This is a genomic window from Ruminococcus sp. RTP21358st1_G6_RTP21358_211008 (assembly GCF_040908885.1).
Taxonomy (GTDB): Bacteria; Bacillota; Clostridia; order Lachnospirales; family Lachnospiraceae; genus Blautia_A; species Blautia_A faecis.
This window is the reverse complement of sequence record NZ_JBDGDM010000001.1, coordinates 57,672-115,342: the sequence shown is the minus strand read 5'-3', so window position 1 is coordinate 115,342 and position 57,671 is coordinate 57,672. Positions and strand designations below refer to the sequence as shown.

The 57,671-nt window shown below is 40.1% G+C and carries 52 protein-coding genes, 1 pseudogene and 1 CRISPR repeat array (2 of these 54 cut by a window edge); of the genes and pseudogenes, 47 read left to right on the top strand and 6 right to left on the bottom strand.

Translation table 11 applies throughout. From position 1 onward, the window contains the following. A protein-coding gene (locus AB5Z12_RS00530; protein WP_118577725.1) for an ABC transporter permease crosses the window boundary here: on the top strand, positions 1 to 541 show its 3' portion. 521 nt of this gene lie to the left of the window's left edge; only the last 541 of its 1,062 coding nucleotides appear in the window; its start codon lies beyond the left edge, outside the window; the stop codon is at positions 539 to 541. Then, positions 538 to 1,557 carry a sugar ABC transporter permease YjfF gene (locus AB5Z12_RS00525; RefSeq protein ID WP_118577724.1) on the top strand — a complete coding sequence of 340 codons (1,020 nt, stop codon included), beginning with the start codon at positions 538 to 540 and terminating at the stop codon, positions 1,555 to 1,557. Before AB5Z12_RS00530 ends, AB5Z12_RS00525 begins: the two co-directional genes overlap by 4 nt. Positions 1,558 to 1,673: 116 nt before the next feature. Here the strand turns inward: AB5Z12_RS00525 and AB5Z12_RS00520 are convergent, their stop codons facing one another. Both AB5Z12_RS00520 and AB5Z12_RS00515 read right to left on the bottom strand, forming a co-directional pair. Then, positions 1,674 to 2,225 carry a prolyl-tRNA synthetase associated domain-containing protein gene (locus AB5Z12_RS00520; protein WP_118577811.1) on the bottom strand — a complete coding sequence of 184 codons (552 nt, stop codon included), beginning with the start codon at positions 2,223 to 2,225 and terminating at the stop codon, positions 1,674 to 1,676. After that, complete coding sequence (locus AB5Z12_RS00515; RefSeq protein ID WP_368356800.1) at positions 2,216 to 2,428, bottom strand: hypothetical protein; 213 nt, start codon at positions 2,426 to 2,428, stop codon at positions 2,216 to 2,218. The genes AB5Z12_RS00520 and AB5Z12_RS00515 overlap by 10 nt, the downstream gene beginning before the upstream one ends. On the opposite strand from AB5Z12_RS00515, the gene AB5Z12_RS00510 reads away from it, so the two are divergent. From AB5Z12_RS00510 to AB5Z12_RS00380, 27 genes are all read left to right on the top strand, one after another. Continuing rightward, complete coding sequence (locus AB5Z12_RS00510; RefSeq protein ID WP_368356801.1) at positions 2,415 to 2,606, top strand: DUF6783 domain-containing protein; 192 nt, start codon at positions 2,415 to 2,417, stop codon at positions 2,604 to 2,606. The two genes, AB5Z12_RS00515 and AB5Z12_RS00510, sit on opposite strands and share 14 nt — an antisense overlap. Continuing rightward, positions 2,603 to 3,166: a TetR/AcrR family transcriptional regulator gene (locus AB5Z12_RS00505; RefSeq protein ID WP_173770590.1), complete on the top strand. Its 564-nt coding sequence runs from the start codon at positions 2,603 to 2,605 to the stop codon at positions 3,164 to 3,166. Before AB5Z12_RS00510 ends, AB5Z12_RS00505 begins: the two co-directional genes overlap by 4 nt. A 359-nt stretch (positions 3,167 to 3,525) precedes the next feature. Continuing rightward, complete coding sequence (locus AB5Z12_RS00500; RefSeq protein WP_368356802.1) at positions 3,526 to 5,493, top strand: oleate hydratase; 1,968 nt, start codon at positions 3,526 to 3,528, stop codon at positions 5,491 to 5,493. Positions 5,494 to 5,823: 330 nt separating this feature from the next. Further along, on the top strand, positions 5,824 to 6,561 hold the full coding sequence (gene cas6, locus AB5Z12_RS00495; RefSeq protein ID WP_173718027.1) for a CRISPR-associated endoribonuclease Cas6: 738 nt from the start codon (positions 5,824 to 5,826) through the stop codon (positions 6,559 to 6,561). Next, complete coding sequence (cas10, locus tag AB5Z12_RS00490) at positions 6,554 to 8,890, top strand: type III-A CRISPR-associated protein Cas10/Csm1 (RefSeq protein ID WP_173718028.1); 2,337 nt, start codon at positions 6,554 to 6,556, stop codon at positions 8,888 to 8,890. Before cas6 ends, cas10 begins: the two co-directional genes overlap by 8 nt. 1 nt (position 8,891) lies before the next feature. Then, entirely contained in the window at positions 8,892 to 9,293 is a 402-nt protein-coding gene (gene csm2, locus AB5Z12_RS00485; protein WP_173718029.1) for a type III-A CRISPR-associated protein Csm2, read from the top strand. Positions 9,294 to 9,305: 12 nt separating this feature from the next. Next, positions 9,306 to 9,971, top strand: coding sequence for a type III-A CRISPR-associated RAMP protein Csm3 (gene csm3 / locus AB5Z12_RS00480; RefSeq protein WP_173718030.1), 666 nt, complete (start codon positions 9,306 to 9,308; stop codon positions 9,969 to 9,971). Positions 9,972 to 9,990: 19 nt separating this feature from the next. Continuing rightward, on the top strand, positions 9,991 to 10,917 hold the full coding sequence (csm4, locus tag AB5Z12_RS00475) for a type III-A CRISPR-associated RAMP protein Csm4 (RefSeq protein WP_173718031.1): 927 nt from the start codon (positions 9,991 to 9,993) through the stop codon (positions 10,915 to 10,917). Beyond that, complete coding sequence (gene csm5, locus AB5Z12_RS00470) at positions 10,914 to 12,011, top strand: type III-A CRISPR-associated RAMP protein Csm5 (RefSeq protein WP_173718032.1); 1,098 nt, start codon at positions 10,914 to 10,916, stop codon at positions 12,009 to 12,011. Before csm4 ends, csm5 begins: the two co-directional genes overlap by 4 nt. A 134-nt stretch (positions 12,012 to 12,145) precedes the next feature. Next, a CRISPR array of direct repeats spans positions 12,146 to 13,758; the repeat unit is 36 nt; unit sequence ATTGAGAAATATAAGTCCCCGGTAGGGGACGGAAAC. A 17-nt stretch (positions 13,759 to 13,775) separates the two neighbouring features. Further along, positions 13,776 to 14,777: a CRISPR-associated endonuclease Cas1 gene (cas1, locus tag AB5Z12_RS00465; protein WP_173718033.1), complete on the top strand. Its 1,002-nt coding sequence runs from the start codon at positions 13,776 to 13,778 to the stop codon at positions 14,775 to 14,777. Next, positions 14,755 to 15,093, top strand: coding sequence for a CRISPR-associated endonuclease Cas2 (gene cas2, locus AB5Z12_RS00460; RefSeq protein ID WP_173718034.1), 339 nt, complete (start codon positions 14,755 to 14,757; stop codon positions 15,091 to 15,093). Before cas1 ends, cas2 begins: the two co-directional genes overlap by 23 nt. Before the next feature lie 12 nt (positions 15,094 to 15,105). Then, positions 15,106 to 16,428, top strand: a complete 1,323-nt coding sequence (locus tag AB5Z12_RS00455) for a CRISPR-associated protein Csm6 (RefSeq protein ID WP_173718035.1) — start codon at positions 15,106 to 15,108, stop codon at positions 16,426 to 16,428. An 83-nt stretch (positions 16,429 to 16,511) separates the two neighbouring features. Further along, positions 16,512 to 17,375 carry a hypothetical protein gene (locus AB5Z12_RS00450; protein ID WP_173718036.1) on the top strand — a complete coding sequence of 288 codons (864 nt, stop codon included), beginning with the start codon at positions 16,512 to 16,514 and terminating at the stop codon, positions 17,373 to 17,375. A 128-nt stretch (positions 17,376 to 17,503) separates the two neighbouring features. Then, positions 17,504 to 18,754, top strand: a complete 1,251-nt coding sequence (locus AB5Z12_RS00445; protein ID WP_173718037.1) for an ATP-binding protein — start codon at positions 17,504 to 17,506, stop codon at positions 18,752 to 18,754. 153 nt (positions 18,755 to 18,907) lie between these two features. Beyond that, positions 18,908 to 19,423 (top strand): GNAT family N-acetyltransferase, encoded by a 516-nt coding sequence (locus AB5Z12_RS00440; protein ID WP_173716467.1) that lies wholly within the window; start codon positions 18,908 to 18,910, stop codon positions 19,421 to 19,423. Beyond that, positions 19,395 to 19,772, top strand: a complete 378-nt coding sequence (locus tag AB5Z12_RS00435) for a hypothetical protein (protein ID WP_368368526.1) — start codon at positions 19,395 to 19,397, stop codon at positions 19,770 to 19,772. The genes AB5Z12_RS00440 and AB5Z12_RS00435 overlap by 29 nt, the downstream gene beginning before the upstream one ends. Before the next feature lie 77 nt (positions 19,773 to 19,849). Beyond that, a complete protein-coding gene (locus AB5Z12_RS00430; protein ID WP_173718039.1) occupies positions 19,850 to 21,907 on the top strand; it encodes a beta-galactosidase in 2,058 nt (685 codons plus the stop codon). Between the two features lie 274 nt (positions 21,908 to 22,181). Further along, on the top strand, positions 22,182 to 23,303 hold the full coding sequence (locus tag AB5Z12_RS00425; RefSeq protein WP_368356803.1) for a linear amide C-N hydrolase: 1,122 nt from the start codon (positions 22,182 to 22,184) through the stop codon (positions 23,301 to 23,303). A gap of 412 nt (positions 23,304 to 23,715) precedes the next feature. Then, a complete protein-coding gene (locus AB5Z12_RS00420) occupies positions 23,716 to 25,122 on the top strand; it encodes a YfcC family protein (RefSeq protein ID WP_118577704.1) in 1,407 nt (468 codons plus the stop codon). A gap of 114 nt (positions 25,123 to 25,236) precedes the next feature. Next, a complete protein-coding gene (locus AB5Z12_RS00415) occupies positions 25,237 to 25,803 on the top strand; it encodes a M15 family metallopeptidase (RefSeq protein WP_173770596.1) in 567 nt (188 codons plus the stop codon). A gap of 317 nt (positions 25,804 to 26,120) precedes the next feature. Continuing rightward, on the top strand, positions 26,121 to 27,425 hold the full coding sequence (locus tag AB5Z12_RS00410) for an ABC transporter substrate-binding protein (protein WP_368356804.1): 1,305 nt from the start codon (positions 26,121 to 26,123) through the stop codon (positions 27,423 to 27,425). Positions 27,426 to 27,556: 131 nt separating this feature from the next. Beyond that, on the top strand, positions 27,557 to 28,435 hold the full coding sequence (locus AB5Z12_RS00405; protein ID WP_173770598.1) for a carbohydrate ABC transporter permease: 879 nt from the start codon (positions 27,557 to 27,559) through the stop codon (positions 28,433 to 28,435). 8 nt (positions 28,436 to 28,443) lie between these two features. Continuing rightward, complete coding sequence (locus AB5Z12_RS00400; RefSeq protein ID WP_195408822.1) at positions 28,444 to 29,283, top strand: carbohydrate ABC transporter permease; 840 nt, start codon at positions 28,444 to 28,446, stop codon at positions 29,281 to 29,283. 10 nt (positions 29,284 to 29,293) lie between these two features. Beyond that, entirely contained in the window at positions 29,294 to 31,303 is a 2,010-nt protein-coding gene (locus AB5Z12_RS00395; protein WP_368356805.1) for a beta-galactosidase, read from the top strand. A 1-nt stretch (position 31,304) separates the two neighbouring features. Beyond that, complete coding sequence (locus AB5Z12_RS00390) at positions 31,305 to 31,928, top strand: hypothetical protein (RefSeq protein ID WP_195408820.1); 624 nt, start codon at positions 31,305 to 31,307, stop codon at positions 31,926 to 31,928. Between the two features lie 33 nt (positions 31,929 to 31,961). Further along, entirely contained in the window at positions 31,962 to 33,758 is a 1,797-nt protein-coding gene (locus AB5Z12_RS00385) for a sensor histidine kinase (RefSeq protein ID WP_368356806.1), read from the top strand. Further along, on the top strand, positions 33,736 to 34,980 hold the full coding sequence (locus AB5Z12_RS00380) for a response regulator (protein WP_368356807.1): 1,245 nt from the start codon (positions 33,736 to 33,738) through the stop codon (positions 34,978 to 34,980). The genes AB5Z12_RS00385 and AB5Z12_RS00380 overlap by 23 nt, the downstream gene beginning before the upstream one ends. A 70-nt stretch (positions 34,981 to 35,050) precedes the next feature. Here the strand turns inward: AB5Z12_RS00380 and AB5Z12_RS00375 are convergent, their stop codons facing one another. The 3 genes from AB5Z12_RS00375 to AB5Z12_RS00365 are packed head-to-tail and all read right to left on the bottom strand — an operon-like array spanning position 35,051 to position 37,835. After that, on the bottom strand, positions 35,051 to 36,262 hold the full coding sequence (locus tag AB5Z12_RS00375; RefSeq protein ID WP_368356808.1) for an ATP-binding protein: 1,212 nt from the start codon (positions 36,260 to 36,262) through the stop codon (positions 35,051 to 35,053). After that, positions 36,259 to 36,933, bottom strand: coding sequence for a response regulator transcription factor (locus tag AB5Z12_RS00370; protein ID WP_118577702.1), 675 nt, complete (start codon positions 36,931 to 36,933; stop codon positions 36,259 to 36,261). The genes AB5Z12_RS00375 and AB5Z12_RS00370 overlap by 4 nt, the downstream gene beginning before the upstream one ends. An 11-nt stretch (positions 36,934 to 36,944) precedes the next feature. Continuing rightward, positions 36,945 to 37,835, bottom strand: coding sequence for a helix-turn-helix domain-containing protein (locus AB5Z12_RS00365; RefSeq protein WP_368356809.1), 891 nt, complete (start codon positions 37,833 to 37,835; stop codon positions 36,945 to 36,947). 227 nt (positions 37,836 to 38,062) lie between these two features. On the opposite strand from AB5Z12_RS00365, the gene AB5Z12_RS00360 reads away from it, so the two are divergent. From AB5Z12_RS00360 to AB5Z12_RS00345, 4 genes are all read left to right on the top strand, one after another. After that, positions 38,063 to 39,712 carry a glycoside hydrolase family 43 protein gene (locus tag AB5Z12_RS00360; protein WP_368356810.1) on the top strand — a complete coding sequence of 550 codons (1,650 nt, stop codon included), beginning with the start codon at positions 38,063 to 38,065 and terminating at the stop codon, positions 39,710 to 39,712. A gap of 100 nt (positions 39,713 to 39,812) precedes the next feature. After that, a complete protein-coding gene (locus AB5Z12_RS00355; protein ID WP_368356811.1) occupies positions 39,813 to 41,081 on the top strand; it encodes a TlpA family protein disulfide reductase in 1,269 nt (422 codons plus the stop codon). Positions 41,082 to 41,102: 21 nt separating this feature from the next. Then, positions 41,103 to 41,264: a CD1871A family CXXC motif-containing protein gene (locus tag AB5Z12_RS00350; RefSeq protein ID WP_148461398.1), complete on the top strand. Its 162-nt coding sequence runs from the start codon at positions 41,103 to 41,105 to the stop codon at positions 41,262 to 41,264. Positions 41,265 to 41,271: 7 nt separating this feature from the next. Continuing rightward, complete coding sequence (locus tag AB5Z12_RS00345) at positions 41,272 to 42,114, top strand: 4Fe-4S binding protein (protein ID WP_118577806.1); 843 nt, start codon at positions 41,272 to 41,274, stop codon at positions 42,112 to 42,114. A gap of 128 nt (positions 42,115 to 42,242) precedes the next feature. On the opposite strand, the gene AB5Z12_RS00340 is transcribed toward AB5Z12_RS00345, so the two are convergent. Continuing rightward, a complete protein-coding gene (locus tag AB5Z12_RS00340; RefSeq protein ID WP_173769128.1) occupies positions 42,243 to 43,199 on the bottom strand; it encodes an L-lactate dehydrogenase in 957 nt (318 codons plus the stop codon). A gap of 228 nt (positions 43,200 to 43,427) precedes the next feature. On the opposite strand from AB5Z12_RS00340, the gene AB5Z12_RS00335 reads away from it, so the two are divergent. The 14 genes and pseudogenes from AB5Z12_RS00335 to AB5Z12_RS00270 form a co-directional block, all read left to right on the top strand. Next, a complete protein-coding gene (locus AB5Z12_RS00335; protein ID WP_173736348.1) occupies positions 43,428 to 43,847 on the top strand; it encodes a Fur family transcriptional regulator in 420 nt (139 codons plus the stop codon). Between the two features lie 11 nt (positions 43,848 to 43,858). Next, positions 43,859 to 44,932, top strand: coding sequence for a metal ABC transporter substrate-binding protein (locus tag AB5Z12_RS00330; RefSeq protein ID WP_368356812.1), 1,074 nt, complete (start codon positions 43,859 to 43,861; stop codon positions 44,930 to 44,932). Beyond that, positions 44,929 to 45,642 carry a metal ABC transporter ATP-binding protein gene (locus AB5Z12_RS00325; RefSeq protein WP_118577697.1) on the top strand — a complete coding sequence of 238 codons (714 nt, stop codon included), beginning with the start codon at positions 44,929 to 44,931 and terminating at the stop codon, positions 45,640 to 45,642. Before AB5Z12_RS00330 ends, AB5Z12_RS00325 begins: the two co-directional genes overlap by 4 nt. Continuing rightward, complete coding sequence (locus AB5Z12_RS00320) at positions 45,639 to 46,484, top strand: metal ABC transporter permease (RefSeq protein ID WP_173769127.1); 846 nt, start codon at positions 45,639 to 45,641, stop codon at positions 46,482 to 46,484. Before AB5Z12_RS00325 ends, AB5Z12_RS00320 begins: the two co-directional genes overlap by 4 nt. 439 nt (positions 46,485 to 46,923) lie before the next feature. Next, on the top strand, positions 46,924 to 47,958 hold the full coding sequence (locus AB5Z12_RS00315; RefSeq protein ID WP_173769126.1) for a hypothetical protein: 1,035 nt from the start codon (positions 46,924 to 46,926) through the stop codon (positions 47,956 to 47,958). Positions 47,959 to 48,191: 233 nt separating this feature from the next. Continuing rightward, a pseudogene (locus AB5Z12_RS00310) lies at positions 48,192 to 48,338 on the top strand (TnpV protein); the annotation flags it as partial. Between the two features lie 84 nt (positions 48,339 to 48,422). After that, on the top strand, positions 48,423 to 48,683 hold the full coding sequence (locus AB5Z12_RS00305; RefSeq protein ID WP_226854149.1) for a hypothetical protein: 261 nt from the start codon (positions 48,423 to 48,425) through the stop codon (positions 48,681 to 48,683). A gap of 88 nt (positions 48,684 to 48,771) precedes the next feature. Further along, complete coding sequence (locus AB5Z12_RS00300) at positions 48,772 to 48,975, top strand: phosphatase PAP2 family protein (RefSeq protein WP_319017142.1); 204 nt, start codon at positions 48,772 to 48,774, stop codon at positions 48,973 to 48,975. Beyond that, entirely contained in the window at positions 48,963 to 52,109 is a 3,147-nt protein-coding gene (locus AB5Z12_RS00295; protein ID WP_368356813.1) for a response regulator, read from the top strand. Before AB5Z12_RS00300 ends, AB5Z12_RS00295 begins: the two co-directional genes overlap by 13 nt. A gap of 224 nt (positions 52,110 to 52,333) precedes the next feature. Then, positions 52,334 to 53,482 carry an ATP-binding protein gene (locus AB5Z12_RS00290; RefSeq protein WP_368356814.1) on the top strand — a complete coding sequence of 383 codons (1,149 nt, stop codon included), beginning with the start codon at positions 52,334 to 52,336 and terminating at the stop codon, positions 53,480 to 53,482. A gap of 345 nt (positions 53,483 to 53,827) precedes the next feature. Next, positions 53,828 to 54,295: an Hsp20/alpha crystallin family protein gene (locus tag AB5Z12_RS00285; protein ID WP_148461412.1), complete on the top strand. Its 468-nt coding sequence runs from the start codon at positions 53,828 to 53,830 to the stop codon at positions 54,293 to 54,295. 394 nt (positions 54,296 to 54,689) lie between these two features. Further along, the gene (greA, locus tag AB5Z12_RS00280; RefSeq protein WP_148461413.1) at positions 54,690 to 55,172 is read left to right on the top strand and encodes a transcription elongation factor GreA; all 483 of its coding nucleotides are present in this window, start codon (positions 54,690 to 54,692) and stop codon (positions 55,170 to 55,172) included. 12 nt (positions 55,173 to 55,184) lie between these two features. Then, positions 55,185 to 57,227: a lysine--tRNA ligase gene (gene lysS / locus AB5Z12_RS00275; protein WP_368356815.1), complete on the top strand. Its 2,043-nt coding sequence runs from the start codon at positions 55,185 to 55,187 to the stop codon at positions 57,225 to 57,227. A 238-nt stretch (positions 57,228 to 57,465) separates the two neighbouring features. Next, positions 57,466 to 57,671 carry the 5' end (the start) of a DUF6075 family protein gene (locus tag AB5Z12_RS00270; protein WP_002596299.1) on the top strand. Its footprint extends 268 nt past the window's final position, so the window shows 206 of its 474 coding nt (coding positions 1–206); it begins with the start codon at positions 57,466 to 57,468; its stop codon lies beyond the right edge, outside the window.

Genomic DNA, 57,671 nt, shown 5'->3' with positions numbered 1-57,671 from the left:
TTTCCAGAAGCTTGGCGCTTACTGCGGAATCATTCCTACACCGATCATTGTGGCTGCTGTGTGTGTAGCAATTGCTTCTATTGTACTTCGCTACACAGCACTTGGAACTTACATCCAGAGTGTTGGTATTAACAAAAAAGCTTCCCGTATCGCAGGCTTTAATTCCGCAAAAATCATCCTTATGTGCTATGCAATCTGCGGTCTTTGTGCAGGTCTTGCAGGTATGGTTGCAACCTCCAGAATCTATTCAGCAGATACCAATAACATCGGTCTGAACATGGAGCTGGATGCAATTCTTTCTGTAGCACTTGGCGGCAACAGCCTTGGCGGCGGTAAGTTTTCCCTGGCAGGTTCCATCATTGGAGCGTACACCATCCAGGCGATTACCACAACTCTGTATGCACTTGGTGTTTCTTCTGCACAGGCACCGGTATTTAAGGCAATCGTAGTTATTATCATCGTAGTAATTCAGGCTGAGCCAGCCAAAGCCTTCTTTAAGAAGCTGACAAAGAAATCCGGAAAGGAGGCAGCTCGGGCATGAAAAAGAAAAAAATAAACAGCAATAACCTGTTGCTGCTGATCACCATTGTATTATTCTTTGTAATGTATGCTGCAGGATGTATCGTATATGCGGACAAAGGCTTTACCCGTTTCCAGACATTTCTGAACATCCTGATCAACAATGCAGGTCTGATCTGCATCACAGCTGGTATGACATGCGTTATGCTTACTGGCGGTATTGATATTTCCGTAGGTTCCCTGGTTGCTATGGACTGTATGATCCTGGCAGTGGGAATTGAGCAGTGGGGATGGTCCAGCCCGGTACTTATGCTTCTGATCCTTGCAATTGGCATTATATTTGGTATTGTTCAGGGCTTCTGTATTTCCTACCTGGAAATCCAGCCTTTCATCGTTACTATGGCAGGAATGTTCTTTGCCAGAGGTATGACAGCTGTGATCTGTAAAGAGCAGGTAAGTATTGTTTCTGACAAGATTTTTACCACTCTTTCCAGCTTTAAGATTTCCCTTCCCTTTGGAGGGTATCTGAACAAAAAGGGAATCATGCAGTTTCCATACCTTCGTGTAACTGTTGTAGTTGCATTGATCGTAGTTCTTGCTATTTATCTGATGCTGAAATACACACGCTTCGGCCGCAGTATTTACGCAGTAGGTGGCAATCAGCAGTCTGCAACCCTGATGGGACTTGATGTTAAGAAAACACAGATGAAGGCATATATTCTTTCCAGTTTCCTTACTTCCATCGGCGGAATCTGCTACTGCCTGAATACCATGGCAGGTACCACCACCCAGGCAACCGGCCTTGAAATGGACGCTATTTCCTCCGCAGTCATCGGTGGTACACTTCTTACCGGTGGCGTAGGAAATGTACTTGGTTCCTTGTTTGGTGTATTGATCAATGGTACGATTTCTACTTTGGTTAAAACCAATGGAAAACTGATCAGCTCCTGGTCCAACATTGTAACAGCAATCCTGCTGTGCTTCTTCATTGTACTTCAGAGTGTATTTGCACTGGTAAAGGAGCGGAAGAGCAAATAAAAATTGAATAAAGACTGAAATGAGACAGGCGGGTACATGATTGAAATGTGTATCTGTCTGTTTTATTTTGGGCATAATGGAAGAAAGGGTAACATACAAATTAGTTAATTGCAATTTTATTCTTCCTGTCCCAATTTCACAAAAATCGGTTCATGTTTCATAGCCGGAATAATTTTTTCCATCATATCTTTCATATTAATTTTCAGGCTGGATGTGTTAATACAAGGGTGACAGCCGATGTAAGGTTCCTTCAGGAGGTCTTCATCAATAAGCAGCTGCACATGATTTTCCTTATCGTTCATAAGCCCAAGTATACTGACAGAACCAGGTGTAATATCAAGGAATTTCTCCATATAAGTTTCATTGCCGAAGGAAAGTCTGGCAACGCCAAGCTGGGAAGATACTTCCTTTGTCTTAAACTTCTTGTCGCCTGGCAGGAGCAGCAGATAGAAGTTCGTTTCCTGGCGGTTGCAGAGAAACAGGTTTTTGCAGATTACTGCATCAAGCACTTTATCCACATCTTTACAAGCTTCAATGGTCATCAGAGTTTCATGGTCAATCCTCTGATAAGGCACCTGAAGTGCATCAAGAAAATCATAAGTACGTATCTCTTTTTCAAGTCTGCCCGTGGTATCTGCGGGACGTCCGTTTTCAAGCTTTAATTCCATGGTGTTCTCCTTATGTATTCCCCCACAGGGTCTTTTTTGTCAAATATCTGGGAAATATTGTAGCATTGAGCGTTTTTTTTGTAAAGTGGAGGATGTTCTCCCACAAATTGTGATGCCTGGAAAAGCACTTGATGTGCCCTCCGCGAAAGGGGGCTTTTTCCATGCATTTTTGCGAAAATGGTGTGAAAGATGCTTTTTTTCATAGTGCTCCTGTTGACAAAAATCCAAAAAGGCTTTATAAAATCCTTAGAGTCTGCAGATTGTGACGCACATCTTGCAGAAAGCCTTTTTCAAACACGCTCTAGAAATTGTACAGGCCTCATGTATTGCCTGATGCCATACTGCAAAATAAATATTATCAGGAGGAGCACATCTGAATGAACAATATCACAAAAAATGCACTGGAAGAATCTCTGAAGAAATTTCTCCTTCAGAAGCCTCTGGACAAGATTACTATCAGCGATCTGACCGCAGACTGCGGAATCAGCCGAATGGCTTTTTACTATCATTTTAAAGATATTTATGACCTGGTAGAATGGTCCTGTATTGAGGACGCTTCCCGGGCTTTGCAGGGAAAAAAGACTTACGACACCTGGCAGGAAGGGCTTCAGCAGATTTTTGAGGCTGTTTTGGAAAATAAACCATTTATCTTGAACGTGTATCGCTCTGTGAAACGAGAGCAGGTGGAAAATTATCTGTACAGCCTGACCTATCAGCTGATCGAAGGAGTGGTGGAAGAGCAGAGCGAGAATCTGAGGGTTACAGAGGAACAGAAGAAATTTATTGCGGATTTTTACAAATACAGTTTCGTAGGTGTCATGCTTGACTGGATTAAGAGAGGAATGAAGGAAGCCCCAGAAGAAATCGCGAATATGGTCTGCGTGACCATGCATGGAAATATTGGGAATTCTCTGCGGAATATGGAGAAGGAAGGGCAATAAAGATTAAGTTTATCCGGAAAATAAGGGATAACTATGGCATAGCAGCTTTAATCCTGAAAGGGCGGGACATAAAGTTTTCGAAATCAACTTTACAAAGTAAGGCGGATGATAAGTTTTTTGTCATCCGTCTTGTTTTGTAAATTGAGGAAAATTATTTTTTGACGTAGAATACACTCAGAAACAGGAAATACTAAATAAAAGGCAGCAGAATTTCGAATTAGTCAAATAAAAGCTTTTTATCTGAAGGTTAGGAAACAAAACTGAGAAAGCTTAGAAGCTGATTCGAAAAGTTAAAACAAGAATAAACACAGATAGCCGGAAATAATGTAACGGCAAATTTCAGAAAGGTGGTAATTTTTATGTCAAAGAAAAAACATTCCGTATTAGGTATGGCAGCACTTGCTGCAGCAGGTGCAGGAGCAGCAGTTCTGGCAAACAAGAGCCGCGAAGAGAAACAGATCATAGAAGCACACGTAGACCCGAATTACCGCAATACAGAGCGCGGCAAAAATGAGAAAAACAGCAAGGGCATTTATTATACAAACGGTAACTACGAAGCATTTGCCCGCCCAGAGAAACCGGAAGGCGTAGATGACAAGCATGCATATCTGGTAGGAAGCGGACTTGCTTCTCTGGCAGCAGCTTGCTTCCTTGTAAGAGACGCACAGATGCCTGGCGACCACATTCACATCCTGGAAGCGATGGACATTGCAGGCGGTGCATGCGACGGTATTTTTGATCCGATGCGAGGATACGTCATGCGAGGCGGCCGTGAGATGGAGAATCACTTCGAATGTCTCTGGGATCTTTTCCACAGCATTCCTTCCCTGGAAAAACCAGGCGCCTCTGTACTGGATGAGTACTACTGGCTGAACAAACATGATCCGAACTATTCTCTTTGCCGTGCTACTGTAAATCAGGGCCAAGACGCTCACACAGATGGCAAATTTAACCTGAGCCAGAAGGGCTGCATGGAAATCATGAAGCTGTTCTTTACAAAGGACGAGGATCTTTATGACAAGACCATTGAGGATGTATTCGATGACGAGGTTCTGAATTCCACATTCTGGTTATACTGGAGAACCATGTTTGCATTCGAAAACTGGCACAGCGCACTGGAGATGAAGCTTTATATCCAGCGTTTCATCCATCATATCGGCGGACTTCCGGATTTCAGTGCTCTGAAATTCACCAAATACAATCAGTATGAGTCCCTGATCCTTCCAATGAAGAAATATCTGGAGGATGCAGGTGTTGACTTCCAGTTCAACACAGAGGTTACCAATGTAATCTTCGATATTCACGATGGTAAAAAAGTGGCAACTGCTATTGAGTGCAAGGTAAAGGGTGTTGAGAAGGGAATCCTTCTTACTGAGAATGACTATGTATTTGTTACCAACGGAAGCTGTACAGAGGGAACCATCTACGGTGACCAGAACCACGCTCCAAACGGAGATGCTGAGGTTCGTACAAGCGGTTGCTGGAGCCTTTGGAAAAATATTGCAAAACAGGATCCGTCCTTCGGACATCCGGAGAAATTCTGTTCTGATATCGCGAAGACTAACTGGGAATCTGCAACTGTTACCACACTGGATGACAAGATCATTCCTTATATTACCGACATCTGCAAGCGAGATCCGAAGAGCGGAAAGGTTGTTACCGGCGGTATTGTAAGCTGTCAGGATTCCAGCTGGCTGTTAAGCTGGACCATCAACCGTCAGGGTCAGTTCAAGGATCAGGACAAAGATAAGGTTTGCGTCTGGGTATACGGTCTCTTCACAGATGTACCTGGCGATTATGTAAAGAAACCGATGAAAGAGTGTACCGGTAAAGAAATCACGGAAGAGTGGCTGTACCATATGGGTGTACCGACTGATCAGATCGAGGATCTGGCTGAAAACAGCGCAGTCTGCGTACCGACCATGATGCCTTACATCACTGCATTCTTTATGCCAAGAGCCAAAGGCGACAGACCGGACGTAATCCCGGATGGCTGTGTGAACTTCGCATTCCTTGGCCAGTTCGCTGAGACTCCAAGAGACACTATATTCACTACAGAATATTCTGTTCGTACCGCAATGGAAGCTGTATACGGACTTATGGGCGTAGACCGTGGCGTTCCGGAAGTATGGGGCAGCGTATACGACGTGCGAGAACTCCTTGACGCCAGCGTAAAACTCATGGATGGCAGATCACCACTTGAAATTGAGCTTCCTGGACCGCTGAATCTGGTGAAAAAACCTTTACTGAAAGCAATCAAGGGAACCTTGGTGGAGAAGGTGCTGAGAGACCATGATGTGATTAAGGATTATATGCTGGAGAAATAAGCGGTTGTAAAAATTTTATATGCTGAAACGAGCGAAGAGTCGGAGTGATCCGGCTCTTTGTTTAATAGTAATGAATGAAAGATAGAAGACTGAAAAATGTTGGAATATTGGAGAGTGAAAAAATCAAAGTAGGCATAACCGTTATTTATGTTTTGAGCAGACATAGGTAACGGTTTTTTGTGTCATGTTTTTGCAAGATAATAGATTAGACACTTTAAATAATATAAAAATATACAAAAAATGCAAAAAAACAATGATTTTATAGTGCGTTTGTATTATAATATTTGCATACTTGACCAAAATGATAATTATTTTAACGGAGAATGAAACATGTATGTAGAATTATGCATGGAGTTTGGAAAAACAGAAATAAATTTTCAGCAATCTTCAAATTTACAAGGTGTCATTATGGAGAATATAAGCACGGAGTATGCGGGAATTCTTCATGGAAATCAGCTTAATCCGTATAGTCAATATGTGTCAAAAGAAGAGAACGGTGTAGTTTGGCATATAAAGACTATTACAGATGAAGCATATAAGAATATTATACTTCCAATGTCCGAGCTGAAAGAGATTACACTAAGAAAACGAGGAATTACAATTGTTCCTGAGAAAAAAACAATACAAATGATGGAAGCGAAAACTCTATTGGATGAGTTTTATGACAAGAAATGCTCTAGGTATTTTGAGGTATATTTTTTAACACCTACAGCATTTAAGCATGATGGAAATTATATTTTTTATCCGGATTTAAGTCTGATATATGGAAGCTTAATGCGTAAATATAGTGCATTTTCACAGCAGATGACAATGGAAGATAAAGACACTTTAGAGGAACTGTGCAGGAGCAGTGAAGTCGTAAATTATCGTTTACAAACAATACCATTTCCATTGGAAAAAATAAACGTGACTGGGTTTGTTGGAAAAATTGGAATTAAAGTGAAAGGTTCAGAGACTATAGCAAGATATATAAGGCTTCTTTTTCATTTCGGGGAATTTTCAGGAGTGGGAATAAAAACTGGAATGGGAATGGGAGCTATAAGATGCGGAGGGAAAAAGGATGAATGATCGAAAAGCGAAGCTGATTATAGGAAGCCTTTTACATGATATTGGAAAAGTAATCTACAGAGAAGGTGGTGACAAAAGAAACCACAGCGTAAGTGGATATGATTACTTAAAAGAAGAAGCTGACATAAAAGAAAAGGAAATTTTGGATTGTGTTAAATATCATCATGCACTGCTATTAAAGAGTGCAAATCTTGAAGATGATAACCTGGCGTATATAACATATATAGCTGATAATATCGCGGCATTTGCAGATAGAAGAGAAAAAGAAAATGTCGATGACAAAGGATTTGAAATCGCGGTTCCACTTCAAAGCATTTTTAATATTTTAAATGGAAATAAACAAGAATATTATTATCAACCGGGAGACATGGATCCGGAAAGTGGAATCAATTATCCGTCAGAAGAGAAGAAAAACTTTTCACAGACATTTTATATAAAAATCCGTCAGAGAATAACGGATAATCTTCGAGGAATAGACTGGAATGATGAATATGTGAATTCCCTGTTGGCTGTAATGGAGGCAAATTTGTCATATGTACCGTCATCTACAGCAAAGGCGGAGCTGGCAGATATTTCATTATTTGATCATGTAAAATTTACAGCAGCAGTAGCCAGTTGCATTTATGATTATTTAAATGCTGGAAAAAAGAATTGTAAGGATGAACTTTTCACGAAAGAGAAAGAATTTTATGACAGACAGGCTTTTTTACTTTGCTCTTTAGATATTTCAGGTATTCAGAATTTTATTTATACAATTACTTCCCAAAATGCATTACGTACATTAAGAGCACGTTCTTTTTATTTAGAAATAATGATGGAGCACATTATTGATACGCTTCTTGAAAAATTAGAATTATCCAGAGCGAATTTATTGTATTCTGGTGGCGGACATTGTTATCTTTTATTGGCAAATACGGAAGATACGCTACATAAATTGGAAGATTGGAAAAAAGAGTTAAAGTTATGGTTCCTAAAGCATTTTCAAAATGAACTGTTCGTTGCATGTGGATATGTCAAATGTAGTGCTAATTCTCTGAGGAATATTCCTGAGGGAAGTTATTCTGAAATGTTTCGCGGGGTGGGAGAAAAACTGTCAGCGGAAAAAATGCATCGATATGAAGCGGACGAAATTATTTGGTTAAATAGCCAAAAGGCTGATGATTATACGAAAGAATGTAAAGTATGTAAGCATGTTGGGAAAGTAAGCGAAGATGGACTATGTCCATTATGCAGTAAAATACAGAAATTATCCAATAATGTATTGTATAGTGATTTCTTTTCTGTCGTATTAGAAGGAGAAGCGGATGGTCTTCCGCTTCCAGGGGGATATTTACTTCTTGCAGATGATGAAAAAACGTTATCAAAACGTATGGAAAAAGATTCATATTTCGTAAGGGTATATGCAAAAAATCAGATGTATACTGGAAAACATATTGCCACAAAGCTTTGGGTAGGAGATTACACTACTGGGGATACATTTGAAAAATTTGCGCAAAAGGCAGAAGGAATTAAACGTATTGGTGTTTTGAGAGCTGATGTGGATAATTTAGGACAGACTTTTGTTGCTGGATTTGCTGGAAAATATGCGACATTGTCAAGAACAGCAGCACTTTCAAGGCAGTTATCAATTTTCTTTAAATATTATATTCGTTCAATTTTAAAAAATGGAGAGTATCATATTGATGGAGAAAAGAAGTTGACAGAAAGAAATGCAACTATTGTATATTCAGGTGGAGATGACGTATTTATTGTAGGTGCGTGGAATGAGGTAATCGAGCTATCAATTGATTTACAGGAAAAATTTAAAAAATACACGCAAGGAACCTTGTCAATATCGTCTGGAATTGGAATTTATGAATGTACATATCCGATAGGTGCCATTGCGAATGAAACTGGGGAAATGGAAGCGGAGTCAAAAAGAATGCCTGAAAAAGATTCTGTGACGTTTATGGATGATGGTGAGACGCATTTGATTAATGAACTTGAAATATGCGATGGTACTTATCGGTGGGAAGAATTATATAAGAGTGTTCTTGGAGAAAAATATGATGTAATTCAAGATTTTCTTGGAGAATCAGATGAAAGAGGAATGTCATTCTTATACCGCATGCTGGAACTGATCCGAAATCAGAAGGAGAAAATTAACTTTGCAAGATTTGTCTATCTTCTGTCTCGCTTGGAGCCAGATAAAGAAGGTGAAAAGAAAGAAAAATATCGCAAGTTTTCCAGAAAAATGTATCAATGGGTGCAATCTGAAAAAGACTGTAGAGAATTGAAAACAGCAATAAATCTATATGCTTATATGCACAGAGAGAAGGGGGCTCATTAATATGCGAATAAATGAGAAAAATTATGTCGATAAGGCTGAAAAAGTAATTTCGGATCTGGCAGAAGAATCAAAGGTGAAGAACAGAGGGCGTGTAAATATTGTAACGACCTCTAAACTTCGAAATCTTCTGGCAATGACAGCTGATATATATAATCAGGTATTACTTTATCCGTCGGAGAGGCTTGATGATGAACTGCTAGGAAGAATAGAATATTTAAGAGTTCGGGTTATGTATGAATGTGGGCGTGATAATGAGCACAAGGTAGAAAAGTTTATAAAAAAGGCTGAAATAATTGAATGTTTGAAAGAAATTGGTGCAAGTAAAAAGAACTATTTGCTTTTTAGTCGATATATGGAAGCTCTTATTGCATTTCATAAGTACTATGGTGGAAAAGAACAGTAAAGGGGGAGCATTATGTACGCAAAAATTAGAATTAATGGGGATATTTTAGTGAAAACCGGTATGCATATTGGAGGAAGCAGTGCTTTTGCGGCAATTGGAGCAGTTGATTCTCCAATAGTAAGGGATGTAAGATCAAATCTTCCATTGCTTCCTGGAAGTTCTTTAAAAGGCAAAATGAGGAGTTTACTTGCTAAGGAATTTAATGAAAGTCTTCAGGATCCAGATAATGATCATGAAAGAATTGTACGTTTATTTGGTTCAGCTAAGAAGGGAAACGTAAAGCGAAGCAGGCTGTTATTTTCAGATATGGTATTGGCGAATGAAGGAGAATTAAGACGAGCAGGTCTGCAGAGTATGACCGAGGTGAAATTTGAGAATTCGATTTCCAGACTTACTGCAGTAGCAAACCCAAGACAAATAGAGAGAGCTGTTCGAGGTTCTATTTTTGAGTTAGATTTAATATACGAAGTGGAAGATGAAAAAGAAATGATAGAAGATGTGGAAACGCTGGCAGAGGGTATGCGCTTGCTTCAATACGATTATATTGGAGGAAGTGGTTCACGGGGATATGGGAAAATTGCATTTGAGAATATAATTGCGGAAACTGTTGTAGGTGAGGTAAGTGAAGAATTATTGGCGCAGTGTAATAAGATATTATCACAAGCAATTCAGGAGTGAATTCTGAAAGGAGAAAACATTGAATTACACAAGTTATCGTTTGGAATTCTTTAATGGAGTACGATTTGGACATGGGAATCTCGACAGTACAGATATATCATTTCATGCAGATACTCTTTTTTCGGCTCTTTATCAGGAAGCATTAAAATTAAATAAGGAAAATTTATTTTTGGAATTTGTAGAAAATGATAGGTTATTATTTTCAGATGGATTTCCCTATATTGGAAAGGAATATTTTATTCCAAAACCAATGTTAAAAATTGAACGAAAAAGTTCAGCTTCGCGTGGAGATTCGAGAGAAAAAAAGTTGATTAAAAATATGAAATATATTCCAGTAGAGCTTTTGGAAGAATACATAAATGGAGATTTTCCGTTAGATCAAATGGATTTACTCCATAATCTAGGAAAATCAGGAATGAGAGTATCTGTTGGAATCAGTGGCAATGAGGATCCAGAGCCATATAGAGTAAATGCTTTTTATTTCAATGATGGAAACGGGCTATATATTATAGTTGGTTTTCAGGATGAAAAAGTGAAAAATTTGTTTGAAGAATTATTAGAAAGTTTATCGTATACTGGAGTTGGAGGAAAGAAGAGCACAGGATTAGGGCGCTTTGAATATCAGGAAAGTGAAATTTCTACAAATTTAGAAAAAAAATTACAAAAAGCTGGAAAAATAAATATATTGCTTTCTACTGCGATGGCAGCAGATATGGAGCTGGAGAAGATTCTTGATTGTGCCTATTATAGTCTGTTAAAGCGAGGGGGCTTTATAGATTCGGAAAAATATGCAGAACAACAGATGAGAAAACAGGAAAGATATGTTTTTATACCGGGATCTTGTTTTCAGCAAGTATTTAAAGGAACTGTGATAACAGAAAAGAATCGTGGAACACACCCTATATTCAGATATGAGAAAGCACTTTTTCTGGGGGTAGACATATGAAAAGAGTATTAAAAACATATCAGTTAGAATTAGAGGTATGCGGACCTGTTTATGTCGGAAGTGGCATGGAAATTCAGAAAAAGGAATATCTTTTTTTGAATAGAAATACAGTTGGTATTATAGATATTGATAAGTTGTATATGTTAGCCAAGAAAAAGCACTTGGAAATTGAGTTTGAAAAATTTATGGTTGTAGATGGAAGAGAAGATTTGAAGCATTGGGTTGAAAGAAATCGAATTTCTCTGGATGAAATCAAGTGCTGTATGAAGTATAAAATAAATGTAGGAGATATTCAGATGGAAAAAGGGCGCATGCAAATTATGAATTTCATGCGAGATCCTTATGGAAATCCATATATTCCTGGCAGTTCAATAAAGGGAATGCTTCGTACAATTTTACTTGCAGCAGATATTATGAAAAATCCACTGTACTATAAACAAGATGTCCAGAAGATAAAAATGGAATTGGATGGACCGATTAGAAATAGAAATATTTTACAAAAAAATATAGGGGGAATTGAAGAAAAAGCATTTCATAAATTAAATAGAACAGAAAAAAGCAAAGATGCAGTGAATGATATTATGTCAGGAATTATAATCAGTGACAGTAAACCACTGAGCAATGAAGATATGATACTTTGTCAGAAATGGGAATATCATATCGATGGTAGCAGCAAAACACTAAATCTGCTTCGTGAATGTGTCAAGCCAGGAACTGTGATAAAGACGAGTATGAAAGTTGACGAATCAATCAATCAGATTACAAGTGAGAAAATTATGGAAGCAGTAAAAAAATTTTATCAATTTTACTATAGTGTATTTCAGAGCAAATATCCTATTGCAGATCAGATGTTTGATGAAACGGTATTTCTTGGTGGCGGAAGTGGATTTGTCTCAAAAACTGTGATATATTCTCTGTTAGGAGAAAGAGAAGGAGTTCAAGCTGTGCAGGATATTTTTGATAAAACTTACGTGCCAAAGGAACATAAGCATTACAAAGATTGCAGACTGGGAGTTTCTCCTCATGTCCTAAAATGTACGAAATATTGTGGGAAAACTTATATGATGGGGCAATGTAAATTCAAAATATATTAGTTTTCCCGCGCACCGCATAAAATAGGCATTTGGAGAGTTTCTTATAATGAAAAATAAACTTATATTTCTGAAAAATCATTTCCCACGCAAATTGCGTAATACAGTCAGTGTTTACAAGGAATTGCGGAGATGGTATTGAGAAATATAAGTCCCCGGTAGGGGACGGAAACGTGTAATGCTTTTCTAACCTTATTTGCAAAAAATATTGAGAAATATAAGTCCCCGGTAGGGGACGGAAACTTGCTAAAACGATTACTGAATGAATAATCGTCCTTGTCCTATTGAGAAATATAAGTCCCCGGTAGGGGACGGAAACCGTTTTTTGTGTTTTCTTTTGAAAATGAGATAATAATTGAGAAATATAAGTCCCCGGTAGGGGACGGAAACTTTAAGCTCTGGCGCTCCATAGACCGAACTAACATTATTGAGAAATATAAGTCCCCGGTAGGGGACGGAAACCTGAATGGTATAATGTGTTCAGAAAGGAGGTATGATTGAGAAATATAAGTCCCCGGTAGGGGACGGAAACTCTGATTTGTTACTTTTATAAACCACGCCACTTTCTTTTATTGAGAAATATAAGTCCCCGGTAGGGGACGGAAACATTAGACAGACTTTTTTCATGGGATATTTTGTTGACAAATTGAGAAATATAAGTCCCCGGTAGGGGACGGAAACATCAGTATTTCAATCCTTTGCAACAACGAAAAAAATTGAGAAATATAAGTCCCCGGTAGGGGACGGAAACCGTTTTCAAACAATTGTACAATTACACACACAATAATTGAGAAATATAAGTCCCCGGTAGGGGACGGAAACTCCTCTCGCTTATATTGACTTTTTAGCGGATAGAGGATTGAGAAATATAAGTCCCCGGTAGGGGACGGAAACTAATAGGAAGAATTGATACATCTATATGAAAACCATTGAGAAATATAAGTCCCCGGTAGGGGACGGAAACCGTTTTGGTGTACTGTCTAGGACAGCTTGACTACTATTGAGAAATATAAGTCCCCGGTAGGGGACGGAAACTGCTGTGGTTTCCTACGCTCATAAACCTGTAAAAAATTGAGAAATATAAGTCCCCGGTAGGGGACGGAAACGACTGACTGGCAAACACATCACCTGTATTTTTATATTGAGAAATATAAGTCCCCGGTAGGGGACGGAAACTCGAACCGTTATCTATCCACACACTAAGGGAGAGGCAATTGAGAAATATAAGTCCCCGGTAGGGGACGGAAACGCACGAATTGAATATGTGGCTTTTGGTGGGATGCCCATTGAGAAATATAAGTCCCCGGTAGGGGACGGAAACGGATTCAAACCCGCGTGCGAAGTTAAAACCGGAACAATTGAGAAATATAAGTCCCCGGTAGGGGACGGAAACCCGTATGCCATTTTCAAAGTACAGAATGCCGAATGCCATTGAGAAATATAAGTCCCCGGTAGGGGACGGAAACTATTTGCACAGTGACAACGATTGTTTGAGTAACCATTGAGAAATATAAGTCCTCGGTAGGGGACGGAAACCTAGTCTTTGCTGTGTACGGAGTTTCAAAAGGAATTGAGAAATATAAGTCCCCGGTAGGGGACGGAAACACTTCTTGTAATTCTCCAACGAAATCTTTTTTACTATTGAGAAATATAAGTCCCCGGTAGGGGACGAAAACCATTCGTCTACAATTCTCTGATTGTCTTTTGGCGTGTTATTGAGAAATATAAGCCCCCAATAGGGGACGAGAAAAACAAAGGGGGAACACAATGGGATTACTTTATGTTAATGAAAATGGAGCTCAGATTGGTTATGAAGCAAATAAATGTGTAGTAAATTATAAAGATGGTTTGAAAAAATTGATTCCTATTGAATCTCTAGAGGGTATCACTATTATGGGGCAATCACAGATGACGGCAAAATGTACCGAAGAATGTCTGAAAAGAGGAATTCCGGTCGTCTATTTTTCAAAAGGTGGGGTATACTTTGGTCGTGTAATGTCTACAAGCCATATAAACGCTGGAAGACAAAGAATGCAAAGTGCACTATATGACACAGAATTCGCGGTAGAACTTGGAAAAAGAATTTTAAGCGCAAAGATTAAAAATCAGAGTGTTGTATTGAGAAGATATGAAAAAAGTCGAAATATACGTCTTGAGGAAGAACAAAAAATGTTAAGTATATGCAGAGGAAAAATAGAAAATTCCAGACGTATTGAAGAAATTATCGGCTATGAAGGGCAAGCTGCGAAGTTCTATTTTAGAGGTCTTTCAAAGTGCATTGAGAGAGAATTTCAGTTTAACGGAAGAAGTAGACGCCCACCAAAAGATGAATTTAATTCAATGATCAGTTTAGGGTACTCTATTTTGATGAATGAATTATACTGTAAAATAGAAATGAAGGGGTTAAATCCATACTTCGGATTTATACATAGAGATGCTGAAAAGCATCCCACATTGGCAAGTGATATGATGGAAGAGTGGCGCGCTGTTATTGTGGACGCAACGGTTATGAGCATGATAAATGGGCATGAAATTTCAAAAGAAGATTTTGTTTTCAACTTGGAGCAACCAGGTTGCTATTTAACAAAGACTGGATTAAAATTATATTTGAATAAACTGGAACGTAAATTTCAGACAGAAATTCGATATTTAAAATATGTAGATTATCCTGTAAGCTTTCGTCGTGGAATTTTATTGCAAATGGAGCAGTTAACCAAAGCAATTGAGAAGGGAGATGCTTCTTTGTATGAACCAATTGTTATTCGATGATGAGGAATATTATTTTCAGATAACAGATGAACTGGAAAGTGACCGTCAATTTATCTTGATAATTTATGATATTGTTGACAATAAGCGTCGAACCAAGTTTGCCAAATTATTAGAAGGATATGGAAAACGGGTTCAAAAATCAGCATTTGAGGCAATGCTTTCAGAAAAAAATTATTACAAGCTGATTGATCAGATTCCAGCATACATTGACCGAAATGGAGAGGATAGTGTGCGGGTTTACAAAATTACAGGAAAGGGAAAAGTCAAGTCCTGGGGAATAGAGCCTGTTTCTGAGGAAGAGATAATTTTAGTATAGAGGAAAATGAAAATGGGAAAGAAGTATTTATTTTCACCAGTAGGAAATACGGATCCAATTAAGTATTTTCATGATGGTTCATTACTGCACATATGTAGACATTACCAGCCAGATGTTGTTTATTTGTATTTGTCTAAAGAAATGATTGAGAATCATAAAAAAGATAATCGATATGTAAGATCAGTGGAGTTATTGAGTGAAAAAATCAACCATAACATTGAAGTCCATGTGATTGAAAACAGTGATATGATTGACGTTCAGCAATATGATGTATTCTTTACTGAATTTCGAAAAATTATAGGAGAAATTGAAAAACAGAAGAACAACGAAGATATATTGTTGGTAAATATGGCATCGGGAACACCGGCAATGAAAAGTGCTCTCCTGGTTATGGCAACATTAGCTGAATATAGATTTATTCCAATACAGGTTTCCACACCAAAGAAAAAAGGAAATCTGGAATACGAAGACAGAGACGATTATGATGTTGAAACAAACTGGGAACTGAACGAAGATAATAGAAGCGAGGCGGAAAATCGATGCCATGAAATAAAGTGTATGAACTTAATGCGCTTGTTAAAGATTGATATTATAAAAAAGCATTTGCTTTCTTATGATTATCGTGCTGCTTTAGAAGTGGGAAAAGATATAAAGGATGATATTAGTCCAGAAATTTATAACTGGCTAGAAGCAGCGGCGGCAAGATCGGTATTAGATTGGAATAAAATGAACAAAGCGCTTCCAAAGGGAAATGGTATTGTTACGCCAGTGAAAACAGATGATGTTAAACGCTCCCTCTTTGAATATACTTTAATTTTGGATTTGAAGCTAAAAAGAGGAGAATATGCGGATTTTATTCGAGCGTTTACGCCTTTGGGTGTTGATCTAATGGAATCTGTAATTGAGCAATATTGTGAAGTGAACATTTCGGATTATTATAAGGGAAAGAATTCTGCTAAGCAGTGGAATCAGAGAAAACTGGAAAGTAGTGAAATATTGCCGCTTTTGCAAGGTGATTTTTCTCGGTTTAATTTTGGACCAGTATATTCTATTCAATTAGTTAATTTAATAGAAGCGAAGTGTTCTGATGACTTATTGAAACAACGAGCAAGAGAGTTGGTTACAGTGGAACAAAACACACGAAATATTGCCGCTCATAATATTGTATCTGTGACAGAGAAATGGGTCAAAGAACAGACCGGAAAAAGTGTATCAGAAATTATGTGGCTTATAAAATACATTTGTTCGCGAGTGAAGATTAATATCAGAGAGGAAAATTGGAATTCATATGATAAAATGAATACTCATATTATAAAGCTGCTAGATGAATTATGATAACGTTTAAAGCAATATGAGGCTGTAATTGTAATATCCATTTACGGTGTAATAATTCTATTAAAACTGAGGGAGACTTCAAAATGAAGAGAATACCTATTACCCCATTTCTTATTCTCGCTGCGCTATTTACAGTTATAGGTGCCTCAGTTTATATGGAAGCTGAGGCAGAGAAACGTAAGCAGGAAGAACTGCAACGACAGCAGGAGGAGTATTTGGAGAAGTATGAAAAGGCGGAGAATGCTATTCTGATGCAGGATTATAATACCGCAGTAGAGCTATTGGAGAATTTGCCAGAGAACTTTAAGGACAAGGAATATGTTTTGGTTTATGCAAAGTATTGTAAAAGTGTAGCCGATGGAGAAACAATACATACGCAGTATCGGATAACGTGGGAGTTGCCTCATGAAGGTGATATGTATACGGGAGATTTTGCAGAAGAAATGAAAATTGCCAGGGAAACAGCAGCTAAGGAGAATGAAGCAGAAGAACGGCGGTTAAAGAAGGAGAAAGAAAAGAAAGAGCGAGAAAAAATCAAGCAAGATCAGCCGTATAGAGGAATGGATGAGAAATACATTACAAGTACTATCTGGGGTTTTTATGATAAAAAAGAGTCAGAAAATTACAGAGATAGTAATGGACAGGTGAAAGTGCAGAATACGTATAAGTGGAAGGGAAGCGATGGCGCGTACAGAAATGGAGCAGTCTGCCGGGATGGAAAAGTTACGGACCTTATACGATATGTACAGAAATCTTCTTCTAGTTATAGTAGTTCTTCCAATAAATATTCGTCACGCAGTAAATCCTCTTCCAACAATAAATTGTCACAGAAAAAAGATGAATATGATGTATATGATTATGATGATCCAGAGGATTTCTATTATGATCATGAAGATGATTTTGACGAATATGGAGATGCGGAGGATTACTGGGATGAGGCTCAATAAAGCTACTTCGATATAATGATAGAAATAATTGAAATCAATCAAAAAAACAATCGTAAAAAAATACGATTGTTTTTTTGCGCGTTTTTGCATATAATAATAGAAATATAATTGAAAAGGAGCTGAATCGTATGAAGGAAACACGAACAATGGAGTTTAAAGAAACTGTCACAAATACTTTTTTGAAAACTGTTAGTGCCTTTTCAAATTACAATGGCGGCATGATTCTTTTTGGCGTTGATGATAATGGTGTTGCCAAAGGGTTACCAGATGAAAAGCAATCATGTCTGGATATTGAAAATAAAATTAACGATAGTATTTACCCTCAACCAGACTATACACTTGAGGTGCAGCAGGATCATATAATTAAACTGGTTGTCAAAAGTGGCGTTCATAAGCCTTATTTGTATAAATCCAAGGCGTATAAAAGAAACGATACTGCTACGATAGAAGTAGACACGCTGGAACTGTCAAGACTGATCCTGGAGGGGAAAAATATAAGATTTGAAGAGCTTCCGTGCAAAGATCAGGAATTATCGTTTGAAATCTTATATCATAAATTAAAAGAATGCATTCAGCTTGAGACTTTTGATCAGGATACTTTAAAAACATTGAATTTATATAATAATACGAATGGATATAATAATGCAGCAGGTCTTCTGGCTGACGAAAACCATTTTCCAGGGATTGACATTATGAAGTTTGGCGAAAATATCAGCATTATTCAGAGGAGAGCAACCTTTGAAAATATATCAATTCTTGAAGTATACGATAAGACAATTGATATATTCAGAGATTACTATCAATATGAAGTAATTGAGGGGGCTGACAGGAAAAAGGTAGAAAAAATACCAGAGGCTGCGTTCAGAGAGGCGGTTGCAAATGCGTTGATCCACAGAGCCTGGGACATAGAGGCCAGAATCAGAATTTTAATGTTTGATGACAGGATAGAAATTGTTTCTCCAGGCGGGTTGCCATCTGGAATAACAGAAGAGGAATATTTAGCTGGGAAATTATCTGTTTTAAGAAATAGAAATCTTGCAAATGTATTTTATCGGCTGGGGTTTGTTGAGATATTTGGAACTGGAGTTATGAGAATCAAACAACTATATGAAGATGGATTCAGTAAACCAGATTTTGAAGTATCAGAAAATTCTATTAAGATTGTACTCCCGAATTTTGAAAAAGATGTGGACTTAACGGAAGATGAAAGAATTGTATATAAAATTTTGAGCAAGAATTTGATGAAATCAATTAGTGAAATTGCACCATATGTTCCTTTTGGAAAATCCAAGACAACGCAGTTGCTGAAGAGTATGGGACAAAAAGGCATTATAACAGTTGAGGGCAGAGGAAGAGGTACAAAATATATCATAAGATAAAGTGGTGGTCTTTTATGTTGCTATAAGGAGTCGCTGTCGGTTACTCCATTCACGGTAAGTAATTTGCAATGTATGGAAATAAAACTTCGCCAGATTTTTCAACAAAAAGAGAAGAGTACACTGATAGATAAGCTGAAATTGAGGAGAACCATTATGGAAAACAAAATTATCGTAAGAAAATACGAGGAAAAAGATCTTCCAGCTATGATCCGCATCTGGAATGAGGTTGTGGAAGATGGCGTGGCATTTCCACAGGAAGAATGTTTGGATGAGAAAACCGGCGCGGAGTTTTTCGCAGCGCAGACTTATACGGCGGTAGCCGAGAACAGGGAGAACGGACAGGTCTTGGGATTATATATTCTTCATCCGAACAATGTAGGCCGCTGCGGACACATCTGCAACGCCAGCTACGCCGTATCCCACGGTAACCGCGGACTTCATATTGGAGAAAAGCTGGTAAAAGATTGCGTAGCCCAGGGAAAAGTGCATGGTTTCCGTGTACTGCAGTTTAACGCAGTTGTGGCGGGCAATGTTCATGCAAGACATCTTTATGAGAGAGTTGGATTTCGCCAGCTGGGTGTGATTCCGGGAGGATTCAGATTGAAAAATGGGGAGTATGAGGATATCTGTCCGTATTATATTGAACTCATTAACACCGTTGATAAGTAGCGAACAAGATCGGAAAGATACTATAAAAATAGCTATATTACTTGCAAAACAGGATACCAGAGTAACCGCAGAAAAGACCGTAGCAATATTATATACAATGGCGGATAAGTTTTTGCGGGGAAGTGATTTGGAAGAGCTAAAGGAGGTTGTAGCGATGACAAGATTAGGTCAGATGTTGTACGATGATGGATTAAAAGCTGGAAAAAGTGAAGGAAGAATAGAAGGAAGTGATAGAATGGCATCATTAACCAAGAAGCTTTTGGAAGCTGCTAGAATGGCTGACTTGCAACTGGCGTTGGACGATCCTGGATATCGTGAAAAACTGATGGATGAATATGGAATAAAATAAAGTGAATTAAGCGAAGCGAAGAGTCGGAGAATTCCGACTCTTTGTTTCAAAAGAATTGAATTAAAAAGGAGCAGAATATGAGAAAACCACAAAATTTTCAATGGAAAGAAATGACCATGGGAACCTGTTATTATCCGGAGCATTGGAGTAGAGAACTGTGGCAGGATGATTTACAGAGAATGAAGGCGGCAGGGATTACCGTGATCCGTGTAGCAGAGTTTGCCTGGAACAAAGTGGAGCCGGAAGAGGGCGTTTTTACCTTTGATTTCTGGGATGAATTTATGGAGTTATGTAAACAGGAAGAAATGCAGGTGATTTTTGGAACACCTACAGCTACACCGCCGGCATGGCTTACGGAAAAATACCCGGAAGTTTTAAATTGCCGTCAAGATGGAGTTCCATATCGTCATGGAGCCAGAAGACATTACAATTACAATTCACCAAAATATAGAGAATTATCTGCAAGGATCGTAGAAAAGCTGGCGCAGCATTACGGCAAACATCCGGCAATTGTGGGATGGCAGATTGACAATGAACTGAATTGTGAGGTGGATGAATTTTATTCAGAGGCAGATTCTGTTGCCTTTCGTAATTTTGTGAAAGAAAAGTATAAAACTCTGGATAACCTCAACGAAGCATGGGGAACTGTTTTCTGGAATCAGACCTATACAGACTGGGAGCAGATTTATGTTCCGCGACCGGTGTTAAATAATGGTTGCAATCCACATCTCAGGCTGGATTATTACCGCTTTATTTCAGAAAGTACAATTTCTTTCTGTAAAATGCAGGCAGAAATAATCTCGAAATATAAGAAAGACGGAGACTATATCACCACAAATGGTATGTTCTGGAATCTGGATAATCACAAGATGGCAGAGGAATGCCTGGATGTTTATACATATGATTCCTATCCAAGTTTTGCATTTGGGTTGAACAGAGATCCGAAGACCGCGAAAGACCTGAATGACCGTCATTGGAGTAAAAATCTAACGGAAGTACGTTCCATATGTCCTCATTTTGGTATTATGGAACAGCAGTCTGGGGCAGGTGGATGGACTACAAGAATGGAAGGTCCGGCACCAAGACCTGGTCAGCTTACACTTTGGGCAATGCAGAGTGTAGCCCATGGCGCAGATTATATTTCTTTTTTCAGGTGGAGAACCTGTACTTTTAGTACAGAAATGTACTGGCATGGAATTTTGGATTATGACAATCGCGATAACCGTAAGCTGGCAGAGGTAAAAGACTTTTATAATAAATTAAAGTGTCTGGATGAAGTTTGCGGAGCGGATTATACAGCTGCATTTGGAGTATTAAAAGACTACGACAATATGTGGGATACGAATGTGGATGTATGGCATAGAAGGGTGGAAGCGCAGAGCTCAGAAGAAATCTTCATTGCTTCTGAAATTTATCACACCCCATATAATACGTTATATCTGAGCGAGGATACAGATATAAAGGAATTGCAGAAATATCCAGTGCTCATCTATGCACATCCTGTTATTATGACGGGAAAAAGAGCTGCTTTACTTAAAGAATATGTAGCAAATGGCGGAATCCTGATCATAGGCTGCCGTTCCGGATATAAGCAGGAAAATGGCAAATGTGTTATGCTTCCGCAGCCCGGACTTTTGCAGAAAATTACTGGTTCAGATGTGAGAGATTTTACATTCACAAGTCCAGCAGAGCCGTCTGTCACCGCCAACTGGGACGGTCAGACGATTGACATGCCAATATTTAACGACATTATGGAGCCTGTAGAGGAGGGAGAAACTCTGGCTTTCTACGACAATAGCTATTACGCAGGAAAACCAGCCGTAATCAGAAAGAATACAGGAAAGGGATATGCAATTCATTTTGGCAGTACTTTTTCCAGAGAAAGCATGAAGGTGCTGTTAGAATACACAGGAATTCTGGAACCATTCCAGGCTATGCTTGAAGCTCCACAGGAGGTGGAAGTCATTCAGCGTGTGAAAGGAAATAAGAAATACTTCTTTGTCCTGAACTATATGGGTTCAGAACAAAAAATTGTGCTGAAAAAGCAGATGCGGTCCTTATATGATAATGTAATTGCAAATGGTGAAATCTGCATGAAACCGTATGAGACAATAGTTTATGAAGTTTTGGAATGAAACAGGAAAATGTTTTTGAAAATATGAAATTAAATAAATCAGAAATAGTTAAACGAAGAGTCGGAGAAATCCGGCTCTTTGTTGTTTATAAGGTAGTGAGCCAAATTCATAGAACGCGTTTGATTTTAGTTTTTTAAACACGTATTGGTTAGGTTATGGATAAAATAGGTTAATTCAACAGAAAAACAAGTCATATCCAACAATTGTCTTGCATACCTATTATTTAATCCAGTATAATGATTATATCAAAAATATTACCGGAGGGGGTATGCAGATGAAGACACAATCGAAGAAACGTAAGATAATCCGTACGGTTTTACTGGTGATTCTTTTACTTCTGATAGTGGCTGCGGGTGGTTTTATTTCAGTGTATGAGAGTCGCTTTCAAACCATAAGCAGTATTCAGAAAGTGACAGATTACGATGAATACAATTTGTATCGTATGGATGTGAAATATGATTATGATCTGGACCGGCTGATCGAATACGGCATAACAGATAACCAGAGCTTTGTTGATGCCATTGTGAAAGAGGCACTTCCTATCTTGCCAGTACATATTAAAGCACCGGATTTTGGCTGCAGTGCTTTTACCCTGCAGGAAGCAGACGGAAATGTGCTGATGGGCAGAAACTATGATTTCAAACGGGATACTTCCGCAATGCTGGTTTACTGTGAACCGAAAGATGGATACAAATCCGTGGCTTTCGCAGCATTGGATAATATCTCTGCAAATATTCCGGATGCGAGTATGAAGAAAAAGCTTGCCACATTAACAGCACCATTTATCTGCCTGGACGGCATGAATGAAAAAGGGGTATCTATTGCAGTCCTTACTTTGGACAGCGAACCGGTTCACCAGAATACAGGCAAGCCGGTGATCGGAACCACGCTTGTGATCCGTTTGATCTTGGACCGCGCGGCAACTACAGAAGAAGCCGTTGAGCTTCTGAACCAGTATGACATGTTTGCTACAAGCGGCAGAGATTATCATTTTTATATCACAGATGCTTCCGGTGACGGCAGAGTAGTGGAGTATGACTGTGAAAGCGAAACCAGAGAAATGGTTGCCACACCAATTCGTTCCATCACGAATTTCTTTGGACTCTATGAGGATAAAGTCCTTCCGAATCAGAAGAATGGCATTTACGGTCACGGAAAAGAGCGGTATGACAAAATGGAAGCCATTTTTGACTATGAGGAAGTTTACACCAGTGATGTTGCATGGGAGGCTTTGAAGGCCGCATCACAGGAGCCGTCAGAGGAGGAAGTTACCAGTAATACCCAGTGGTCTATTGTTTATGATGATACCAATCTCACCGCAGAGATTGCCCTTCGGAGAAACTGGGATGATGTGATCGGGTATAATCTGAAGGATAACACGATTACACTAAAATAATAACATAGAGCCGTTTTCAAACATGATCCGGTAGTCTTAAAGTAAGAGAAAGACATGTTCTAGCAGTTCAACAGTTCAACATAAGGTTTTTAATGCCTCGCCAAAGGAAAATTCATCATTTCCCCTGGCAGGGCATTTTGATTATTTGAAATATTAATCTCGTTACGGCGTTGACTGGAATGTTGGTTAAATTTGTCTATAAATTCAAAGAGATATATCAACTTAGTCTGAAAAATAACGCTTTAACACGTTAATTTTAATTGACTCCACAGTATACGAAGTGTATTATGAATTTATAATTGCTGTTTGCGGAGTGGATAAATGTATGGGGTATGCATAAGAAAAAAGTGTAAAACTCTTCAGGCAAAGCGAATAGTTTTTATAATCCATCTATCTAAAGGGGGAGTCATTTATGACGGGAAAGAGAAAAAGAAAATTGGCAATGCCAGACACTCTGATCATCGTAGCATCCGTTGTACTTCTGGTGGCGATTCTTTCATGGATCATTCCATCCGGAACCTACGATTATCAGGAAATGAACATCAATGGAAGAATTCGAAACGTAGCCATTGATGGAACTTATCACACAATTGATAAATCCGAAGTTACCACAACCGGATTCCTTGGATTTTTCAGTGTACTGTATCGAGGCTGCGTGGAGGCTGCTGATGTAATCTTCATGATCCTCTGCTGCTGCGGAACCTTCGGTGTTGTGGTGAAAACAGGTGCTTTTCATGCAGGAATCGGAACCATCTTAAAGAAACTGAAGGGAAAAGAAATTCTGCTTGTTCCAATCATTATGATGATCTTCGGACTGGGCGGTTCCGTGTTTGGTATGGCAAGTGAATTCTACGGATTTTATCCATTGATCGTAGGTCTGGGAGTTGCTCTTGGATATGATGCAATGTTCGGATTTGCCATTATTGCGGTTGGAGAGTTTGTTGGATTTATGGGCGCGACACTGAATCCATATTCTGTAGGAATTGCCCAGACAATTTCAGGTGTAGAGCTTTATTCCGGAACCGGATACCGTGCGATCTGCTTCGTGATCTTCATGGCAATTTCCATTATCTATGTAATGGTTTACGGGCGGAAAATTAAGAAAAATCCAGGTGCATCCGTTGTATTTGGTGAAAAAAACATTCATGCCTTTGACAGAGATGAGTTAAATGAATACAGCTTTACCTTAAAAGATGGTCTGGTTCTTCTGGATGTTCTTGTAGTGCTGGTTGTTCTTATGCTGGGTCTGATCAAATGGGGATGGGATTTCCCGCAGCTTTGTGGCTTGTTCCTTCTTATGTCCATGATTGCTGCAGCAATCTGTAAATGGTCTCCGAATAAATGGTGCAGTGAGTTTATTGACAGCGCCAAGACTGCAATGTGGGGATGTATCCTGACTGGTATTGCGAAGGCTATCACAGTTGTTATGCAGGATGCGCAGATTATGGATACTGTTATCTATGGCTTGTCAAACGTGCTGAAAAATGCGCCTCATGCAGTTTCTGCACAGGTAATGCTTGTAGTACAGACTCTGATCAATTTCTTCATTCCGTCTGCAACAGGTCAGGCTTCTGCAACTATGCCGATTATGGCACAGCTGGCAGATATTATTGGTGTGAGCAGACAGACAGCAGTTCTTGCATTTCAGTTTGGCGACGGACTTTCCAATATTTTCTGGCCGACAGCAGATATCGTTATCATCTGTGGCCTGGGTGGAATTTCCCTGCAGAAATGGTATAAGTGGTTTACTCCGCTGTTTCTGATCTTGTTTGTGACACAGGCGATTTTGCTGGGAATTGCAACTGGAATTGGGTTCTAGAGCCTTTTTCAAACACGCTCTGGAACTTCAAGGAAAAGCTTTAGGAACATTAATTGTTTGATAACCAGTGAACTTTAAAAACATAAAGGTAACTGTTCTGAAAAGGTAAGTCTAATGGAAAGAAAAGGAAACTTAATTAAACTTACGGACCTGTCTTCCGATTTCATCATCGACCTGAAATATGCCACGCCGGATAATTTCACTGGCGTGCAGGTGTACCAGTCAGCGGATTGCTGGCTGGATGAGCACACAGCGCAGATCCTGATAAAAGCGAAGGAAATTTTCGAAAAAGATGGCTATCGGGTGAAAATCTGGGACGCTTATCGTCCAATTCGTGCGCAGAAGCGGTTCTGGGAGATCATGCCAAATGATGATTTCATTGCCCGTCCGCCGGATATGACGAAAATTAAGAAATTCCGTCCTACTCATATGAACGGAATGTGTGTTGACGTCACACTAACTGATAAAGAAGGCAACGAAATCGAAATGCCATCTCCATTTGACACTATGGACGAACGCGCAGCCCTGAACTTTGCCGGTCATTCAAAAATCGGAAGAAGAAATGGTGAATATCTGAAAAAAGTAATGGAATCTGTTGGATTTTTGGCGTACGAATGCGAATGGTGGCATTTCTATGACGTGTCTGCGGAACCAGTGCCGTTTTCGGATTATGAAATATAGTTTTGGAATATGAGATTCCATTAAAAGGGTAAAACAAAGCAGTTGCCAGAAAGTAAGCTAATCTATAGACCTATTGTAAATATTAATAAGATGTCAAAAAAGCCAGGGATAGTCACTACAAAAAGTCTCACCCCCTGGCTATTTTTGTAGAAAAAATCATACAAAGTGTAAGAATCTATAACATTTCAAGGAAAATATTCGTATTTCCAAAAACTCAATTTTCTGTAATAATAAGTATATCAAAGAGAGATACCGGTAAATCTCAAATAGAAAACGCGAAAAAAGAAGAACGAAAATTTCAGGGAGGTTATAGTAGAATGAAAGGAAAAAAACTTGTTTCTTTAAGTATGGCAGCTGTTATGTGTGCGGGCGGTCTGGCTGTTTATGGCGGACAGGAAGTTAAAGCTGATGATAAGGTTTCCGTTGTTGTGGCTACAAACTGGGGCGAAGGCGATTCTAAATACGATTATTTCTATCCTGTTTTCCAGAAATTCCAAGAAGAAAATGCTGATACAATGGACATTACCCTTCAGACATACAGCACTGAGGATTACAAGACGAAGATCAAAACCCAGACAGCATCCGGAGATCTTCCCGATGTATTTACATACTGGGGCGGCGGTATGATGAAAGATATGGTTGACGCTGGATTGCTTCTTAATGTAGATGATTACTTTGCAGATAGTGAAAGCGTAACAAAAGAAGATTTCGATGATGGAGCATTTGATTACTATATTGCTGGAGATGGAAATGTATACGGTATTCCGATTGAGTCCACAAGAGGTGTTCTCCTGGCAAACAAAACTCTTTTTGAGCAGTATAATCTGGAATACCCAACAACTTACGATGAGCTGTTAGAGGTTGGAAAAGTATTTAATGAAAATGGAATTATTCCAATGGCGATCGGAAGCAACGGCGGAACACCTTCAGAGTTCTTCTACAGTGAACTTTACAATCAGTATGAAGGTGGCGCAGATGAGATTGCAGCACTTGCTTCTGGTGGAAACTTTAACACTGACAATGCAGTAAAGGTCGCAGATACTCTTCTTGATATGATTGACAACAAGCTGTTTCCGGAAGATACAATGGCAAACGGTGGCTGGTCTGCAAGCCTTCAGCTTTATACAGATGGAAAAGCAGCTATGACTTATACCTATCCATGGATGTATGAGTCAATTCCGGATGATATTCAGGAATGCAGTGACATTATTCCAATCCCGCAGATGCCAGGTGCAACAATTGATCCGGCAACAATTGAGACAGGATTTACTGTATATGGATTTATGATCAACAAAGCTTCCTATGAGGATCCGGAAAAACATGATGCTATCCTGAAAGTATGCGATATGCTTGCTTCTGATGAGTTAACAGAATCTCTTACAGAGAGTGGAATGATCCCATGCAAGAAAGTAGAAGTTAACAAAGACTCCCAGAAACTGATCATGCAGAAAACACTTGATTATGCGGCTGATAAAACTCTTGTTCAGGTTCACTATACTACAATGCCAAGCGCAGAAGCAATTACCATGATGGATTCAAGTCTTGATGAGCTGTTTATCAATGCACTGACCGGACAGGAATTCGTCGATAAGGTACAGGCAGTACTGGATAAAGATAAATAAACGGTAGCTGCTTTAACGGATAAGTAATGTTGATAAAAGGCTGCCGCGAAGGAATGATCAAAAGCGGCAGCCTTTTTATGCCCAAAAGTACATGATATCTTCAGGCACTGCAGTATAAATGAGGAGGCATTATGAATAATAAATACAAAAAAGTTCCTGTGTGCATAGGATTTTTACTTCCAGTATTTTTGATTTATACCATATTTCTGTTTGTTCCGCTGGTTCAGTCTGCGTATTACAGTTTGACAAGCTGGAACGGAGTAACGGAAAAGGTTTTTGTTGGTTTAGATAATTTCAAAGCACTATTTTCAAATAGTGATTACTGGATCACTTTCTGGAATACCATCAAATTGGTTGTGATCAGTTTATGTATACAAATTCCGGTAGGACTTCTTCTTGCATACCTTTTATATTCAAAAATAAAAGGTATGAAAATATTCCGTACGATTTTTTTTCTTCCAGTTGTTATCGCGCCAGTGGCTATTTCCCTGATGTTTTCTCTTTTTTACAACAGTGAGATTGGCATATTCAACAAAGTTCTGGAGGCAATTGGTCTGGGAAGATTTGCAACAAACTGGCTTTCCAATATTCATACACTTTTATATGCAGTAATGGTACCTCAGGTCTGGCAGTACATTGGACTTTACGTAACAATATTTTTAGGAGCGCTGCAGTCCATGCCAGAAGAGCTTTCTGAGAGTGCACAGATTGATGGGGCAAACAGAACTCAGACATTTTTCCATGTTGTTTTACCTGAAATCGCGAATTTCACAAATATATGTGTAATTCTGTGTGTGACAGGCTCTCTGAAAGCCTTTGAACATTCCTGGATCATGACAGGAGGCGGACCTGGTGTGAGGTCAGCATATCTTGGTGTTTACATGTATAAAACAGCATTTGTAAACTCAGATTTTGGAACTGGAAGTGCGATTACAGTGACAATTGTATTGCTGTCTCTTGTAATTACCGTATTATTTAATACAATTTCTGCCTGGCGGGAGAAAAGATAGGAGGAGCCATGAGATTTTTTCGTAAATCCTGGAAATATCAGGTAACGACTGTGATTAAATATTTGTTTCTGATACTGGTAGCGATTGTATCGTTATATCCGTTTATATGGGTGCTGATTTCTTCTTTTAAAGATAATAATTCTATTTTTGGAGATCCGTTTGGATTGCCAGTAAAAATTGCTTTTGAAAATTATAAAGAAGTGTGGGCTGGTGCGGATGTAGGCCGAAATTTTTTTAATAGTATGATCGTTTGCCTTACTACACTGGTAATTTTGATCATTATTACATCTATGGGTTGTTATATTCTTACCAGGGTATGGAAAAATACATTCCTTTCCACATATTTTTCACTGGGAATTATGATTCCAATCCATGCACTTTTGATTCCGTCTGTGCTGATTTTCAAAAAAATCGGATTAACAGATAATTTATTTTCACTAGTTCTGATGTACACGGCAATTAATATATCTCTTAGCATGTATATCATGAATGGATTTTTTGATAGCATTCCAAGAGAAATGGATGAGGCTGCTACGATTGACGGATGTTCCAGAAGTCAGATTTTCCTACGCATTATTTTCCCAATTGCAAAGCCTGGAATTGCTACGGTTGCCACTCTGGCGTTTTTGAACTGTTGGAACGATCTGCTTATGGGACTTGTTCTGATTTCATCTCCGCAAAAGAAAACTTTATCTCTTGCGATTTCTGCATTAAAGGGTTCCTATGCTACACGATATGGTCTCCTGTGTGCCGGATTTGTAATTTCCATAGTTCCGGTTGTTATTATGTATCTGCTTTTCCAGAAACAGGTTATTGCCGGAATGACAGCAGGTGCAGTGAAAGGATAATGGTACTGATATGAAGAAAAATGTAAGATTTACACAAAATGGAATTTATCTGGAAGGTTCTCAGTCAGAGAAAGAAGGAAAAGAAATTCCGTTGTATAGCGGCTCCATCCATTATTGGAGAATGGCTCCTGAAACATGGGAAACAGCGCTGATCAATGCAAAGAATATGGGATTTTCTATTGTAGAAACATATATTCCATGGGGGGTACATGAGCCGGAGAGAAATGAGTTTGATTATGGGAAAAAAGACCCGAGAAAAGATTTGAATAAATTTCTGGATATTTGCGAAAAAGTTGGACTGTATGTAATCGTAAGGCCGGGACCCCATATCAATGCGGAGATGACCTGGTTTGGTTATCCACAGTGGCTTCTCAGAATGCCGGAAATACAGGCAAAGACACCGCTGGGTACTTCTGTAGTATATCCTTATGTAACAGGTGCATTTCCCATTCCATCCTATGCAAGCTCAAAACTGTATGAGGAGACAAGACACTATTTCAAAAGTTTTGCAGAAATTCTGAAAAAACATTGCTATCCGAAAGGCGGAATCGTTGCAATTCAGGCAGATAATGAGACTTGCAATTTTTTCAGAGATCAGCCATATATTATGGACTATTCTGAGGAATCGGTTCAGCAATATTACAGATTTCTGGAAGAAAAATATAAGGAAATTGAGAAGCTGAATAAAACTTATCATTCCAAGTATAAGAAATTTGAAGAAATATGTCCTCCTGCAGGCTACCAGGAGAAAGATGAAAATCTGGAGTATTATTTTGACTGGCTGGAATACAAAGAATATCAGATCCTGGAAGCTTTGCGAAAAATGGTTGAGATTCTGGAAGAACTTGAACTTCCGATCCCAATTTTTCATAACTGTGCATACCAGAATTACACACCAATTTCCGTGCAGCGTGATGAGGAGCTTCCAGGTCTCTCAGTAGCCGGAATTGACGCATATCCGGACCCAGGTGATACTTCAATGCTGAAGGAAAGAATCCGTTATCTTGCAGGAAGCAGTAAACTTCCATTTGTACCTGAATTTGGTTCCGGCTCCTGGTTTGACAGGGAACAGCTGCTTAGTCCGGAAGAGGAAAGGTTTGGCTATTTGTATGCGTTCATGAACGGAATGAAGGCAGTAAATTTTTATATGCTTGCTGACCGTGACCGTTGGACTGGCTGTCCGCTTCGAAATGATGGCACTATTCGAAAAGAATGGTACAAAATGTTCCGGAAATTGCTAAGCTTGTTGAAGGATTCAGAGTTAAATACATATAGAAGAAATGCCAGAATTCTTGTATTGAAAAATTATGATATGGGTCGTTTGCGGGCTCTTGTGTCCACAAGAAACCGAAATATGTTTTCCTCCAACTGTTTCATAAAAGGAACAGACATACCAGGAAGCCTGTGGAAAGCTGAAGCTTATGCCGGAAAACTGAATATAGACAGCTGTACTGGCGGATATGACAGGGAAATGTGGGTACAGGAAATTATGGAAACCCTTGATCAGAATGGGTTTGAATATGATATGTCTGATTGCTATGTTACACTGGAAAAGCTGGCTCAGTATGATGTTGTTTTTGCAGCTTCCTATAATTTTATGGAGCCATGGATCCAGAAAAAATTGCTGGATTTTTCCAGACTTTCAGGAAAACAGCTATATCTGGGACCAATTGTACCGGAAATTGACAGGCGAGGGAACGGGTGTACCTTATTAAAAGAGGAAAGCACAGTAAAAACGGTGGTAAATCCGAAAGAACTATTATTGGAAAATCTTCCAAGATCAGAGTACAGCAGTACAAATTGTGAATTGGCTGTTTACAGAAGAGAATGTGATAATGCCATCCTAATTTTTGTGGCAAATACTTCAGAAAAGTCCAAAGAAGCGTCGATAGATTTCCGAGGAAGACGAAAATTTACAGATATGCAAAGCCATGCTAATAAAACAGTAACTGATTGTTTGAATGTGACACTTCGTCCATTTGAAATTCAAATCTGGAAAGTAAAAAAGGAGGAGCACTGAAATGGTTGATAAAAATATATCCGCGGAATGCCTGAAACCAGAGCTTTGGACTCATCTTCAGGAGATTCTGGATCTGTATTGTCCTCCTGTAAAGATTCTTCATATTTTGCAAAAGGCAGAGGGATTTCGGGCTGTTACCCAGAATGGCGAAAAGGTTATGCTGGATTCAAAGTCCCTGGAGCAGCCGAAAGGATTATTAGAGGCTTTTCCAGAGATAGATGAAGTTCGGATTTATACAGAAGCTGCAATGGATTGTTACGATAAAAAGCTGCAGGCAGAAGAGGTTTATGACTGGGATATTGATGATTATCTGGAATATCAATATCGGGCACTGGAAGAAACAGATGGAATACAGGTAATCAGGAGAAGTGATTTTCCCAGACATATTTTCCAGCCATTGAAAAAATGGATTCAGGAAGATGGTACCTACCTTTTGTGGGTAACAAATCAGGGAAAGCTGTACTTCAATTGTATTCTGGTGGTAAGAGAGAATAAAATAAAGATACTGACCACATCTGGCCGGTATGGTGATGACTGGGAGGATTTAGAAAAGGTAAAAAAGAATCTGGAAAAAGAATTTTATGATTTGTCCTGTCATGTTATAATAAAAGACGGGAATTTCTGACAATAACAACATAAGAAGGGATGGTGACCCAGAATGAGGAAATGGATTGGAAAATTTAAAACAATTTCCATACAAAAGAAAATGGCGATTGCGATGTTAGTTACGCCTGTTTTGTCCAGTTTGATCATTCTGGGTTTTTATTATAATTATACAAGAGAGTTTTATCGTGAAAAGGTAGCTATATTTCAGGAAAACAACCGTAAAAATATGACTGCAAATGTGAATAATATTTTGCGTCAGATTGATACGGTATCGGATCAGGTATTGGAGCTTGCAGTTTTGTCTTCTGAATTTGAAAATTATTCGGAAAAAAGTACATATGACCGTTTGCTTTTGTATCGGAAAATAACATCTCAGCTTACAAATATCTGCATCTCAAATGATACTATAGACAATATTTATATATTGGATTTTGATGGAAATGGTTTCAGTTCTAACAGTGAGTGGAATGAAGATGTTTATAAAGAGGGGTTGGCAGAGCCTTTGTCCAGAGACCAGCAAGGGAAAACAGTGATCCTTCCACCTCACAGGGCAGCTTACCGATACTGCGGAAATGGGGACAAAGCACCCTATATGGTCAGTCTGCTGATTTATCTGAACCGATACACACAAAGTGGTGCAATCGGACTGATCCAGATGGATATTCCCTATGAAAAGATCAGAAAGTCAGTGGAATTGCTGGAAATGACCCAGAGTGATTTTTCTTTTATTGTAGATGAAAACGATTATCTGATTTATGCTCCTGATTCCGCAGATATAGGGAAAAAGGCAAGTAATGTTGTTTACGGAAATTATAATCTGGGCGATCTTTGGGAGAAAGTAAACGCAGATAATAAAAAAGAAAATAATGGAGAACGGAGTCTGATCAAAAAGGCTGCCCTGTTTAATAAAAAGTGGTATCTGCTCCAGGTGAACAGTGATGTCATGTTTCGGGAGGAACTGGGAAAGATCCAGAATACCTGGCTTCTGGTATTTGTAATCTGTCTGTTATGTGCTCTCGGATTGTCTCTCAGCTTATCCCACAGAATAACAAAGCCCATTGCAGGTCTGATCAAAAGTATGGGAAAAGTCAGTCAGGGAAATTTTAATATTCAGGTAGAAAAGCCTGATAACAAAGATCTGGCAGAATTAGTGGAAAGCTTTAACACTATGATTCTGGAAGTGGATGTTCTGATGAAAGAAAATATTCAGAAAGAGCATGAAAAAACCAGAATGGAAATGATGGCGTTAAATGCAAAGATCAATTCCCATTTTCTTTATAACACTTTAAATACCATTAAGTGGCAGGCTATTTCCCAGAGTCAGATGGATATTGCCAACAGCATTGTGGCGCTGACAAAAATTTTGGAATACAGTTGTAAAAACACCCTGGATATGGTCGCACTTAGAGAAGAGATCCAGTTTATTGAGGACTATATTTATATTCAGAACATGCGGTATGGCAGCAGTGTTGTTGTCAAATATCAGATTGAAGATGACTGCAGAGAGTGTCTGGTGCTGAAAATGCTGTTGCAGCCAATTGTGGAAAATGCATTGATTCATGCTTTCGATAATAATGGAAAGGAAAATATAATTACTGTAACTTGCGAGAAAAAGAGCGGACAACTAAAGATTTCGGTATATGACAATGGTTGTGGCTTTCAGTATGAAGGATTTGACAAGCTTACCGGAATCGGCTTAAACAATATAAAAGATAGATTGGAAATTAATTTTGGAAAAGAATCTGAAATGCAGATTCATAGCATAATTGGCGAGGGAACTTGTGTAACAGTAGTATTTCCCGTTGTTGAAGGAGGAAAAACTGCAAATGAAAGTCTTACTGATCGTTGACGATGAAGCGTATGCAAGGCAGGCAGTAGTAAATACAATCCCATGGGCTGAATATGGTGTGGAAGTCCACCAGGCATCCAGTGGAAAAGAGGCACTGGAATTTATGCAAAAATATACGGTTGATATATTAATGACAGATATACGTATGCCATCAATGACGGGATTGGAACTTTTGGAAAAGGTAAATCAAATGGGAATATCTCCAGCTGTAATCATGCTGAGCAGTTATAATGAGTTTGAACTGGTTCGAAGTGCAATGCAGCTAGGTGCTGAAGATTATTTATTTAAGCCAACTATGATGCCAACAGACATTTTGGAGTCAGTACAAAGAGTTCTAGAAAAGAAAAGAGAAACAAAGAAAAAGGCAGTTCAGACTATTTCTAAAAAAGAAATATTGGAAAGGTTTCTTCAGGGAGAAAAGGTTTCCAGGGAGAGATACGGAATTTCAGAGGAGCAGTGGCAGGAACTGGAGACAACGGAGTATGCAGTTGTCAGTGTTCGATTGACGAAATACCAAGATTGTTTGGTGAGAGTGTTTGGTGACGATCTGAGTCTTATGCAGTTTTCTATTGGAAACGTGTTGGAAGAGGTTATGGGAACGGAGTATGAGTGTTTTCTCTATCGGATTAATTACAAAGAATATGCAATTATCTGCTGCAAAACAGAAATTCTTGAGCAAAATAGTTGTTTTATTGATGGAATTTATAACAAGCTGAATTCAGGATTTACGTTTCTGAAGTTGTATTATCAGATTGAAGTTGTAGCTGGTATCAGTAATCTGGCGCAGGGAGCAGAAGCTTTGAATCGAAGCTATGCTCTGGCGGTGGAGCTATGTGCAACAGCAGATTCTGAAGTAAACAAGATTCGTTTTTCCAGCGCACTGGATATTTCCGGTTCAATGAAAAGAGAGATGGTGCAGGCACTGAATTATATTGGTGAAAATCTTGGGAATAAAGAGCTTTCCCTGCAGATGGTAGCTGAAAAAATTGGTGTGAGTAAAAACTATTTCAGCAAAATTTTTAAGGAAAGTACAGGAGTTAAATTTGTAGATTATATTACCAAACAGAGAATGGAACAGGCCAGAAATCTTTATCTGAATAGTGATCTGAAAATATATGAAATTGCAGAACTGGTTGGATATTCAGACTGGCATTATCTTTATAATCTTTATAAGAAGATATATGGACATTCACTGTCAAAGGAAAAAGAAGGGAAGAAATAGAGGGGGAAAAACATATGTCTTGCCACAAGAATTAAATTATGCGGCAAGACATATATGTGTAAAACTGTATTTAGGAATTATCCATCGGCAGCATAAGCGCTATCGTGCTCCCTGTTTCGCTGCTTTCCAGCACCTTTACGGTTCCCCCGTGCTCTTTGGCAATGGAGTCAACCAGCGCCAGCCCCAGTCCGGCACCTCCCATGGCCCGGCTGCGGGACTTGTCTACACGGAAAAAAGGATCAAAGATTTTTTTCTGATTTTCAGGTGAAATGCCAATGCCGGTGTCTTTTACCAGGATCATAGCCTGACCGTTTTTCTCCTTCACCGAAACTGTGACAGAGCCATTGGAACGGTTGTATTTAATGGCATTTTCCACAAGATTGTAGACTGCACGATAAAGAAGTACATAACTGCCTGTGATATTGCGAATATTGTTATTAAGTACAGATGCATCAGGCGTGTGGACATCAGTATGCCAATCCTGACTGGAGCTGTCATCAAAATGAATGGAAATTCCTGCTTTTTCTGCAACTGGGTCCAGGTCGCAGAAAACCTCATCTACAAGCTCTTCCAGCATAACCTGATCTGTTCGTGGAACAGATTTCAGATTCGTCATGTCAAGAAGGGTTCCCACTAGCTGGGAAAGCCTTGCTGTCTGTTCTTTAATCATGGTGAAAAGCTGTCTGTATTCAACTATTTCCGGTTCCTGCTTTTTCTCAAAAACTTCCAGATTGGTCTGCAAGACTGCTAGTGGTGTACGCAGCTCATGAGCGGCATTTGCAGAAAACTGTTTCTGTGTACTGAAGGCATTGTCCAGCCTGGTCAGCATTTCATTGAAAGATCTGGTCAGCTGTGCAATTTCATCCTTTGAATTGGGAACAGCAAGCCGGGTGGAAAGGTTCTGCGCCTGGATCTGACTGACTTCGCTGGTTAGCTTCTGCAACGGCGTAAGGGTCTTTTTCGTAAGAAAATAAGTACACACGCTGGAAAGAAGAATAATGATCGTGGTGGCAATAACACTTCGGAGAAGAAAATCCTCCTTGGTTTCCTGGATTTCCTGCTCAAACTGAGGAAAAAGGGCTTTGGGATCTACATTAAAGGTAATGGGTGAATCTCCATCCTGTGGGTCCACCTTGATCATATAATTCTGCAATCCGTCCATTCCCGATACGGCAGAATGGCTGATGAAGAAGTACATAAGAACACAGGAGACAATCATCAGTAAGGACAGCAATAAAGTGAGTTTCAGCTGAAGTGAGGTGTGGAAACGTTTTTTTATCATCTGTATTCCTCCAATATATAGCCCTGGCCTATTTTATTCTGAATAGGGTCAAATCCAATTGCAGCCTTTAGTTTTTTTCTAAGAGATGAAATGTGCACACGGATGGAATTGCTGAAGGTATTTACGCTTCCGTCCCAAATATGTTCAATCATTTCTTCCGGTGAAATTACACGGTTCTGATGGAGCAGGAAATATTCCAGAAGGCTGCTTTCTTTTCTGGTAAGGGAAATCGGCACTCCATTTACAGAGGTTTCTCTTGTTCTGGTATCAAAGGTAAGCTGATTCCATTTTAGGCATACATCCTCCTGAACAAATTTCCGCCGGGTAAGGCTTCGGATTCTGGCTTCCAGCTCCTGAAAGTGAAAGGGTTTGGTAAGATAATCATTGGCTCCCAGATCCAGACCGTTTACTTTATCTTCAATCTGATCACGGGCGGACAGGATCAGAACCGGGGTATTAGTATTGTGCTCCCGGAACTGGCGGAGGATTTCCAGACCGTCCGTGCCGGGAAGATTTAGATCCAGCAGGATCAGGTCATAATTTTCTGTCATACACAGGCAAAGCCCTTCGTCTCCATCGAAACAGATATCTGTTTCATAACCATCTATGCGAAGTCCCTCCGCAACAGAGCGGCAGAGCTGTTCTTCGTCTTCTATAATTAAAATGTGCATATTGTCTCCTTTTATAATGTGGTTTTCTGATAGACAGAATTATTTTTACGTACTTCAGTTGGTGTGGCACCAAAATGTTTATAAAAAACTTTTCGAAACAGTTTATAATTAGTGAATCCGTGGCGCTCCAAAATGACAGAAATTTTATCATTTGTGGATACCAGATCCTGATAAATGTGGGAAATACGGATGTCATTCTGGTATTCCAGAAATGTTGTTCCCATACATTTCTTAAAAAAACGGCAGAAATATTTAGGATCAAACATGGCAATTCTGGAAATTTCAGTAAGGGAAATGGCTCTGTTACAATTACAGTTGATGTAATCCAGAACTGGCTTTAGTTTTTCCAGATTCTGATTTTGCCTGCTTGTGGAATCTGCTGTAAATCCGAAACTGAAATTGTGATAAAGCTGATAAAGCACGTCAAAAAGAAGCGTGTTAAACAACAGCGGTGCTCCGTCAGGTTTGGTATCCATTATAAACTGCATTTGCTCCAGTTTTTCTTTAAATTGATTTATTTGTATTTTTTGTCTGTCCCATTCTGGCTGAGAAGCTTGTCTGGGAGTTCCTTCAAGCTGAAAAGTCAGCTGGGCGGCATCGGGAACAAATTTTTCCAGAAAAAGAAGCGGAATCTGAAATACAATAGCTTTGTTTGGACGTGTACATAAAGTAGAATGTACCTTATTTGGCTGTATCAGCGTACATTGCCCGGAACGTAGATTTCTGGAAGTGCTTTCCGTATTTACTTTCAGTTCGCCCTCCTGTAAATAGAGAATTTCAATAGCATCGTGCCAGTGAGGAGGCACGTAGCTTCCAAAATCCACCGATGTATAAAAACGCACATTTGTCCTGAGATCAAGAGGAATCACTTCATAATTTGAAGCTGTGATCACTTTTTTCATAACTGTCTGGCTCCATAAAAAAGAGAATATTGACCTATTATCTAGATACTATCATATCTTGAAAATTAAGGGCAAGTAATTTATTCTAAATTTATAAAAAAGATAATAAGAAACTGTTTGCGGGCAACATTCTGCGAGGCGATTCCCAGTCAGTCCATGAACAGCAACTGATAATAACAATATTGACATTTTTGCACAGACATTTTTAAGAAAGAGAGGTTTTTCCTATGATCCAGAATCCAATTTTACCAGGCTTTCATGCCGATCCATGTATCTGCCGAAAGGGCGACGACTTCTATATTGCAGTTTCCTCCTTTGAGTGGTTCCCAGGAATCCCCATTTACCATTCAAAGGATATGAAAAACTGGGAGCTGTATTCCCATGCCCTTACCAATGCAGAAGATCCTGACTTGAAAAAACTGCCAAGTGCAAAAGGAATCTGGGCACCTTGCCTGACCTACTGTGAAGCAGATGATCTGTTTTATGTAGTATATGGTGTTATGAATTCTATGAATGCCAGATATTTTGATGTAGACAACTATCTGATCACGGCAAAAGATCTGCGCGGTCCTTGGAGTGAACCGGTTTATCTTCATTCTTCCGGTTTTGATGCTTCTATGTTTCATGACGATGATGGCAAAAAATATATTGTAGCTCTTGAATGGGAGACAAGAACTGAATACGAGAAACCGGGCCCAATCTGTATTGTAGAATATGATCCGGCACAGAAAAAAGTAGTGGGAATGCCAAAAGCTTTCTGGAGAGGCGGTACAGACCGTGGTTGTATTGAGGCGCCTCATCTGACTAAGCGTGGGAATTACTACTATATAATGTGTGCTGAAGGCGGAACTGGATATTATCACAGCGTGACAATGGGACGTTCTGAAAATGTATGGGGACCATATGAGGCTGGTCCATGTAACCCAATTGTAACTTCTGTTCCGGAGAATCATAACGAGCGTGCCGACTGGGATCACTTGAAGCCTCGCTATTATAATCCGGAGAGTAAGCTTCAGAAATCCGGTCATGCCAGTTATGTGGATCTTCCGAACGGAGAAACCTGGCTGGTACATCTCACTTCCAGACCTTTTGTTCCAGAGCTTCGCTGCACTCTTGGCCGTGAAACTGCCATTCAGCGTATGAAATGGACAGAGGACGGCTGGCTTCGAATGGAAAATGGAGGCAATATGGCCCAGGAGTTTGTGAAGGAGAGTAAGCTTCCCGAGTATCCGGTGAAAAAGCTTCCGCAGAGGGATGACTTTGATTCTGAAACTCTTGGAATCGGTTATTATGCGCCTCGCATTGATCCTGTGACTTTCGTTGATCTGAAAGCAAGACCAGGCTGGATTCGCCTGCGTGGTCAGGAATCTGGCTGCTCTTTGAATAAGACAAGTATTTTGGCAAGAAAGCTGACAAGTGTACAGGCAACGGTAACAACAAAGGTTGATTTTACTCCGCTGAGTTACCAGCATACAGCTGGTTTGATCCTTTATTATGATAATATGAACTTTGTATATTTGTATAAATATTTCAGCGATACACTGAATCACAGTGCGATTTCTGTTATGCAGGTGGAAAATGGAATAAAACGGGAATTTTCGGAAGCAAGGACTTTTGTGGAAGATGGACAGGACATCTGGATGCGGTTGGAGGTAAAGGGCAGAAAATCCTGCTTTAAGTGGTCGCTGGATGGAGATACCTATAAAGAAATCGGACCATGCTTTGATACTACGAAATTTTCGGATGAGTATTCTGAGTTTGGGGAATTTACAGGAACTTTCGTAGGAATCACCTGTGGCGACCGTATGCTTCATCAGCACACAGCTGATTTTGATTTCTTTGAATATGTGGTAGATGAGACTGCAGATGTGAAATAAGTGTGTTTTTCTAAAAAAATAAAAATCTTAACACAGATTTTATAGGAAAGATGTTAAAATACGTTCAGACAAATAAAAAACGCTGAAAGGAAAATTAAAAATGATGAATAAAAAAAGACTTATGGCAATTCTGACAGCAGGGGTTCTGACAGCAACATCTTTCAATCCGGTTATGATTAAGGCTGAAAGCGTATCAGCAGAAGAAGCTGGCATGGCAGTTCCGGCAGATGCAGCAGGCATGAGCGTACCTGCGGATGCAGCTGGCGCAGCCGTTTCAGCAGATGAGGCCGGAGCAGCCGTTTCTGCAGACGAAGCAGGTGCAGTGGTATCAGGTAACGATTCTGAGACAGCTGTTTTTTCCGAGGATGGCACACCTGTGAAAAAAACAGTAAAAGCAGCAGATATTAATATGAAGGTGCAGGATTCCTACGATTTCCCATTCCTTGGATTAAAGGCAGTCCTTCCGGAAGAACTGAAGAAACAGATCGAAAACTCCGATATGCTTATGATCACAGAGGAAGAATGGAATGATGACATGACTGGTTTCAAGTATGCCTTTTTCCACTGGAATAAGCTTACCGAGGATCAGAAAAACGAAGATGTAAACCTTCTTGGGACCGGCTATGAGGATTGGCTTAAGAGCATCGAAAGAGTTGGCACACTTGGCGTTTACAGCAAGGACGTGATCGATGATCTGGATTCCATCACAGGCTGCAATGAGCACAAAGAGCTGGGAACCAGCGAGGATGGAAATTATAAATACTATCTCAGCATTAATAAAGATGCAGAGTCTGACCTGACAGACGAGATCGAAAAAATTGAGACTACGATCACAGAAATGACAGCATTTGATCCAAGCAAATCCGTATTTGATATGCCGGCAGAAAATGCCAACCCAGATGCAGAAAATGTAGGCGCATTTGAGACAACAGATATTGATGGAAATGCCTATACAGAAAAAGTATTCAGTGACTATGACCTGACACTTGTAAACTGCTTTACAACCTGGTGCTCTCCATGTGTAAATGAAATGCCAGACCTTGACAAGCTTTATCAGGAAATGAAGGAAAAGGGTGTGGGAGTAGTAGGAATGGTAATCGATTCTGTAGGCGAGGACGGAACTACAGATGAAGATACTGTGAAAAAAGCGCAGATTCTCAAGGAAAAAACAGGAGTTACCTATCCTCTTCTGATTCCGGATGCGGGAAACATGAATGGTCGCATCAGCGGTCTCAGCAGCTTCCCGGAATCCTTCTTTGTAGATAAAGATGGAAACATTGTAGGAGATCCGATCATGGGCAGCAGAAATCTGGAAGACTGGAAAACAGCTGTAGAGGATGCACTGGAAAAAATTAATTCCGGAAAATAAAAAGTGGTTATGGAATGTAGGATGAAAAATTATATAAATAAAATCACCCAGTCCAAATGGACAGGAATCGCCCTTGCAGCGGTGGGGATTCTGATGATGGCCTTTGGTATTTATCGTGGTGAAATGGAAGTTGTTTTTACAAAAGCTGTAAATATCTGTATGGAGTGTATTGGAATTGGATGATAAGAAAATGAACATAAAAAACTGGCCCAGGCATACCATACAGGCACTCTGGGCGGCACTTACAAATTCCCATATATCCGGATTTGTAACTGGAAAAATATATACAGGAAAGCTGAAAAATGCCTGTGTTCCGGGACTGAACTGCTATTCCTGTCCCGGGGCAGCAGGAGCCTGTCCAATTGGTTCCTTACAGGCTGTGGTTGGAAGCTGGAACTTTAAATTTGCCTACTACGTAATCGGATTTCTGATTTTCGTAGGTGCGATCCTGGGAAGGCTGGTGTGTGGTTTTCTCTGCCCGTTTGGATTGATCCAGGATTTGCTGAACAAGATTCCTTTTCCAAAGAAAATCCGTACCTTCAAAGGGGACAAGCTTCTTCGAAAGCTGAAATACGTGATTTTTCTGGTATTTGTAATTCTGCTTCCCCTGTTTCTCACAGATATAATGGGACAGGGAGCACCCTATTTCTGTAAGCTGATCTGTCCGGCCGGAACTTTGGAGGGCGGACTGCCGCTGGTACTTTTGAACAAGGCTATGCGCGGTGCCATTGGCTGGCTGTACATATGGAAAAATACAATTCTGATCGTGACAATTGTTCTTTCCATTATTATTTACAGACCATTTTGCCGTTATATTTGTCCGCTTGGCGCGTTTTATTCCGTATTCAATAAGGTCTCCATTTACCGCTACCGTGTAGATATGGAAAAATGCGTTCACTGTGGAAAATGTGCAAAGGCTTGCCAGATGGTGGTCAACCCTGTGGAAAACCCCAACAGTCCGGAATGTATCCGTTGCGGACGGTGTAAGCAGGCATGTCCGGTACACGCCATTGCAAGTGGGTGCAAGAGATAACAGGAATGTTTTTACCATTTTTATGGGGATTAACTTTATGTATGTTTTATAAGTAAAAAAGCTTACTGCGATTTAGACATTGAAAAAATAAATGTCTAAGTTGTAGTAAGCTTTTATTATTTATGGTGTCAGGAAATACTCTCGATTACATTACGGAGATAATCGTAGCAGATCTTAAGATTTTTCTCACCCTCTTTATCCAGCGGAATCTGCAGTGTGCGTTCCACGCCATTTCGTGAAATAACGCATGGAAGGCTCATTGCGATTCCTTCTAATCCGTATTCCCCTTCCAGAACAACGGAAGCCGGTACAACGGCACGTTCATTTCGCATAATGGCTCCTACAAGACGGCAGACGCTGAGGGCGATGCCGGAGCTTGTGTAGCCCTTCAGTTCTACAATGTCCAGACCACTGACCTTCACCTCGTGAAGCAGCTTTTCACAGTCAACAGACTCTTTCAGACCAAACTGTTTCTGAAAATCATGGAAAGGAATTCCTACAATATTAACCGCATTCCATGGAATAAAGCTTGTGCCGCCGTGTTCGCCCAGAACGAATCCGGTGACATTTTTTGCATCTACACCGCACAGGTCGGCAAGCATTTTATTGAAGCGGGCGGTGTCCAGAAGAGTACCGGTACCGATCAGAAGATTTCGGGGGTAGTTGAATTCCTTCTGCGCAATATAAGTAAGAATATCCATTGGATTTGAAACATTGATAATAATGGCAGAACGGGTGTAAGTGGTAATCTGTGTCATGATCTCCTTCATCACCTGTACATTGGTCTGCAGCAGCACCATGCGGTCACGGGAGTTACCTGGCTGAATGCTGGGACCTGCGGTGTTGATGATAATTTGGGCGTCTTTACAGTCCTCGTAGGTACCCACCCGGATGTTTGCGTTGGCACTGTATGCAAAGGCGGTGGTGTGGCTGGCATCCAGTACGACTCCCAATGCTTTTTTTTCATTTCTGTTTATGACAACGATCTCATCTGCAAGATTCATTCGCAGAAGAGAGTCCAGAATTGCAGATCCCACATGACCTGCGCCGATCAGAACAATTTTTCCATAACTTATATTTTCCATGATGTCAGGCTCCTTTAGAAACGTAAACTTTCTTATATAGTGATGTCACCGATAGACGACATGTCTGTTTTGTGAATAAGAATAGCACTTGTGTGCTGCAGAAACAAGAGAATTTTGGATTGCACTGTAAAAAATACGGAATGATAAAAATGAAAACGATTTTCATATTGACTTTGAAAAAGAATCTGCTATAATATGAAAATGATTTTCAAATTGGAGGCGCGGGAAATGAGCGAAAAAGCACAATATCGTACCAGACAGATTACAGAGCTGGAGAATTATCTGTGCTCTATGGAAGGAAAACATGTTACAGTCAGCGATATATGTAAATACTTTAAAAGTCAGGGGATTTCTATCGGAACCACAACGGTGTACCGCCAGCTTGACCGGATGGTGGAGCAGGGACTGGTTGCCAAATATGTGGTAGACGGCACCAGCAGTGCATGCTTCGAGTATCTGGGACATGATGAGCATTGTCATAAGCATATATGCTTTCATTGCAAATGCGAGAAGTGTGGAAAGGTGATTCATCTGGAATGTGAGGAGATGACACATCTGGGCGAGCATATGCTGGCAGACCATGGATTTCAGTGGGATTTTACCAGGACGGTGTTTTATGGAATCTGTGAGGAGTGTAGAGGAAAATAATGAGGTTGAACATGCACAAATTAAAAAATAAATTCAAAAGGCTACTCATGTCAGCTGCCACAATAGGTACGGCCTGCCTTTTGGCAGGCTGCGGTGCAGGTGCGGCGGCAGGAACTGACAATTCCGGTGTGACGGAAAGCCAGAGCGGGGGAAATGGCAGCGAACAGGAGAATGCCAGCACAGATAGTCAGAAGCTTCAGATTGTAGCCACTATTTTTCCAGAATACGACTGGGTAAAGGAAATCCTGGGTGACCAGGCTGAGAATGTGGATCTTACCTTGCTTTTGGGTAACGGAACAGACATGCATAGTTTCCAGCCTACCATGGAAGATATTTTGAAGGTATCCACCTGTAACCTGTTTATTTATGTAGGCGGTGAGTCTGATTCCTGGGTAGCCGATGCATTGAAGGGCGCCGGAAACCCAGACCGAAAAGCAATCAACCTGATGGATGTGCTGGGAGATCAGGTGAAGGAGGAAGAGCTTGTAGAGGGAATGCAGGAAGAAGACGGCCACACTCACGAAGAAGAGCATACCCACGATGATGATCTGGAATACGATGAGCATGTCTGGCTGTCCTTGAAAAATGCGTCTCTGTTTTGCGACACCATTGCCAGTAGTCTTGCTGATGCTGATCCGGAGCATTCCCAGCTTTATCAGCAGAACGCCGAGGCTTATGAAGAAAAACTGGCAGCTCTGGATCAGGAATACCAGACTTCAGTGGAGAAATCCCGGTCAAAAACCCTGCTTTTTGCGGATCGTTTCCCGTTCCGCTATTTAATTGACGACTATAATCTTACCTATTACGCTGCATTTGCCGGCTGTTCCGCAGAAACAGATGCCAGCTTCGAGACCATCACATTTCTGGCTGGTAAGCTGGATGAGCTGAACCTTCCGGCTGTTCTCACTATCGAGAATTCCGATCAGAAAGTGGCGAAAGCAGTAATTGAAAATACAAATACTAAGGATCAGAAGATTTTGACATTAAATTCCATGCAGTCCGTAACTACAAAGGATGTGGAAGAGGGAACCACATACCTTTCCATCATGGAAAATAATCTCCAGATTCTGAAGGAGGCATTATGAGTCTGATTACTTGTGAGAACCTTACATTGGGATATGAAGGAAAAGCGATTTTGTCCGGGCTGAATTTCAGCGTAAATTCCGGTGATTACCTTTGTATTGTAGGAGAAAACGGCTCTGGGAAATCCACACTGATGAAAACCCTTCTTCATCTTCAGAGCCCTATGAGCGGCAGCATCATTCTGGGAGACGATTTAAAAATCAACGAGATTGGCTATCTGCCACAGCAGACTGCGCTTCAGAGAGACTTCCCTGCTTCGGTAGACGAAATTGTGATGTCTGGTTTCCTGGGAAGAATGGGGCTTCGTCCTTTTTACAATAAAGCAGAGAAAAAAGAAGCCCGCGAATTGATGGAGAAAACCAGGATTACGGATCTGGCTGACCGTTGTTATCGCCAGTTGTCCGGCGGGCAGCAGCAGAGAGTGCTTCTGACCAGAGCCCTTTGCGCCACAAGGAAAATCCTCCTTCTGGATGAGCCTGTTTCTGGTCTGGATCCGGTTGCAACTGCTGATATGTACCAGATTATCAACGAATTAAATAAAGAAGACCGAGTAACCATCATCATGATTTCCCACGATATCAGTGAAGTAGCAACTTATGCAAGTCATGTGCTGCATATTGGACAGAAGGTTTTCTTCGGAACAAAAGAGGAATATCTGGAAAGCAAGATTGGAAAGCGGCTTGTGGATGCTGGAGAGGAGGGAAAAGCATGAGCGGAATTTTTGAAAAACTGGTATTTTATTTCCAGTATCCATTTGTGTGGTATGCTTTGATCGTAGGCGTGCTTATTGCACTTTGCTCCTCTCTTCTGGGGGTAACGCTGGTGCTGAAGCGATTTTCCTTTATTGGGGACGGACTGTCCCATGTGGCATTCGGAGCTATGGCCATTGCATCGGTGCTGAATTTCAGCAACAATATGCTGTTTGTCATGCCGGTAACTGTGATCTGTGCGGTGCTGCTTCTTCGTACAGGACAGAGTACAAAGATCAAAGGAGATGCGGCAATCGCTATGATTTCTGTTGGAGCCCTGGCAGTTGGCTATCTGCTGATGAATATTTTTTCCACAGGCTCTAATATTTCCGGAGATGTGTGCAGCAGCCTGTTTGGTTCTACGTCAATCCTGACTCTGACCACAGCTGAGGTGTGGCTGTGTGTGGTGGTGTCTGTTATTGTTGTGGCATTGTTTACAGTATTTTATCATAAGATATTTGCGGTTACCTTTGATGAAAATTTTGCAAAAGCTACTGGAACCAGGACGGATATGTACAATCTTCTGATTGCGGTGATCACAGCGGTGATCATTGTACTGGCTATGAATCTGGTGGGGTCCCTGTTGATCTCAGCTCTGATCATTTTCCCGGCACTGTCGGCAATGAGGCTCTATAAACGATTCAGCGCAGTAATTATCTGTTCGGCGATTTTATCCGTGTTGTGTGCATTTTTTGGAATTATTGTTTCCATTCTGGGCGGAACGCCGGTAGGGTCTACTATTGTGGCTGTAGATATTGCGGCGTTTCTGGTGACAAGCCTGGTTGGGAAGCTTTTAGAGAGATAGAATATGGTATAGAGCGGTAGCGCGTGTCTGAAAAATCTGACAAGTTAATATGGCAGTTTCTTAATATTCGATGTATAGGGCGTTCTTGTAAGTGGTTCAGCTTGCAGGGGACGCCTTTTTAATGTAATAGGAAATTCTGTTGGAATTGCCTATTACATCAAAAGCCTTACTGAGCAGGAACGCACTGCGGCGGAAAGGGTAGCTGTCGCTCGAGGCGACCCGTCGCAGGCGGAGAATCCTGCAAGCTGGATTTTTTTTATATGGACAATGAGAAAAATACTAACCAGAGTATAGTGCTTTTTCCTGGGTAAATTTCTTATAATATAGTTACAGCAGAATGATACAGTTGTAGAAAAAATTTCTGGTTACTGTTTTGTATCTGGCTGCAAAGTTGAAATTATATTTTTCAGAAAAATTATATGATTCAGGGAGGGTGCTTATGAAAAGAAGAATAATTGCTGCAGTATTTACCGGAATGTTAACCGTCGCATTGTTTCCTGCTATTGCCCATGCAGAAATCGAAAATCCGGAGGACTATATGGGCATCTGGTATGCCAATTATGTAATATATTCTGACGAAAGCAGCGAACGCCACAATGTAGCAGAATATTTGAACCAATACTTGGAAATGAGGCTGATGGAAGACGGAAGTGCTTACATGGAAATGTCCTACAATAGTGAGGAGCCAGACTCGGCAGAAATTCTGAAGGTCTCATGGAAACTGGAGGATGGGAAAATACTTGTTTCCCTGGAGGAAGGAGACATTTATCTTGATACGGTAGACGGAGAGTTTGTGGGGAGCTTAGATGAGGATACCCAGGTGATTTTTGGACGTGAACTGGTGCAGACAGGAGAAGCTCAGAGCCTGGATAATCTGGACGATCTGGAAGATAGTGAAAAGGCTAAGATTCCAAAGGAGAATCCCTATATTTATCATCCGGAAACAGACAATCCGGAGGAAATCATTGCCCGCTATCTTGGGGCTGCGAATTTAGAAAAAGGTTATGAAGTTTCCGTGGATGAAGACAATGGAACCTTTACAGCTCATTGGGCAGGAGATGAATATTATGATCCCAGGGACTACGTTGGAAGCTACAGAATAACGGATGATAACTATATCAATATTTGCTGGAGAGAGGCCACCAGTGAGTATGGCGATAAATGCTATGGTGCGGTTCTGGTAGACCGCTGGAACCAGTTTACGATAAATGAGGATCTTGGAAATCTGGCCGAAGTTATGACTGCCATGGCAAATGACATAAACAGCGGACGTGTTTTCACAGCTTACAGGACAGAAATCACAGAAGGCTCTGAAAACCAGGGTGCTGTGAAATTTATAGATGAGGATTACGAGGTTTCCTATAGCTACCAGATCATTCCAGGTGCAGATCCTATGGTGACACTTACCAGGTATGATTCGGAATATGATTATGAACAGGTGTATACAAATTATCAGCTGAGGGAAATGCTGTAGGAAAATAGAAAAATTGGAAAATGTGAAATTGGCACTCACCTCTTGATAATGAAAGTCGATTTTTGTCCTGGCTTGTGTATCCTAGAAGTGCCTGTTTTACAGGCTTTCCGGGGCATCAGTCATTTTGTCTGGTATTGTAAAGCAGTGTCAGATTTGTCGTAAATGTCGTAAATTTGTGGTCAAAAAATGATGAGAAATGGAGAGTGCTAATAAAATGAACGCAGGCAGCCAGAGAACGGGAAGAAGTGATCCTGAAACAGTTGGAAGAAAAAGAACCATTACCGGATAAAGAGAAAAATCAGATTGCCTGGGTAAGAGCTGCTAATCAGCACAGAGCGATTGCGGAAGAGATTATTCTCAAGGAATTGATTTATGTATAAATGTTGCCAGTAAACAATCTAGCAGATAACTAACGAAAATAGAATATTGTGAGCGAAGTAAGGCGTGAGTCATAGAAATGTGGCTTGCGTCTTTTTCTTTGCCTGAAAGGAAGTGATAAGTTACTGACATTTTTCAAAGACGCTGGTCTTGATGGAAAAGCAGGCTGGCAATTGTTCAAAGAGAAGGAGTATCTTGGCAAATTGGATAACCAGAAAGAAGTTGAGAAATTACTGGAACAGTATATTCTTCGGTTTGAGCGAGATCCAAAAGAAGAACCGGAACTGAGCCGGTTTCACTTATTTGATGCAAAAGGAAATATATATCAAAGGTCAGTGACCTTTTGACACCCTAATCCTGTTTATAAATAAATACATTCAAATTTGAGTAGGCATACAGGAAAAAGTAGGGTAAAATAATGCATATGCTGAAAGAATGGGAGAAAAGAAGCTGTGGAAACCGGTTCTGGTTCTTGCCTGTCTGATAGGAATATCAAGATTGTATTTGTATGTGCATTATCCCACAGATGTTCTTGGCGGAGTCCTGGCAGGCGCTATATCAGGATATCTGGGATATCGGTTCATCCAGGCCATTTTTTACAGAATAAAACAAGAAGGGGGAGGACCATGTCCGAAGTAAAGAATAAGAAAAAGAAATCCAGTATGATTCAGGTCAGTATTGGTGTTCTGGCAGTTATTCTGGCTATTCTTATTATTATAATGATGGGAATTGTTTCTGATATTCAGGGAACGGCTCGTATTGTAAATTATACTGGTTTAGTCCGTGGAGAGACACAGAGGATCATCAAGCTGGAGGTTGCCGGGGAACAGGACGATGCAATGATCCAGGAGGTAAGGTCTTTCATTGATGGTCTGCGCAATGGAAATACGAAACTGAATCTGGTATATCTGAATGATACGGATTTTCAGAATAAAATGCAGGAACTGGACGAGGGATTTTCTGATCTGTATAAAGAAATCTGTTTGGGGCGGTCTGAAGGATATGAAAAAACAGATATTATATCCAGAAGTGAGGATTTCTTTGTAATCTGTGATGAAGCAACAGGTCTGGCCGAAAAATATTCGCAGAAAAAAGCCACATCCTTATCATTGCTTGAAAAATATATCACAGCAGATATTGTTGTGTTGATGCTGCTGATCGGATATGAGTTTATAAAAGCAATACAGTATGCTGCAATGAACCGTCTGTTGCAGCGAAAAGTATATCTGGATGATGCGACAGGACTTCCGAACAAAAATAAATGTGAAGAATTACTGAGTGAGGAAGAAACGGATGCAGATACCGGTGTCTGCAGTTTTGACCTTAATAATCTCCGGCGTATTAATGACAGCAGAGGACATGAAGCCGGTGATGCCTATATCCGTAGATTTGCTATCTGCCTGCGGGCTTCCATACCAGCAGAGCAGTTTGTGGGAAGAGCAGGTGGAGATGAGTTTCTTGTAGTTACCCATGGACTGGACAGGGAACAGATGACACAGTGCCTTGAAAAGGTGCGCAGAGATATGGCAGAGGAATCCAGAGTGTATCCGGATACTCAGCTAAGCTATGCGGTAGGTTTTGCACTGGCCTGTGATTTTCCCGGAAGTACAATGAGGGAGCTGTTTAACTGCGCAGACAAAAACATGTATATCAATAAGAATCATGTAAAAAGGGAAGAGGCTGCAGCAGAAAAGAATCAGGGATATCAGCTGTTAAAGCTGCTTAATCAGCACGGCAGTAATTTCTCAGATTGTCTGTATTGTGATGCCGGGATGGATACCTATCGGGCGATTCGTTCCAGTGAAAATTTTTTCCTGGCCTCTGATGGTGCATATTCCGGTGCAGTGGAACAGATCATAGAGGAACAGATTGAAAAGTCTTGTCAGGCAGATATTCGCGAAGGGCTGCAGATTTCGGAACTTCAAAAGAAAATGCATACGAAGAAAGATGTGCTGGAATATGAGTATAATATCGGGAAACAGGGGGCATATAACCGCCTGACACTGATTCCTGTGGACTGGGATGAGGACAAAAAGCTGCATCATTTTCTCCTGGCATTTGAAACCATCCGAAAGACTTCAGAAGGTCAGACAGGGGCAAAAGAGCAGCTGCAGCTTTATTATGAACAGCTGAAACAGTCTATCCTGGAAAATGACAGCTATGTGGATGCGCTTCTGGAATTGTCAGATGTGATCTATACAGTAAATCTGACAAAAGATGTTCTGGAAAGAAGGATTGTACTGAATGGAAAAGAACAGAAGAGCCGGGAACTTTTTATGGATTATTCACTTCCATGTTCTTATCAGGATTACTGCTGGGAATATGAGAAAAAAATCACCCAGGAAACAATTGCCGGTTACTGTATGACAGATAATTGTGAAAAGCTTCGTAAGAGGTTTGAGAACGGAGAAACAAATATGTCTGTGGAGTATTGTGCCCGCGAAGATGATGGAAGTATCCGCTGGGTACAGAAAACAGTTCTTATGACCAGAATGGTGGTGTTTGATACAGAAATTCTTGCTGAGATCCCTATGATTTATGCAATCATTCTGTTGCAGGATACCACACAGAGACATGAACGGGATGAGCAGGAACAGGCACGCCTTCAGGCTGCATTTAATGAAATGCGTGCCGAGAGCAGGGCGAAAACGAATTTCCTAAGCCGTATGAGCCATGATATCAGGACACCTTTGAATGGTATTATTGGTCTGTTAAAGATTGATGAGACCCATTTTGAGGATAAAGCACTGATACGGGAAAATCATAAAAAGATGAAGATAGCAGCGGATTATTTACTTTCCCTTATTAATGATGTTCTGCAGATGAGCAAAATAGAGGAAGGTCATATTGTTTTGACTCATGAATATATCTGTCTTAAAGATCTGGTCTATGAGATTGAGAGCATTATCACACACAGGGCAGCAGATGAGGATATTCAGTGGATTTATGAGAAAAATAAGGAGGATATTCCCTATCCTTATGTCTATGGAAGCTCACTGCATCTTCGCCAGATTTTTCTGAATATCTATGGAAACTGCATTAAGTATAACCGGCCGGGAGGAAAGATTACCACGGTAATGGAGGCTGTAGATGTACAGGATGGGATCTGTACATACAGATGGACAATTTCTGATACAGGTATAGGGATGAGTGCAGAGTTCCTAAGCCGCATTTTTGATCCGTTCTCACAGGAAAAAACAGATGCCCGTAGTGTTTATCAGGGAACTGGTCTGGGAATGGCGATTGCCAGGGGATTGATTGAGCAGATGCATGGAAGTATTGAAGTGACAAGTCAGGTGGGAGTTGGATCTGTGTTTGTCATTACCATTCCTTTTGAGATTGCAGAGAAACAGAAAAAGGATGAGGAAATTGCAGAGAAATATAATATTCGTGGATTGCATCTGTTGGCAGCCGAGGATAATGAGCTTAATGCTGAAATCATAGAAATGTTGCTGACTGATGACGGTGCGAAGGTTACAGTTGCAAAAAACGGCAGACAGGCGGTGGAGTACTTTGAAAGTAATTCTCCGGGAACCTTTGATGCCATATTGATGGATGTCATGATGCCTGTTATGGATGGTATCGCAGCAACAAAAGCCATACGTGCTATGGACAGGGCGGATGCAAAAACAGTTCCGATCATTGCAATGACTGCAAATGCATTTGAGGAAGATGCAAAAAGATGTCTCGCAGCCGGCATGACCGCACATCTGGCAAAACCATTCCAGATAGAAGATGTGGAAAAGGCCATTGTGGAGTGCTGTGGAAAGTAATGCCATCTGCAAGATCTATTGCCATCAGTAAATTATCAGAAGCAGCTAGTAAGTTAATTTTTGTTCCAATAAAAATAAAAAAATCAATAGTTTTGGGACTACAATCCTAAAACTATTGATTTTTTTGTTGCTTTTGGAATATAATTAGTAAAGAAAGGAGCATTATTATGATTATAGAAAGAAAAGAATATTTAGAAAAACTGATAGCCTAGAAAGATAAGCAGTTGATTAAAATTGTTACAGGTGTACGACGTTGTGGAAAATCTATGCTTCTGGAAATTTATCGCAATTATTTAAAAGAGCATGGGATTGAGGAAGAACAGATTATTTCTATTAATTTTGAAGATCTTGATTATGAAGAACTGACAGATTACAGGAAATTATATAAATATTTAAAGGAACGTCTGCTTGATGGAAAAATGACATATATTTTCCTTGATGAAATTCAGAATGTAACAGATTTTCCGAAAGTGTTGGACAGTCTTTATATTAAAAAAAACATAGATATTTATGTGACTGGTTCCAATGCATATATGTTGTCCAGTGAGATTGCAACTATGATTTCAGGAAGATATATTCAGATTGAAATGTTGCCGTTGTCTTTTAAGGAATATATGGAGAGTACTGGCAGTATGAATGACAGAGGAATCAAATATGCTGAGTATTTGCAGAATAGTTCATTTCCGTTTACACTGGAATTAAAAAATCAGCCAGATGAGATCAGAGATTATCTGGAAGGAATCTATAATACGATTGTTGTAAAGGATATTATAAACAGAAAAAAAATTACAGATACTATGATGCTTAAGAGTGTCTTAAGATTTGTGTTTGATAATATAGGAAATCCATTGTCATCAAAAAAAATTGCAGATACGATGACCTCAGAAGGGCGAAAAATTGATACAAAAACGGTGGAAAAATATCTAGAGGCTTTTAGCGAGAGTTATATTATATATCAGGCAAAACGTTATAATATAAAGGGAAAACAATATTTAAAAACTCTTGAAAAATATTATATAGTTGATATTGGAATGAGGTATATGCTTTTAGGTTCGAGGCAGGCAGATGCAGGACATGTTCTGGAAAATATAGTCTATCTGGAATTGTTACGTCGAGGATATGAGGTGTATGTTGGAAAAATCGATTCATATGAAGTGGATTTTGTGGCACAGAATAAAAAGGGAACAGTATATTTCCAGGTGGCACTGACTGTACGAGATAAAAATACACTTTTAAGAGAATTAAGGCCATTACAGGCGATACGAGATCATTATCCAAAGATTATCCTAACAATGGATGAAGAACCAGAAGAACAATATGAGGGAATTCGACGTATTAATGCCAGAGACTGGTTATTGGGGATTGTAGACTGAGCAATGCAAATTCATGGTAATAATATATATAAACAGAAGATACATTTGTTGATAGCAGTGAAAGTGCAAGATAAGTTGCAAAAATATGTTGTTCCTTTTTATGCAGTATGTGATGGGGGCTGGATGTCCGGTGGATATCCGTCTAGCACAGACCGTAGCGTTCACAAAATCTTCACAAAATAATTAGCACTCACCTCTTGACAGTGCTAATAATAGGTGCTATATTACAACTAGAACAAAGGAAGGGGATAAAAAGAAAGCAAAAGCGAAAGGCTTTATGAATTCCCTACCACCCGAGTTCCAAGAAACAAGGTAAACAGCATATATAAAAAGGAGAGATGACTTATGTTAATGCCTAGTATTTTTGGAGAGAACTTATTTGATGATTTCTTTAATGATTTTCCATTCTATTATGATGATAAAGCAATGAAAGATACCGAGAAGAAGCTTTATGGCAAGAGAGCCAGCCACGTTATGAAGACTGATATTAAGGAAATGGATAACGGTTATCAGCTGGTAGTCGATCTTCCAGGATTTACCAAAGATGAGATTAAGGCTTCCCTGGAGAATGGCTACCTGACCATCAGCGCTGAGAAAGGTCTGGACAAAGATGAGCAGGAGAAAGAATCCGGTCATTACATCCGCAGGGAGCGTTACGCAGGAGCCTGCAGCAGAAGCTTTTATGTAGGCGAGGATGTTCAGCAGGAGGATATTAAGGCTGAGTTTAAACATGGCATTCTGAAACTGTTTGTTCCGAAGAAAGAAGCGAAACCAGCAGTGGAAGAGAAGAAACACATTGCCATCGAAGGATAACTTTTCCCCTTTCAGAAGCATATTCTGAGAGAATAGCATAATTAAGAAGTAAGATGCCGCAGAATCACGGAAAATGGTGGTTCTGCGGCATCTTTTTTTACATTTGTTCGCTATTTTTCTGTCTTGACAATGCCTGTTGATTTAGCTATAATGGTGAAACTGTGAATATCCTAGTGAATTTGTACCCTTTTGGGTAATGAAATGTCTGCTTCTGCAGGCATTAACAATTATAAAAGTGGACTGTTTGGCGAATGAATGTTATCTGTGGTTGGTATATTTCTGCAGCTTTTTGTTCAGGACTTTTATAGTAATGGAATTTTCCGGGAGAAACAGCATATAAGAAATGTATGATACGGGGCGACAAGCCGCCGGAATGAAAGGGAGTAAGGCTATAATGGAAGAAAAGAAGAACTTACTAACCTATGCAGGACTTAAAAAACTGGAAGAAGAGCTGCATGATTTAAAGGTAGTAAAAAGAAAAGAAGTAGCAGGTAAGATCAAAGAGGCAAGAGAGCAGGGAGACCTGTCCGAGAATGCAGAGTACGATGCAGCTAAAGATGAGCAGAGAGATATCGAAGCGCGTATTGAAGAAATTGAGAAAATCCTGAAGAACGCTGAGGTTGTAGTTGAGGACGAAGTCGATCTTGACAAGATCAGCGTAGGATGTAAAGTAAGAGTACATGACTTCGAGTTTGACGAAGATATAGAACTGAAGCTGGTTGGCTCCACAGAGGCAAACAGCCTGGAAGGCAAGATTTCTAATGAATCTCCTGTAGGAAAGGCTCTTATGGGCGCACACACAGGTGATATTGTAGAAGTAGAGCTGCCATCCGGTATCATGAAGTACAAAGTGCTGGAAATCCAGCGTAATATTTAAGGAGGCACAAAAGTGGCAGAACAGAAGAATCAGGATCTGAATCAGCTTCTGAAAATCCGCCGTGATAAACTGGCAGAGCTTCAGGCGAATGGCAAGGATCCATTTCAGATAACAAAATTTAATCAGACCCATCATTCATTGGAAGTAAAGAACCTTTATGAGGCACACGAAGCAGAGCTGCTGAAGGATCGTACAGAGCCGGATGTAACAGGTCTTGATGAAGAGCAGGCGAAGGAAGTTCAGAAGAACGACTACGAAGAGAGAAGAAGTATTATGGATGCCAGCCCGCTCCATGTGGCAATCGCTGGACGTATGATGTTCAAGAGAGTCATGGGAAAAGCTTCTTTCTGCAATATCCAGGACTTACAGGGAAACATTCAGGTATATGTTGCAAGAGACGCTATCGGAGCAGATTCTTATGCAGACTTTAAGAAATCTGATATCGGCGATATCTTCGGTCTGGAAGGTTTTGCATTTAGAACCAGAACCGGTGAGATTTCTATTCATGCAGAGAAAATGACTCTTTTATCAAAGAGCCTGCAGATCCTTCCGGAGAAATTCCACGGACTGACAGATACAGATATGCGTTATCGTCAGAGATATGTAGATCTGATCATGAACCAGGAGAGCAAGAACGTATTTATCAAGCGCTCTCAGGTCATTAAAGAGATCCGAAACTTCCTTGCTGGCCGTGACTTCATGGAAGTAGAGACTCCAATGCTGGTTTCCAATGCTGGTGGTGCAGCTGCCAGACCATTTGAGACACATTACAATGCACTGAATGAAGATGTTAAGCTTCGTATTTCACTGGAACTTTATCTGAAACGACTGATCGTTGGCGGACTTGAAAGAGTCTACGAGATTGGCCGTGTATTCCGTAATGAGGGTGTTGATACCCGTCATAATCCGGAATTTACACTGATGGAGCTTTACCAGGCATATACAGATTATGAAGGAATGATGGAACTTACGGAATCCATGTTCCGCTATCTGGCAGAGAAGGTCTGCGGTTCCACCAAGATTTCTTACAATGGTATCGAGATTGATCTTGGAAAGCCATTTGAGCGTCTGACCATGAATGATGCGATCAAGAAATATGCAGGAATTGACTTTGACCAGGTTGCAGATGATGAAGCTGCCAAGAAGCTTGCTGCCGAACATCATATCGAGTATGAGGAGCGTCACAAGAAAGGCGATATTATCAATCTCTTCTTCGAAGAATATTGTGAGAAAGAGCTGATTCAGCCTACATTTATTATGGATCACCCAATCGAGATTTCTCCGTTGACTAAGAAGAAACCTTCTGATCCAAACAAGGTAGAGCGTTTTGAGCTTTTCATTAATACATGGGAAATGTGTAACGCATATTCCGAGCTGAATGATCCGATTGATCAGCGCGAACGTTTCAAGGCGCAGGATGCACTTGCAGATGCTGGTGATGAAGAAGCAAACCATACAGATGAAGATTTCCTGAATGCGCTGGAAATCGGTATGCCGCCGACAGGTGGTATTGGATACGGAATCGACCGTCTGGTTATGCTTCTCACCGATAGCCAGGCCATCCGTGACGTACTGCTCTTCCCGACAATGAAGTCCCTGGACGCTAAGAAGGGCGAAGGGAAGGCTGAAAAGGCAGTAGAAAATGCTGCTGTGGCAGAGGAAAAGGTTGCAGAAAAGATTGATTTCTCCAACGTAAAAATCGAACCATTGTTTGAAGAAATGATTGATTTCGATACCTTTGCAAAGGCTGATTTCCGTGCAGTAAAGATTCTGGAATGTGAAGCAGTACCGAAGTCAAAGAAGCTTTTAAAGTTCACTCTGGATGACGGAACAGACCGGAAACGCACGATTTTAAGCGGTATTCACGAGTATTACGAGCCAGAAGATCTGATTGGCAAGACAGCGATTGCAATCGTAAATTTGCCTCCGAGAAAGATGATGGGCATTGATTCCGAGGGTATGCTGATTTCAGCAGTACACGAGGAAGATGGACATGAGGGATTAAATCTTCTCATGGTGAATGACTGGATTCCGGCAGGTGCGAAGTTGTACTAAGAATCAGAAAATCCATAGACTTTTATGAGTTTATCGAGTGTTTGACATCAAATTGACATCAAATTTGTGTCATTCGGTGGACTAATATGGACTGAAAAGGGATGTTTTAGAAATCAGAACCTTTCAAAACTTAATAGTTGAATGCTATTAAAAGGACATTTTCCAATAAAACGGAGAGTGTCCTTTTTCTGTTGTTATGGTCAAAACAAAATCAAAATAACACAAGGAGGGTTCTATTATGACAAGTACAGCGTTAGGAGCAGAAACCAAAAAGGAAGAAAAGATTATTTTTATCAGCGATGCACATGAGAAATTCTACTACGAGAAGTTAAAGGAAGTCCGGTATCAGGATGTTTACCACAAGGCACTCTGCTATTGTCTTGGGATCAGCGATGATACCAGAAGAAATGTTTACAGAATTTATGATTTCAAAACAGGATGCGT

Coding starts and splice junctions, on each gene's coding strand:
- AB5Z12_RS00375 (WP_368356808.1), bottom strand. CDS start 36,262: ATGATAAAAAAACGTTTCCACACCTCACTTCAGCTGAAACTCACTTTA.
- AB5Z12_RS00515 (WP_368356800.1), bottom strand. CDS start 2,428: ATGAAAAAAAGCATCTTTCACACCATTTTCGCAAAAATGCATGGAAAA.
- cas2 (WP_173718034.1), top strand. CDS start 14,755: ATGAACCAATTGTTATTCGATGATGAGGAATATTATTTTCAGATAACA.
- AB5Z12_RS00330 (WP_368356812.1), top strand. CDS start 43,859: ATGCACAAATTAAAAAATAAATTCAAAAGGCTACTCATGTCAGCTGCC.
- csm2 (WP_173718029.1), top strand. CDS start 8,892: ATGCGAATAAATGAGAAAAATTATGTCGATAAGGCTGAAAAAGTAATT.
- cas1 (WP_173718033.1), top strand. CDS start 13,776: ATGGGATTACTTTATGTTAATGAAAATGGAGCTCAGATTGGTTATGAA.
- AB5Z12_RS00400 (WP_195408822.1), top strand. CDS start 28,444: ATGAGATTTTTTCGTAAATCCTGGAAATATCAGGTAACGACTGTGATT.
- AB5Z12_RS00335 (WP_173736348.1), top strand. CDS start 43,428: ATGAGCGAAAAAGCACAATATCGTACCAGACAGATTACAGAGCTGGAG.
- AB5Z12_RS00500 (WP_368356802.1), top strand. CDS start 3,526: ATGTCAAAGAAAAAACATTCCGTATTAGGTATGGCAGCACTTGCTGCA.
- AB5Z12_RS00285 (WP_148461412.1), top strand. CDS start 53,828: ATGTTAATGCCTAGTATTTTTGGAGAGAACTTATTTGATGATTTCTTT.
- AB5Z12_RS00380 (WP_368356807.1), top strand. CDS start 33,736: ATGAAAGTCTTACTGATCGTTGACGATGAAGCGTATGCAAGGCAGGCA.
- AB5Z12_RS00510 (WP_368356801.1), top strand. CDS start 2,415: ATGCTTTTTTTCATAGTGCTCCTGTTGACAAAAATCCAAAAAGGCTTT.
- AB5Z12_RS00440 (WP_173716467.1), top strand. CDS start 18,908: ATGGAAAACAAAATTATCGTAAGAAAATACGAGGAAAAAGATCTTCCA.
- AB5Z12_RS00325 (WP_118577697.1), top strand. CDS start 44,929: ATGAGTCTGATTACTTGTGAGAACCTTACATTGGGATATGAAGGAAAA.
- csm5 (WP_173718032.1), top strand. CDS start 10,914: ATGAAAAGAGTATTAAAAACATATCAGTTAGAATTAGAGGTATGCGGA.
- AB5Z12_RS00455 (WP_173718035.1), top strand. CDS start 15,106: ATGGGAAAGAAGTATTTATTTTCACCAGTAGGAAATACGGATCCAATT.
- AB5Z12_RS00385 (WP_368356806.1), top strand. CDS start 31,962: ATGAGGAAATGGATTGGAAAATTTAAAACAATTTCCATACAAAAGAAA.
- AB5Z12_RS00415 (WP_173770596.1), top strand. CDS start 25,237: ATGGAAAGAAAAGGAAACTTAATTAAACTTACGGACCTGTCTTCCGAT.
- AB5Z12_RS00320 (WP_173769127.1), top strand. CDS start 45,639: ATGAGCGGAATTTTTGAAAAACTGGTATTTTATTTCCAGTATCCATTT.
- AB5Z12_RS00450 (WP_173718036.1), top strand. CDS start 16,512: ATGAAGAGAATACCTATTACCCCATTTCTTATTCTCGCTGCGCTATTT.
- csm3 (WP_173718030.1), top strand. CDS start 9,306: ATGTACGCAAAAATTAGAATTAATGGGGATATTTTAGTGAAAACCGGT.
- AB5Z12_RS00430 (WP_173718039.1), top strand. CDS start 19,850: ATGAGAAAACCACAAAATTTTCAATGGAAAGAAATGACCATGGGAACC.
- AB5Z12_RS00340 (WP_173769128.1), bottom strand. CDS start 43,199: ATGGAAAATATAAGTTATGGAAAAATTGTTCTGATCGGCGCAGGTCAT.
- AB5Z12_RS00410 (WP_368356804.1), top strand. CDS start 26,121: ATGAAAGGAAAAAAACTTGTTTCTTTAAGTATGGCAGCTGTTATGTGT.
- AB5Z12_RS00525 (WP_118577724.1), top strand. CDS start 538: ATGAAAAAGAAAAAAATAAACAGCAATAACCTGTTGCTGCTGATCACC.
- AB5Z12_RS00355 (WP_368356811.1), top strand. CDS start 39,813: ATGATGAATAAAAAAAGACTTATGGCAATTCTGACAGCAGGGGTTCTG.
- AB5Z12_RS00425 (WP_368356803.1), top strand. CDS start 22,182: ATGAAGACACAATCGAAGAAACGTAAGATAATCCGTACGGTTTTACTG.
- cas6 (WP_173718027.1), top strand. CDS start 5,824: ATGTATGTAGAATTATGCATGGAGTTTGGAAAAACAGAAATAAATTTT.
- AB5Z12_RS00420 (WP_118577704.1), top strand. CDS start 23,716: ATGACGGGAAAGAGAAAAAGAAAATTGGCAATGCCAGACACTCTGATC.
- AB5Z12_RS00390 (WP_195408820.1), top strand. CDS start 31,305: ATGGTTGATAAAAATATATCCGCGGAATGCCTGAAACCAGAGCTTTGG.
- AB5Z12_RS00405 (WP_173770598.1), top strand. CDS start 27,557: ATGAATAATAAATACAAAAAAGTTCCTGTGTGCATAGGATTTTTACTT.
- AB5Z12_RS00360 (WP_368356810.1), top strand. CDS start 38,063: ATGATCCAGAATCCAATTTTACCAGGCTTTCATGCCGATCCATGTATC.
- AB5Z12_RS00505 (WP_173770590.1), top strand. CDS start 2,603: ATGAACAATATCACAAAAAATGCACTGGAAGAATCTCTGAAGAAATTT.
- AB5Z12_RS00345 (WP_118577806.1), top strand. CDS start 41,272: ATGAACATAAAAAACTGGCCCAGGCATACCATACAGGCACTCTGGGCG.
- AB5Z12_RS00365 (WP_368356809.1), bottom strand. CDS start 37,835: ATGAAAAAAGTGATCACAGCTTCAAATTATGAAGTGATTCCTCTTGAT.
- AB5Z12_RS00315 (WP_173769126.1), top strand. CDS start 46,924: ATGAAAAGAAGAATAATTGCTGCAGTATTTACCGGAATGTTAACCGTC.
- AB5Z12_RS00520 (WP_118577811.1), bottom strand. CDS start 2,225: ATGGAATTAAAGCTTGAAAACGGACGTCCCGCAGATACCACGGGCAGA.
- AB5Z12_RS00295 (WP_368356813.1), top strand. CDS start 48,963: ATGTCCGAAGTAAAGAATAAGAAAAAGAAATCCAGTATGATTCAGGTC.
- cas10 (WP_173718028.1), top strand. CDS start 6,554: ATGAATGATCGAAAAGCGAAGCTGATTATAGGAAGCCTTTTACATGAT.
- AB5Z12_RS00370 (WP_118577702.1), bottom strand. CDS start 36,933: ATGCACATTTTAATTATAGAAGACGAAGAACAGCTCTGCCGCTCTGTT.
- AB5Z12_RS00445 (WP_173718037.1), top strand. CDS start 17,504: ATGAAGGAAACACGAACAATGGAGTTTAAAGAAACTGTCACAAATACT.
- AB5Z12_RS00300 (WP_319017142.1), top strand. CDS start 48,772: ATGGGAGAAAAGAAGCTGTGGAAACCGGTTCTGGTTCTTGCCTGTCTG.
- greA (WP_148461413.1), top strand. CDS start 54,690: ATGGAAGAAAAGAAGAACTTACTAACCTATGCAGGACTTAAAAAACTG.
- AB5Z12_RS00395 (WP_368356805.1), top strand. CDS start 29,294: ATGAAGAAAAATGTAAGATTTACACAAAATGGAATTTATCTGGAAGGT.
- AB5Z12_RS00350 (WP_148461398.1), top strand. CDS start 41,103: ATGAAAAATTATATAAATAAAATCACCCAGTCCAAATGGACAGGAATC.